Origin of the sequence: Shewanella surugensis (genome assembly GCF_023284005.1) — a bacterium.
Lineage (GTDB): Bacteria > Pseudomonadota > Gammaproteobacteria > Enterobacterales > Shewanellaceae > Shewanella > Shewanella surugensis.
This window is the reverse complement of sequence record NZ_JAKIKS010000013.1, coordinates 1-57671: the sequence shown is the minus strand read 5'-3', so window position 1 is coordinate 57671 and position 57671 is coordinate 1. Positions and strand designations below refer to the sequence as shown.

The following is a 57671-nucleotide window of genomic DNA, read 5'->3' as shown; positions in this document are numbered from 1 at the left end:
AATTGTCAATCCATTGTCACTTCTATCTAAGATCGGAGTATTCTGAGTTCGACTAAATGTCTCTCCTCTGTCTTTACTTATAGCTAAACCAGAAAACGCCAAAAACTTTGCTTTTTTAACTAATTGAAAGCCAACATAATACATCCATAGCTCATTCTCGCTGCGAATGATATCACCAAGAATAATGCCATTATCATCAAAACCCCCATCAAAACCAATATCTAAACAAGGTTTCTGAGAGTAATTTATTACTTTTGTTGGATCATCAATTGAAAGGTCTACATAACCAATTCGAGAAATACCTTCTTCATCCCTCATTCCTGAATATACGCGAATTGTCATATCATCAAGAAGAAAAGGGGTTGGCGTTAATGCACTATTGCTGGCCCAATCGAAAGCAATCTCATCAGTATCAATAAACCCAAGTTTATTCCATAACATTACTTAATTCTCTTAGAGTTTTACAGATAGTGCGCTTTTGTTAGTGAAAGGTTTTGCAGGATTACCTACATATATCTTTTCTTTTTCTTTCAGCTTTTTAGTTACTAAACTAGCAGAGCCTAAAATACTAAATTCTGGCATTTCAGTTCCATCATTTAGAGTAGAGTTGACACCTAGGAAACAGTTTCTGCCAATTTTACAATATCCAGATATTACAACGTGAGATGAAACAAAAACATTATCGCATATTTCAGTTTGATGCCCAATGTGATTACCGCTCCATAAAACCACATTATTTCCTATTGTTACAAATGGCTGCACCGTATTATTTTCAAATATAAAGCAGTTATCACCAATTTTTGCATTTCGCCAAACAAATGCTTTTGAACTGATATATGTGGCCATAGTATAACCAAGCGCCTTAGTTTCAAGATATAATCTTTCTCGAAGGCAGTTTAACTCTGAAGCAGGAATAGCTACAAATGCATCATATTCTTCTGAAGGGTATAATTCTGATATTTTGCTTCGTGCTACAATTGGCAAGCTTAAGTATTCATCACTATTCAAATACTCACTGTCTACAGAAAAACCACAAACTTCATATTCTGAATCATGTGTAAAGTATTCAAATGCAATTGCAGCGAATTCACCTGCACCAATAATAACAAGCTTTTTATTTTTCTTTACCATCTTCGACGATTCCTTTAAATTTATTATAGTCTCTTATATAGTCTGACTCATCATACTTCTCGCTAGCTATAACTAGTAATACACAATCTTCACTAAAATTATGCATCTCACGCCAAGTAATACCAAAAATATGTAAGCCTGTATTAGGCGAATCTAGGTGTACTATCTTTCTATTTTCACCATTATCTAGTATAAAATCACAGCTACCTTTAACACAAACAGCGACTTGTTCTAGATCTAAATGAGCATGAAAACCTCGAGAAATACCTTCTTTAGTATCATATATATAGTATATTCTATTTATAGAAAAAGGTATTAAGTCCAAAGACTCTAAGGCGACAAGCTTACCTCTATGATCCCCAACAACATTGAAATCAATTAGTTTATAATTCAATTTGATTCCTTCCTAATATAATTTCAGTCCTTTTCCCCAATGTATCTTTATTAGATAGCATTGGAAGGCCTCCATCTAAAGGCCAATCAATATCAAAGAATTCATCATTCCATAATAAAACATGCTCGTGCTTAGGGTTATAATAGTCAGTGCATTTATAGACAAACTCAGCTTGCTCACTGGTCACATAAAATCCATGAGCGAAGCCTTCTGGCACCCAGAGCTGACGCTTATTCTCAGCAGATAAATATTCACCAACCCAGTGACCGAACGTTGTTGAATCTTTACGAATGTCTACTGCAACGTCAAACACCTCCCCAGAAACTACGCGAACCAATTTTCCTTGTGCATTTTCTGTTTGGTAGTGCAGCCCACGCAAAATTCCTTTCTTCGATTTTGAATGATTATCTTGAACAAATACAGTAGGCTTACCTGTTACTAATTCTTCAAATTGCTTTTGATTCCAAGTTTCCATAAAAAAACCACGCTCGTCACCGAATACGCTTGGCTCTATAATTTTCACATCAGGAATAAGAGTATCTATTACTTTCATCTTACTTATCCTGTATACGATTGAATATTATTTAACGCAGCTTTCCAATCACTCGCTTCCACAGAAAAAGCATCCGTGATTTTGTCGGTACTTAATCGAGAGTTGTGCGGGCGTTTTGCAGGTGTCGGGTATTGGTCGGTAGTGATACTGGTTAAGCTAGGTTTTTTAGCAATAATGTTCTGCTCTACAGTCATATTAAAAATGACTTCAGCAAACTCATGCCAACTCACATGGGGTAAACCTGAGTAATGATAAACACCGTATTCAACGACGTCACCTTGAGTGATACGCTTCGCGATTTTAATTAGCGCAATAGCAATATCACCCGCATAGGTTGGGCCACCAAATTGATCGCCAACAATACTCAACGCATCGCGAGTTGCACCTAAACGCAGCATGGTTTTAACAAAGTTATTGCCATTCTCATCAAAAACCCAAGCGGTACGCAATAGAATATGACGATCGCAAGCTTTAGCGACTGCAGCTTCACCCGCTAATTTGCTTTGACCATAAACGCCTTGTGGTTCAGTTAGATCACACTCTGTGTATGCGCCGTCTTTATCGCCATTAAACACATAGTCTGTTGAAATGTGTAATATCGCAGCTCCAATATGAGTCGCTGCCTCGGCTAAATATTGTGGTCCTTTAGCATTCACTTGATAAGCCAATTCGATATCACTCTCTGCTTTATCGACGGCGGTATAAGCCGCTGCATTAAATATGATATCAGGTTTGAAATCGGCAATGTGTTTCTTAACTAAACTTTCATTTGTAATATCCAGTTCATGACTGTTTAAGGCCAATAGAATGACATCCTCTTGGGTAGAAAGCAGTTTAACTAAATGAGTACCGACTTGACCATCTTTTCCTGTAATTAACGCGCGCATTAAGAAACTCTTTTCACTAATAGTAAACTTTTATCTAAAACTAATTTTTTTAAATATTGACCATATTCATTCTTTAACATAGGTTGTGATAGTCGAAGCAAATCATGTTCAGTTAACCAACCATTTCTATAGGCTATCTCTTCTAAACAAGCAACTTTTAATCCTTGAACATTTTCTATTGTTTGCACAAATGAAGAAGCTTCATGCAAACTTTCGTGAGTCCCTGTATCTAACCAAGCAAAACCACGGCCTAACAGCTCAACATTAAGTGAGTCATTATCCAAATACATTTGGTTAATACTGGTTATTTCCAACTCACCACGCTCTGATGGCTCAACTTTTTTTGCAAAATTTACCACTCGATTATCATAAAAATAGAGTCCGGTAATCGCATAGTTAGACTTAGGTTCAGTCGGTTTTTCTTCTATATTAAGAGCTCTATAATTATCATCAAACTCAACAACACCGAACCGTTGGGGATCTTTCACTTGATAACCGAAAACTGTTGCACCACTCTTGCGTTCGACGGCTTTTTTCAATGTATGGCTAAAGGATTGTCCATAAAAAATATTATCACCCAGCACCAAGCAAACATTATCATCACCAATAAAATCTTCTCCAATCAGAAAGGCTTGTGCTAAACCTTCAGGCTTTTCTTGTACTGCATAAGTTAATGTGATGCCATAATCACTACCATCACCTAATAAGCGCTTAAAAATACTATTATCCTCTGGCGTGGTAATTATTAAAATATCCTTTATTCCAGCCAACATTAGTGTCGACAATGGATAATAAATCATGGGTTTATCGTAAACAGGAAGTAGCTGTTTAGAGACTCCACGAGTCAGTGGATAAAGCCTTGTACCTGATCCACCAGCTAAAATAATACCTTTCATTATAATGCTCCCCCTTCTTTTACTGTGCCTAAACGCTCCCCTGTATATGAACCATCCAGTACTCGGTTCCACCAAGTTTTATTATTCAAATACCATTCGACCGTTTTGCGTAGGCCCGACTCAAATGTCTCTTCTGGCTTCCAACACAACTCTCGCTCTATTTTAGATGCATCAATTGCATAACGCACATCATGACCAGGTCTATCTGTCACATAAGTAATCAACTCTTGATATTCATTCACCCCTTCAGGCTTATTGGGTACCAACTCTTCAAGTAATATACAAATTGTATTTACAACCTCAATATTGGCTTTTTCATTGTGGCCACCAATGTTATAAGTCTCTCCAATTTTTCCCTCTGTCACCACTTTATAGAGAGCACCAGCATGGTCTTCCACATACAACCAATCACGTATTTGCAAGCCATTACCGTAAACGGGTAATGGTTTACCCTCTAATGCATTTAGAATAGTTAATGGAATTAACTTCTCAGGAAAATGATATGGGCCATAGTTATTGGAACAATTTGTGACTAATGTTGGCAAGCCATAAGTGCGTTGCCATGCTCGCACTAAGTGATCACTCGACGCTTTCGATGCAGAATAGGGGCTACTTGGTTCATAAGAAGTCGTTTCTGTAAACAAGTCATCCGTTCCTTCTAAATCACCGTAAACCTCATCGGTTGAAATATGATGAAATCGGAAAGCTTTCTTCTTATCATCAGTTAACTTATTCCAATAATACCGCGTCGCTTCCAATAAAGTATAAGTGCCGACAATATTGGTTGCAATGAAAGCTGCGGGGCCATCAATAGAACGATCTACATGGCTCTCGGCGGCTAGATGCATTATCGCATCAGGTTCATATTCACTAAATACACGATCGAGCTCTAAACGATCACAGATATCGACTCGCTCAAAATGATAGCGATCACTATGCTCAACGCTAAATAATGACTCTAAATTTCCCGCGTAAGTGAGTTTGTCAATATTAATAACACTGTCATGAGTATTTTTTATTATATGGCGCACAACGGCGGAACCAATAAACCCGGCACCGCCGGTCACAAGAATTTTCACACTTCTATCCTTAACCATACTTAATATCATTATCTGCTCTGAACTTATTCTAAACTTACTCTAAATAAATAATTAATAAGATCAGACACTACTAACCCACCCTATTTCACAGGCTCGTAACTATAAGAGTATACCTCATTAGCATTTCTAGCTTTTTGCTCCACCGCATTCAATACAAAGCCTTTGACATTAATGCCTGATTGCTCGAAACGACGATAAGCAATTTCAATTTCTTTCACAGAACTGACCCCAAAACGTGCAACCAATAATGTGGTACCCGCTAATGCGCCAACAATACTGGGATCGGTTACCGCTAACACCGGTGGGGTATCAATAAGCACTATGTCATACTCTTTCGTTGCCCAAGTCACAAAGTCTTCAAATCGTGGATGCATTAGTAACTCTGATGGATTTGGCGGCACTGCGCCGCGGGTGACGATATCTAAATTTTCAATACCCGATGATTTAACCACCTCTTTTATTTCAAGCTTGCCCGATAATAAATCAGACAGTCCATCATCGGACTTCAAGTTGAACTGTCTTTGAAGGTAGCCTTTTCGCATATCGGCATCGACTATCAATACCTTTTGACCTGTTTTAGCTAACACTGCGGCAAAGTTTACCGACACAAAAGACTTGCCAATCCCAGGAGCCGGTCCTGAAATCATTACTACATTATTTTTAGCTTCCATCATGGCAAAATGAAGACTGGTTCTCAAACCTCGTAATGCCTCAATGGCTAAATCTGCTGGATTAGTTTCAGCAAGTAAGGCCTCATATTCTTTGAGCTTTTTCTTACGCTTAAGATGAATATCGATGCCCGCTTGCCAATCTGATTTTGGAATGCTGGCATAGACAGGTAGGCCAAGTTGCTCAATCTGCTCTGGGCTTTCCACTCCTCGATGTAATGCAGCTCTTAATAACGTTAATCCAATGCCTAACATCGCCCCTAATAAAGTCGCTAACATAAGCACTAAAGCTTTTTTAGGTTTAATCGCTCTGGTGTATGCTTCTGCTTTATCTAAAATCCTTACATTACCTACAGTGCTGGCTTTAACAATATTAAGCTCTTGTATTTTATTTAACAATTTCAAATACAGTTCTTGATTGACTTCAACATCACGCATCATCCGTAAAATGTCACGCTGAGTTTTGGGCAACTTCTGAATAGTTTTATTCAAACGCTCACGTTCGTTTAATAACGTTTGTCTATTATTCATTAAAGATATATAGGCTGGATGCTCCTTGGTAAACAACTGAGATATCTCGCTCTCTTTAAAGGTCAACTCATTCAACTGTGCCTCTAGCTTCACCATAACTTCTAATGACGATTTAGCTTCTAAGCCGAGATCAATCGAGTCATTTTCTTGTCTAAAGTCATTCAGCTTTTCTTCAGCTTGTACTAACTCAGTTTTTACCGCTGGCAAGTGTTGCTGTAAAAAAGCAAGACTATTTTCCGCCTCAGCTGAGTTTCGCTCAACATTCTGTAAAAAATAATCTTGGCTAATATTATTCAAAATGTTTTCTATGTGAACTCGATTTTCCCCCGTAAACGATAATTGTAAAACCCCCGTTTTTTTACCTTGTTCAGAAACAGCTAAGTGGCTTTGAAGCCAAATCACAGCATCGAGGCGAGAGCGCTTCTGAAGCGTAAAACTCATCTCTTGACTGGCCTGTAAATCGGCAACAAATAAGCGATAATCGCCTTTTTGTGCTAGTTCTCCTACTCGGCCCGTTAATATCTGATTATCGTGGCTATCAAATAGCTCATAGGTCCCAATTTCAGGGTTAGTTACTGTTAATTTGTAGTTAACAAACTCCACATTTAAATATAACACTTGTGGTATATTAAAATGACTAATATCAATAGAATCATTATCTCCCATGATTTTAGCCATTCCCTTGCCAATAGCAGGAAAATATTTAGGCTTAGCTACTGTAGTTAAATCCAGTTTATCGACGGTTTTCCCCAGCACCATTCGTGATTGGATCACTTGAATTTCAGTGGTCGCAGATGACTCACTGGCAAACATGTCAGCCATCTCACCAAAAGCCGGCATGCCTGAGCTTTTTTCTTCTATTTGAATTAAGGCATCAGCTTTATATATCGGCGTGGCTAATAAAGCATAAGCGATACCTATCAGCATAAAAAAAACTGTAATACCTATAATTAACCAACGATGATCTAATAAGGTACCGAATAATTTTGCTAAATCAATTTCATCACTCGACTCTGATAATGTATTAGGTAGGTTTTGTGACACTGTCATAAAAAGATAAACTCACTATATTATTAATAAGGAATATGCCTATAACTGATTATTTTATTTAACTTCCATTTTAATTGACTTTTATCTTTCAATTAAAATAAAGAGGTTCTTTACTTTATTTTTTCAGCCCAAGTATTCGCCGACTTATCTATTAGTTCGTAAGCATACTCAAACGCTTCTTGACTTAATTTATAGGGATCCGGAATATCTTGTTGCCCTATCCATTGGCCAAATAACATGGTTTTTCCTCTGGCGGATGGTGAGATCTTCGTTACCGCGTCGATGTGGCCTTTTTCCATCACTAGAATCAAATCATATTCTTGACATAACTGAGCAGTCAATTGACGAGCCTTGTGAGGCGTTAAATTAACTTCATTTTTACTGGCTATTTGTACTGCCATGGCATCGGCAGGCTTGCCCGATAAGCGACTTTTTTCTGTGGCAATGCCCGCGGAATCCACTTGCTTATGGGGCAATAATTTTTTAAGCAGATACTCCCCCGATGGCGAACGACAAATATTACCCACACACACTACTAAAATTTTATTAAACATGCTTGTTACCAAAATAGTTCTTATCAAAAGTAATCTGTATCGAAATTATTTTTAGCCAAACTTCTAATCCCAAGGTAATGTTCACCAAGAAAGAGTCCTATTGTATGATTGTGTTAAGTAGTTAATACCAACAATCGTTGGCAATAGATTATTCATGACTCGATTCCAACGAGAAATAGGCTCAGTAGTGACATAAACAATATCATAGGGCTGTATTTCAAAAGCCGTACCGATAACCATGGCAGTCGCATCGGAAATATCCAACTGATAAATACTCGCAATCGATTTATCACTAATATTATTGCCTCCTAACCCGACTTTTTCACTCGTTCCGTTACTCACAGAAGCCATTAATGACTTATTGGCTCTAATTACAAACACACCCGTCGCATCAGATTTCTCTTGATTTAGGCCGCCAACAGTACTCAGGGCTTCAGTTAAACTCATACCCGCTCTATCTATAATAATCGTTTTAGGGGTTTTCACTTCTCCCATGACAAATACTTTTTGGCCATCATTTCTGGGGACATGAATAATATCCCCAGCTTGCAGTAACCTATTTTGAGTTAAATCGCCTTTTTGCATCAGCGCATATAATGAGACCTTTGTCTCTTCGCCATCTCGAGTTAAGGTCACATTACGCCAATCTGCATCCTCGGCTAATCCACCCGCTTGATTAATGGCATCAAGTAGAGTTAAAGGCACATTGGTGATCGCTTGCTTACCTGGCTTATCAACTTCTCCCGTTACATAAGTTTTTTGCGATCGAAAGTTAGCCACATTGACATCCACTTGTGGACTTTCAATATATTCAGCCAAACGAGTCGACATTTCATCGCGTATCTCAACCACGGTTTTACCTGCAACGGTCACAAAGCCAATATAAGGATAGTAAATACGGCCATCGGTGTGCACCCAGTTACCCGATTCAGTGGCACTCCGGTATGATCCTGCTGGAATAGTTAACTCAGGATGGTCCCAAACGGTAACATTAAGAATATCGGCCGGCCCAACGCGATATTGATAATTAGCAATTTCTTCATCCATCGCAAGATTTACAGCGGCAATAGGTTCAGGTGTTCGGTATTGATTAACAAAACGGGGCGTTAACTGGTAAACATTGACTAAAGAGTCGAAATCGGCCTCTTTATTGCTTGATGACTTATCCTTAATAGCATTTTTACCTGAAGTACTTAAATGCTGACCTGGTGTAACGCAAGCCACGATAAATGTTGACATTAGGCCAACTAAAATTAACTTAGAGAAACTATTCATGATTAATAACTTGAAATTAAGAATAAGAATGAGAGGATTACTGGGGAGTAATTCGTCTCTTAAAATGGGTCGCTAGGTACGAACACTGGCCATTAGCTATGTTTAAAGCTGTTTGAAGAACACTACTGTTGAAGAGGATTAGTCTTGAAATAGTCATCTCAAATATTGGTATATATTAACTTAACCGCTAGTTCAATAATGCCGTTAAATGATATATGGTTAAGCCACTATTTAATGGGGATTTTTAATGGATAGTTGTCAAATCCTTGTGACCTTAAGTTTAGTCTTTTTAATCTAAAAAATTAGTGACAGACACGCTACCGCCTATGAATTCCGGCTTCCATAACGCCACTAATCCTTTATTATCAAGCAATTAACACCTGACGGCTTGTATGTAATAGTTAACGTAGTTAACACTCAACTTCGTCTCAGAACGTAAAAAGTCTCACATGAATAAACCATATATTAACATCTGATTTTATCCCAACGTAACGAGTGTTTCTACTCTGTTAAACGCCGAACATCATACACTATAACTGACAATAAAGTTGATAAAAATGAGTAAATTTACTCAGTTTTTTGACCAAAAATTCCCAATTGAATATTTAACAAGCACTCTCCAGAACGAACAAGCAAACATTTATTACATGTTAACAATATTCATAACGCCACGGCTTTCATTCAAACATCATCATGCAGCTCTAATTGGCCATACTTAGGTTTCATGTTTATTCAAGCTCATTGAAGATGCAGGATCCGACTGGCATTAAAAACGTTTAGGTAAGGTCGTTAATTGCTCCTGCATTAATGACATTCCCGTCATCCATGACGGTCTTCTTGAGCAGATAACCTAGTTGCTCTATGTTCATATTCTATAACAATTGAAGGAAAGCGAATGAAAACTCAACCCAAAGCGACTATCTTTCAACTAACCGCTATTTTCAGTGCTCTATTTGCCTTAGTAGGTTTTAGTTATAATGTCTGGAGGATGGAAATCAGCGAACACAATACTACAGTTCGATCAGCCAGTTTTGAACTGTTACTCCAACTAGCCGAACTGGAATCCATCATTTATGCCAATTTTTATGATAAAAATATCAGACAACGACAGCAGTGTGCAGGAAGTTATCGCCGCCATTGATCAAGTCCGTGATGAAGTTCGCATAGCGGTAAACGATTTAAATTGACAAACAGAGTCATTATTTACTCACACTAGCCTAACGTCTTACAACAAAACCCCTACCCTAGGATAATTTAATCCATTAGTCTCAAACTCTCACTAAGCGCTTAAGTTTACGCTCAACAGTTAATTGACCGATTTAAATCAAAGCCTACTCCCAAATCAAGGTTCTGAAATGCTTTCGACAAACCGACTCATAACTTTCATTACCGCCAATAGCCACTTGCTTTCCTTCACTAATAGGTTTTCCTTCGCCATCGAGCCTCAACACCATATTGGCTTTACGACCGCAATGACAAATGGTTTTCAGTTCAACCAGTTTATCAGCCCAAGCCAATAAATACTGACTCCCCACAAATAATTCACCTTGAAAATCCGTTCTCAACCCATAACATAAAACGGGAATATCGAAATCATCCACTATTTTAGTCAATTGCTTAACTTGCTCTTTGGATAAGAACTGGCATTCATCCACTAAAATACAATGCAGTGATGACTCCTCAAGCTGCTGTTTAACAAGTGAGAGTAAATTATCAGCATGATTAAATATCTGTGCTTCACATTCTATCCCAATCCTTGATGCCACTTTGCCCACGCCATATCGGTCATCGATAGAGGCTGTCATCACCAGCGTATTCATGCCTCTTTCTCGATAGTTATAGGATGATTGCAATAGAGATGTCGACTTACCCGCATTCATTGCTGAATAATAAAAATAAAGCTGTGCCAAACTTTTCATCCTTCTTGTTTAAAAATATTCCTAACTAACCTGAAACACAAAGTAGAGTGATCCTATACCCAAATCCATTGTCAATGATCGTTGCACCGCCTATCAAATGGCTTCAATTTAAAGACGTATCATGAAAGCATTTCGCATCTTTTTATGTGATAAAAATACATAAAAATGCCGTAATCAACATCCTGATCACGGCATTCAATAATATCAAAGACTTAACAATAAGTGAGTATAAACTTACTGTTCAACAATCAATAATCACCTCTAATAACGCCCTTGATTTGACTTCATTCTGAGTAAGATAACACTAATCACAAAAAGAAAACTACAGGTGATAAAACCAATTGTCACAGAGCCAGTAAAACCTAATACTAAATAACCCACGAAGCTGATCCCAGCCACGATAAGCGCATAAGGTAATTGCGTTATAACGTGATCAATATGATGACAACCCGCACCAGTGGAAGATAAAATAGTGGTATCAGAAATAGGTGAGCAGTGATCCCCAAAAACAGCCCCCGCCAACACAGCAGCAAGCATAGGAAGCATCATCGCACTATGGCTTCCCATTGCCATATCGGCTGCAATTGGCAACATAATACCAAATGTTCCCCAACTGGTCCCTGTCGCAAAAGCCGTTAATCCTGCTAACACGAATAAAACAGCGGGTAACATTTCAAAAGGGATATTACCCGTAGCTAAACTCGCCATATATTTACCCGTTTCTAGCTGACCAATAACGGCTGCAATCGTCCAAGCAAACATCAAAATATATAAAGCGGGTAACATAGAACGAGCGCCCATGCTCATCCCTTTAATAATCATTTTTTTGTCAATCCCTTGTACGACGCTCATGATTAACGTCACAGCTAGACCCACAACGGCACCCAAAAAGAGTGATGAACCCACATTGGTATTTTCAAACGCACCAATAAAGCTAAAATCAAGTCCCTTAGCAGCAAGGACTTCTCCACCGCTACTCACCATAAAATAAAATGTCGCCAATACCAATACGGATATCGGTAAAAACAAACCTAATATGTTGCCTGAACTGGCTTCAGGTAAATCAGAAACGGCGCCTGGCGGTAATCCTTTAGACTCATCATATAAATTACCTTTTTGAGCATTCAGTTCATGCTCCCGCATGGGGCCAATATCCAGTCCCATTAACGCAACACAAATAAGGAGCAATAGGGCGAAAATGGCATAAAAGTTCATTGGGATCATTTGAACAAAGATACTTAAATGACCAGTATCAGCAAAACCATGAGAGGTTAATATACCGCCTATTAGTGCGATAATATAAGCGCCCCAACTTGAAACAGGCGATATGACACAAACGGGAGCCGCAGTTGAATCCAATATATATGCCAGTTTACTACGAGATACATAGTATCGATCAGTCAATGGTCTAGCGACACTTCCCACCACTAAGCTATTAAAATAATCATCGATAAAAACGACGCACCCTAAAAAGATGGTCAATAATTTTGCGTCACGCTTATTACGAATATGCTTTCTTGCCCACTCAGCAAACGCTCTGGCTGAACCACTGACGGTGATTAGCGCCGTGATCATGCCCAATAACACAAGAAAACCAAGAATATACAAATTCCAACTGTTTAACGCACCATCATTCCAAACAAGGCTGGTGACTTTAGCTGTTAAATATTGACCTGTACCAACAATGGAAAAATCTGTTAAAAGAAGGCCTCCAATAAGGATCCCCAGGCCAAGAGAAAGTAATACACGGCGAGTAATCATCGCCAACACTACTGCTACCACAGGCGGCAGCAAAGAGAGAGCCGAATCGGCATAGCTTATAATTGTCATTTATCTTCTTCGCTAAATACAAATGGAGGACAACTGAACTGATGGGGTTTAGCACCTATCCTGTCTTAGTCGCACATCATAGCCATATCCGTTAAATCAATATGAACTTACTTCTCATCCTGATAAGTAAACTATGTGAATAAAGCTAATGTACTCTTGTCGATAATGTTATCAATATCTAACAACATATGAGTGAGTATTCTGAAAGAAAACCTTCTTCATTAGCTCTGAATTCAGTGCGACTTAACTAACCTCAACAACCCACTGCAAATTGACACGCGCCACATAAAAGCACAAGCGGCGAAAGGGAGCGAGCCTTTTGCCACTTTTCGTGATCTTAGTCACATTTTGTAGCCGTGTAAAAGTACAATGTTCAATTATGATAAGCAAGTATTGATTTTATTTATTGCCTGAGCTTTTTTAAACGGAGGCAATCATCTCTGGTACAGCTTCAAATAAATCGGCAACGAGTCCATAATCAGCCACTTGAAAAATAGGTGCCTCAGGATCTTTATTGATCGCAACAATCACTTTTGAATCCTTCATACCGGCAAGATGTTGGATAGCGCCTGAAATGCCTACCGCAATATAAAGATCTGGCGCGACAATTTTCCCCGTTTGCCCGACTTGTAGATCATTCGGCACAAAACCCGCATCAACCGCTGCACGTGAAGCCCCTATTGCCCCACCTAACTTATCAGCAAGTTGTTCTAATATTGCGAAGTTCTCCCCACTCCCCATGCCTCGACCACCTGAAACAATAACTGCAGCACTGCCGAGTTCAGGACGTTCAGACTCTGTTAGCCGTTGAGAAATAAATTCAACTTTTGGGGCAATAATGTTATCTAAAATGAGCAGTGATGCACTCCCATCCATTGCCACAGCATCAAATGCACTTGACCTCACTGTGATCACCTTTTTATTATCATGGCTCTGTACTGTCGCTAGCGCATTACCCGCATAAATAGGTCGAACAAAAGTGTCAGCGGCAATGACTTCAATGGCTTCTGATATTTGAGCCACGCCCAAGAGAGCCGCAACGCGAGGCAGGACATCTTTCCCCACACTTGAGGCCGCGGCTAAAACATGCTCATAATCAACAGCAAGTTCAACCATTAATTCAGATATATTTTCAGCTAAATGACTTGCATATTCAACAGCATCAAGATAGATAACTTGTCTAACACCCGTAAGCTTCTGCGCCTCTTCAGCAACTTGTCGGCATTCATATCCAATCACCAACACATCACACTCACTGCCAATCGCTTGAGCACAAGCAACCACTTTTGCTGTATCTAATTTCAAACTGACGTTATCATGCTCTGCTAATATTAAAATGGCCATTAGATCACCTTCGCTTCATTTTTCAGTTTTTCAATGAGTTCATCAACCGATTTTACAATAATACCACCGCTGCGCTGCGCTGGAGGCACCACTTTCAAAATAGTCTGGTGCTGTTTTAATCTCACCTCTAAAGAATCTGGAGTAATGACCTCTAATGGCTTACGCTTCGCTTTCATAATATTAGGTAGCTTGGCATAACGTGGTTCATTTAGGCGAAGATCGGAAGTGATCACGGCTGGAAGCGATAACTTTAACGTCTGCAACCCACCATCAACTTCACGCGTCACAGTAAGACAGCCCCCATCAAGCACGACTTCTGACGCAAATGTCGCTTGTGGCATATTACCCAGTGCGGCTAACATTTGCCCCGTTTGATTATTATCACCATCAATCGACTGTTTACCTAATATGACCAACTCTGCCTGCTCTTTTTCTTGAACAGCATGTAATATTTTTGCGATAGAAAGAGCCACTAACTCATCATTAGTCTCTACGTGAATCGCTCTGTCAGCACCTAATGCTAATGCCGTACGTAACTGCTCTTGAACAGCTTTAGTACCAATACTGACCACGACGACCTCTTGAACCTTGCCTGATTCCTTCAATCGAACCGCTTCTTCTACAGCAATTTCACAAAAAGGGTTTATCGCCATCTTTAAATTCGCGGTATCGACTTGGTGGGTGTCAGTGTTAACTCTGACCTTCACATTAGCATCGACGACACGTTTTACTGGTACCAATACTTTCATAAGGCTTCCTTTACGTCTCTTTAATATGGTTTGAATAAATATACCTAAATAAGTTGAATATATAGCTCGCTTAGGTTGGAATAAATGAACGCCACACACCACTAAATGGCTATCAATGTCACACCTCACTTTACTTGCTGTTAACGTTAACGTCAACTCGATTCAAACGATCGTTTTTATTTATGTTTAATTTATATCCACACAACAGCAACAAATTAGTTAAAAAAACATTAAAAAAGCATTTTTTTTATTTAAAAACCAAATAATATTCATTTATTGCAATATTTATTTGATCCATAGCTAAATAGTTTCTATTATTCGTACTTGAATATAAAAACTTTCTACATTGGATTGGATCTTAATAACTATGAGCGAATTTCTAGATATATTAACACATGGACGTCGATTTAAAGCAGCAGTAAAGGAATTGACCTTAGAGCAGCTTCAAGAGCTTGCCGATAAACTTGAGAAAGTCATTGATGAAAAATCTTCTCAAGCTGAAGCAGAAAGTGAAGCGATGGCTGAACGCAATGCTAAAATTGAAGAAATCCGCAAGCAAATGGAAGCTGTTGGATTATCAATCGATGATATTGGCGGCGCAGCAATCAAATCGGCACCGAAAAAACGAGCTCCTCGCCCGGCCAAATATAAAATCAATGTGGACGGTGAAGAAATAACATGGACAGGCCAAGGTCGTATGCCTACTGTTTTTAAAGCGAAACTAGACAATGGTGGCAAGATGGAAGATTTCCTTATTTAAAAAGAAAGCTATTCTCTAAATAAAAAAGCCCAGAATGACTGGGCTTTTTTTATACATAGGATGCTTAATCCATTGAGTAACTAAACTATTCTGAGTCATTTTACTCGGTCCCTCTAGCGTTTATACTTTTAAAAAATCACTTAACATTCTAAAATTATTGGAATTAAAATTAAAGCACTCTCTGATAGATTATCTTTTCCGCGCATTCTATACTGTCTATTTTTGACATTATAAATATAATTTTTATTAATTGAACTCTTCACTAATTAAGGCGTCTATATAATCTTTCAAGTATTTTAATATTGATTAGTCTATTATTCATTCGTATAATAAAATGAGTGATATTACGAATAATACTAATGTAGAGTTAAAGTGTATTAATCTTCACTTAAGAGAGTCCTCCCGTTAACAATATTTGCCTTACTCTACATAACAAGTATAATGAATTAACCAAATATTCTTCATTAATGCACTAAAAGCCCTTCATTAAAAATGCAATATTTCTCATTTATATTATTTATCTACGTTTTAAAATTAAATCAGTTTAATTTGAAAAGAGTTAGTAAAGACACCTTTGAACAACGAAAGATAGAAGATGCCAAAACTTGACCTAATCATTTCATTTTATATTGGCTATTTTCCATATTCCAACGAAATGAGATCTATTTTTTGTAAGCAAACGTAAAATAAAACCCACCTTTTATCAGTCACTCATAGGCTCGACGTAATGAAGCTTACTTATATTGATAACCTAAGCATCATCATAGATTATGCCCTCTCAATGTCCCTTAATAAATGACTCAATAGACAGATAATTTCTTTCTTATGCTCATTTCATACACCTTTTTTAATTTACGGCTTTCTGAAAATCATTTTTAGCGCTAAAATAAAGACATCTTCAAAAAACTCAATTTTTCGTTGAGTTTCAGTTCAATCATACAAGAGACTGTAAGTTCGGATCAGCAAGGCATTTTAGATTATCACTTTTCACTTCAACATTTGACGATAGGCCTATCCACATGAGAATAATAACGTCAATTGCGCTTATTTTGCTTCTTAGCGCTTGTAACAGTAATTACACCTTCAATAGCAACCTCAATAGTGATGCTATTGAAGATTACTTTAAACCTTCTGAGGTCACCGTTTATGAAGCCAATAAGCAACCTTTAGGCAAGTATGAAATAAAGGGCTTAGTCGAAGGGCAAGCATGTCAAACTACAGAAAATGGTGTGCCCGTGACGATTGCAGATGCTAGAACCGAAGCGAGGCGGGCTGCCGCTGATAAAAATGCTAATGGCTTAATGGTTAAAAACTGCGTACTCATAACAGAGCCAACACCAGGTTGTTTCAGCAGTGCATTATGCATAGGTCAAGCCATAAAAACATCGACATAGACAAAATAATAGAGTTTGAAATACCCATGCATTTTACCAATCAAATTGAAGCAGTTGCTTACTGCCGTACACCTTATAAGCAAAAATTTGGGATCCCTCGACAACCAGGCTTAGTTAAATCAGCAAAAGGTTTTGTAGAACTTGCAAAACCTTACAATCAAATTGATGCTGTTCGAGGACTCGAACAATATTCTCATTTATGGCTACTTTTTTGTTTCCATGAGAATTTAGCTCAAGGATGGAAGCCCACGGTTAGGCCTCCTCGTTTAGGTGGAAATGAAAAATTAGGCGTTTTTGCAACGCGTTCGACTTTCAGGCCCAATGGTATTGGACAGTCTGTCGTCAAACTGCATGGGATCCATAATCAATCAGGTAACATTTGTCTTGAAATTTCGGGGATGGATTTACTTGATGGGACGCCCATTATAGATATCAAACCTTATATTCCGTTCTCTGATGCAATAGAAAATGCCATCGGTGGAATAGCACAACAGCCTCCAACAGCGGTTGAGGTGACCTTTTCAACCACGGCGATACAGCAACTCACTCAATATCAAGAATATAAACAATTACGTCATTTAATTGAAGAAGTATTAGCGCAAGATCCTAGACCCGCTTATAAAAAAGCAAAATTGGACCCTAAGTTATATCAAGTCGCTTTATATGATTTAGACATTCTCTGGCAAATCAAAAAAGACAGTATTTTGGTTACAGACATCATCCCCTCTACAATACCCTGTTAATTAGTCATTGGAATGAAATGATGCCGATACCGCCAACACCCAGACTTAACTTTAACCTTAAGACGATCCAAAAACCGGATTATCAAACCCAGCACAAACAGCGTTTATCGTATATGCCTTGGCTCTATTTCTCACTCAAGGACAAACATAAACAGTGGGCACTCCCCTGGCAAGAACATATCCAGTCACACTTAAAAGCCGTTGAAACCATCAAAATAGGCCAACATTGCTTTATTGCTCCACAAGCACATCTCTTTGCTGAACCGGGTCGAGATATCAGTATTGGCGATCGCTGTATGATTGCCGCGGATAGTTTTCTTCATGGTCCTATCACATTAGGCAGTGAAGTCGCCATCAATCATGGTTGCTCTCTCGATGGCGGACGCGCTGGTATACATATTGGCGATCAAACGCGCATTGCCAATCATGTCACTATTTATGCCTTTAACCATGGGATGAGTATGCAGCAAGCCATATACCAACAAAGTGTCAGCTCTAAGGGGATCATTATCGGAAAAGACGTCTGGATTGGCGCACAAGCAGGTATCGTCGATGGGGTTAATATTGGCGATCATAGCATTATTGGTATGGGAGCCATTGTGACCAAAGATGTGCCACCTTATGCGATTATGGCAGGGAACCCCGCGAAAAAAATAGGTGATCGACGAGACAAAGCGCAATAGCGGCTTCTTTCAAGGCTCACCCTTTTGAACTCACCCAAAGAATATTTTATATAATCCCATATTCATTTGGTGACATCAGCAGGCTAAGTGATAAAATGTCGCCTAATTACATTTTAACATGGACATCGGTAATGCGAGTTAGCAAGTACCTACTATCTACACAAAAAGAAATCCCAGCAGATGCTGAAGTCATCAGCCATCAACTTATGTTACGTGCAGGCATGGTCCGCAGAAATGCATCAGGCCTGTATAGCTGGTTACCTACTGGGCTCAAAGTACTGCGTAAAGTCGAAGCCATTGTCCGAGAAGAAATGAATAAAGCGGGCGCTATCGAAATTTCTATGCCGATGGTACAACCCGCCGATCTATGGAATGAAACGGGTCGTTGGGAAAAGTTTGGTCCTGAGCTATTACGTTTTCAAGATCGCCATAATCGCGACTTTGTCTTAGGCCCCACTCATGAAGAAGTCATTACCGATATTGTTCGTAAAGAAGTCAATTCTTACAAGCAATTACCATTAACTTTATATCAAATCCAAACTAAATTCCGTGATGAAGTTCGCCCTCGCTTTGGTGTCATGCGCTCACGTGAATTCTTAATGAAAGATGCTTATTCTTTCCATCTTGATCAAGACAGCATGGATGAGACTTATCAGTCCATGTTTACTGCTTACACCAATATCTTATCGCGTATGGATCTTTCTTTCCGTCCAGTACTCGCCGATACGGGTTCAATTGGTGGTAGCCTATCCCATGAATTTCATGTTCTTGCAAACAGCGGTGAAGATTTAATCGCTTATTCAACAGAAAGTGATTATGCGGCTAATATAGAAAAAGCCCAAGCACCAATGCCGACTGAAGAAAGACAATCACCAACAGCCGCATTAACTGAACTCGATACGCCCAATGCCAAGACTATTGCCGAATTGGTCTCAGAGCACAATATCGCGATTGAAAAAACCGTTAAAACCATTATTGTCAAAGGGGCGAATGAAGCAGAGCCACTTGTCGCCTTACTCATCCGTGGCGATCATGAACTTAACGAAGTTAAAGCTGAAAAATTAGAGGCTGTACTTGCCCCGCTAGCCTTTGCTGAAGAAGCTGAGATCCGGACCACAATCGGTGCTGGGCCCGGTTCTTTAGGTCCTGTTCAGTTGAACATGCCAATTGTTATCGATCACAGTGTCAATATCCTAAGTGATTTTGCCGCCGGTGCAAACAAAGACGATAAACACTTAATTGGGATCAATTGGGAGCGCGATTTACCTCAAGCTCAAACCGCTGACTTACGTAATATTATTGAAGGTGAAGCCAGCCCCTGTGGTCAAGGCAATATTGCCTTATTACGGGGTATTGAAGTCGGTCATATTTTCCAATTAGGCACTCATTATTCAGAGTCTATGCACGCCAACGTACTCGATGAAAATGGAAAATCTAAGCTGTTATTAATGGGCTGTTATGGTGTTGGTGTCAGTCGTATTGTTGCCGCCGCCATTGAACAAAACCATGATGATCGCGGTATTATCTGGCCGGCAGCGATTGCCCCTTTCACTGTTGGTATCTTACCGATGAACATGCATAAGTCACATCGCGTGAAAGATATGGCTGAAAAACTTTACCAAGATCTCAACGAATTGGGTATTGAAGTACTGTTTGATGATCGTAAAGAGCGCCCTGGCGTTATGTTTGCTGATATGGAATTACTCGGAATACCTCATGTGATTGTCATCGGCGATCGCAATATCGATAACGGAGTATTTGAATACAAAAATCGCCGTACAGGCGAAAAACAAGATATTCCCTTTGAGCAAATCCTAGAATTTATTCAATCTGCTTAAACCCTGATGTCAAACAAGCCTTTAACCCATTCGGTTAAAGGCTTTCCTCCCCGATTTTTCTTTTATATCGCCTAATCAAACATTCACTTAAAACGACTATACTCTTACTATCTAAGCTAACTCAAATACCTTATCTATATTAGCTTAGTGATTCACCTCTTTCATTAACTCTCCGATGAGGATTGGACTATGTCAGATAAAACGGCCCTTGTGTTTGGCGGTGGAGGTGCTAGAGCGGCTTATCAAGTAGGTGTATTAAAAGCAATTGTGCAATTTTATCCAAGAAGCCACGGCATTCCTTTTAAAATATTAAGTGGCACCTCTGCAGGCGGAATAAATGCAACCGGCATTGCCTCTTATGCCTCATGCTTTCACTTAGGTGTCCGAAAATTAGAGTGGGTCTGGTCACAGCTTTCCATCGGGCAAGTCTATAGCGCATCCATTCCAGGTGTTTTTGGCCATTTGAGCAAAATGGCATTCAAAGGCATGCAATCTAAAGGCCCTAATCTTAATCCAGCTAGCCTCTTCAATAATGAGCCACTGCGGCATTTACTCAATCAACTGATTGACTTTGAACGCATCGATAGAAATATTGACGGCGGCAGCTTAAACGCTATCAGCTTAGATACTTCATGTTATAACAATTCATTTTCTGAAACATTTTTTCAAGCGAAAACCAGTGTGCAAAATTGGCAACGTGCTCGTCGCTGCGGTATAAGAACGCGGTTAACCTGTGATCATTTACTCGCAAGTGCAGCGATTCCCTTGATCTTTCCTTCTGTTAAAATCAAGCAATCCTATTATGGCGATGGTTCTTTACATCAATTTGCGCCATTAAGCAGCCCTATTCATTTGGGCGCAAACCGTATAATAGCGATAAATTTAGAAAGCCCTCACAAAGATGGACCACAAGACATTACCAATTATCCACAAGTTGAAACCATTGCAGGACATTTACTCGATACTATTTTTTCTGACACCCTCAATAGTGACTTGGAGCGGCTACTCAGAGTCAATCAAACCATCGCAAACATCCCTAAAGCTTATCGCAGTGCCATTCCCCTTAAACATATCGACACGTTAGTGATTAAACCCAGTGAAGACTTAAGTGAAATTGCTGAAAAATATTTTAATACGATCCCCATCGCTTTTAAAATATTAATGAAACTCATGGGGATCACTGGCCAATCTAACTCAAGCATTGTGTCATATCTGTTATTCGATAAAGATTATTGTAATGCACTGATCCGTTTAGGATACGAGGATACCATGTGCCAAATTGATGAAGTTAAACACTTTCTTAATATTAGATAATGTTTATTTTTCTGACCGCCATTTTGGCCCAATGTCGATAAATCTCTTCTCCGGGATGAAAACCATCGCTTGCCATTTTATCCGCGTCTAATGCTTGACCCATATTAATGAACTGACAATCTGACTCCGTGTTTAACCATTTTATGAGCTGATCATTAAACTGCTGACTGCGTAAACCCAATGCCCAAGCAAGTGGTTGTGGCAATGCTGGAAATGCCCCCATAGGAGGTAATAAAGAAAACAACACTTGTTGACTCGACAGTTCTTGCCGACAGAAATCAAGTAAGTCTTGCAGTTGTTTAAGCCAGGTCTCGACATGAATAAAGTCTGTCACATCATTAACGCCTAAAGAAATTAAGACAACATCAAATTGTCCTTTATTCTGTGTTTTCAGCGCTGCGAGTAAGTCTTGTGTTGAATAACCAGACTGGGCCAATAAGCGCCAAGTTAATGTCACTTTATCACTTAACAAGCGTGTTATTTGACCCGTTAATGCCTGAGATTGGTTTGCTACTCCCACTCCCGCCGCTGCAGAGTCGCCTAAAATAAGTAAACTAAGTGCATTTCCACTGCCGCTAACCCCTTCTCTTTCGCCTTTGGGCTCGGGTAATTTAGGGGTCGTTTTACGCACATACCACCCCTCAGCGAACAAAATAGGCGACATCAAACCGAACAGTAAATAGGTTAATACCTTCACTCTATGCTCCTTAATGGCTTTATCCATGCTCAAACCCCGAGAAAGAAAACGGCACCAATACCGGCATATTAGCTTTCATTAACCTCTTAGCTCACTTCTCTACAATCTATCGTTCTCGAGCGACCGAGCCGCAATATAATTATCAACTACTCGCTCTAAGATCGTTAATGGCATAGCCCCATTTTTTAATATCACATCATGAAACTCACGAAGATCGAATTTTTCACCCAGATCTAACTTGGCTTTTTCTCTTAAGGATAGAATTTTCATCATGCCAATTTTATAGGCCGTCGCCTGCCCAGGCATCACAATGTAACGCTCAATTTCTGCAACGACATCCGTTTCCGGCATGCCAGTATTCACTAACATATACTCAATCGCCGCTTCTCGTGTCCAACGTTTATAATGGATCCCAGTGTCGACCACTAGACGTACAGCCCTAAAAAGCTCTGCTTGCAAGCGACCAATATTATCAAAAGGATCCGCTTGATATCCAAGCTCCCACGCCACTTGCTCTGAATACAATGCCCAACCTTCAGCGTAAGCGACAAAAGGCGCCATCTTTCGAATAAAAGGCATACTCTCCAGTTCCATTGCCACCGAAAGCTGAAAATGATGTCCCGGCACACCTTCATGGTAAGCCAATGTTCTCATACTGTACTTTGGCGTGGCTTTAATATCATAAAGATTGGCGAAGAAACGCCCAGGACGACTGCCATCAATGGCTGGTTGCTGATAATATGCACCTGGCGCCGTTTTCTCTTTAAACTCAGGTATACGTACCACTTCTAATAAGGCTTTTGGTTTAACCATAAAGGCTTTACCTATTCCCTGATTAATTTCTGCCAGTATTTTGTCGTAATCTTGTAAAATTTGCGCTCGGCCAGCGTCACTATCTTCATAGTAAAATGCAGGTTCATTGGACAATGCAGCCATGCCTTGAGTGAAACCTTCTGACACATCATAACCTTGAGTCTCTAATATCGACACTATTTCAGTTTGGATCCTTGCAACCTCAGCCAATCCCAATTGATGAATTTCTTCAGCCGTTAAGTCTGTTGTCGTGAAAAATTTTAATGCCTGTTGATAGGCTTTATCCCCATTCGGTAGATGCCAAAAACCAGCATCATCTACAGCCTTACTTTGAAGAATGCTAAAGTAATGAATAAACAAATTGTAAGCAGGGTAAACACTGTCTTGAATATGCACTCTCGCCGTGAGTAGGATCCGCTCTTTATCCTGCAAAGGAAAATCGGTCACGCTATCGATTTTATCAACCAGCTCAGTATAAAGAATATTTTCAGTCACAGGCGTGTCTATAAAAGCATTCATTTCAGTCAACACACGTTCAATCACAAACTTTGGCGGAATAATCCCTTTTTGTTCACGAATTTTAAGCCCTTCAAGATTCTGAGCAAACTTCACTTTGACTTTCTCTAAGCGAGATAAATAATACTCAGCCCCTTCAACATCGTGTATTTGATGAGTAGATGCCATAAAGCTCGGATAGTCATTCTGTACGCCAAACAATTGATTAACAGGATAGTTATGATATCGATATGCTTTACTCGCGATAATAAAGTCGAGTAAATAAAGAGAAATGTCTTTCGATAGCTGCTCGTTTTCATCTAAATAAGCATCATCATAGCTTAATAACGTTGCCTTCAGATCATCCAGTTGTGCCAATAACACATCCATTTCTTCTGGACTATCATTATTGAGCTCGCCATTATGCGCGGTAAACCCCATAGACTCGAGAAAACCTAAAGAGGTTAAGGTCTCTGGACTTTTTAACACTACCTTTAGTAGGCTTCTATCTAAAAAAACTCGAAACATAAAAGGTTTTTGAGCAAACCATTCATGCGTAACAAAAGCCCCTAATAATAAGCTTAAAGCCAATAACGCAAGACTTAAACGCCTCAACATTCTTTTAACCATGTCATTCCCTGTCTCTGATATCCATAATGTTGCAAGGTTAACATTTAATATACAAAAATTAAAATAAATCCCCCTAAACAAGCTTCTTTTACCCTTTCAACAACCACGTTTCTGCACGTTCAATACGTCTCGGTTTGCCTAATAAAATAATAATATCACCTGCTTTACATTCCCAATCAAGCGGAGGGGATTCCACTTCTGCACCTGCGCGTCGTACCGCTCTCAATTCAACTCTCAATTTTTGCCAAGGGATCATTTCTAATGTTTTCCCCACAGCGTAGGCCTCTTGAGGTAATGCCAGAGCATGTAGCCTTTCTAAAGTAAAATCAGTATTGGCCCCAGAAAAAAAGCCATGCAAGTAGCGATAATGATGACGCCTTTCAAATTCAAGACGCTTTAAAATACGACTCAAGGGTACGCCTGACTGATAAAGCACCTGAGAAACTAACATTAAGCTACCTTCTAATGTTTCAGAAATAACTTGGCTTGCGCCTGCCAGTTCTAATTCTTCCATATCAATATCATCGCGAGTGCGTACTAAAATTTTTGCATCTACGCTCAACTGACGACATAACGACAATACATCTTCTAACACTTTTCGACTTCCAAAAGTGATCACGACTAATTTTGCTTCACGAATTTTTGCTTGTTTTAAAATACTGCGCTGGGAACCATCACCAAAATACACTGGCTCACCTGCCGCTCTTGCTTCTGCGACTCGCTTAGGATCTAAGTCTAAAACTAAATAAGGAATAGCTTCGACCTTCATAAAGCGTGCGATAGTCTGACCGACCCGTCCATAACCTAAAATCAGCACCAATTCACCAGAAGCACTTGGCACCACTTTAATCGAATCAACTGTATCAGCCAGAGTTTTAATCCCTTGCAGCCGGCGGGCAATATCCACACTGTTCCTCACTAACCAAGGTGCCAATGCCATTGATAATACCGCGACCATCACTAAAATTGTACTGGTACGGCTATCGATCAATTGATAGCTCACCCCAAGTGACAATATAACAAAACTAAATTCACCCACTTGTGCTAAGGTAATGGCCGTTGACAATGAAATCCTGAATGATTCTTTTGTCCACCTGAGTAAGACAAAAATAATAGCGCTTTTACCAAACATAATAGCGACAAGTAATAGCAGTATTTGCCACCAGTAATTCATTACGATTTGAAAATCGAGTAACATACCAATCGAAATAAAAAATAAGCCCATTAATAAATCTCTAAAGGGACGAATATCAGCTTCCAACTGTCTTTTATACTGGCTTTCTCCTAATAAGATCCCAGCAATAAAAGCGCCCAGCGCCATGGATAACCCCACCCATTGCGTTATCGCCCCCGTCACCAATGAAACCACTAAAGTTGATAACACAAACAGTTCGTTAGAGCGTGCTCTTGCGACCTCATCGAATAACTTAGGTAAGGTCCACTTTCCTACCACAACAAGCGCAACAAATGCCCCTAAGCCCTCGAGTAAACTCATACCAATATCAAACCAAACAAATGTCTGCTGATTTTCGGCAAGTAGAGGAAGCAAAATAAGCAAAGGCACAACCGCAATATCTTGAAAGAGCAACACACTCACCGACAATTCACCATGTCGACGACGTATCCAACCTTGATCGTTCAATAATTTCAACACGATGGCGGTAGACGACAGCGCAATCGCGGCGCCAACAACCAATGACTCAACGGGGTTTAAACCACATAACAAAGAGGCCAACATTGCGAGTCCAACGGTGACAACAAGCTGCGCGGTGCCTAATCCAAATACCTTTCTTCGCATCGCCCATAATCGAGGCAAGGAAAACTCAAGCCCTAAGCTAAACATAAGCAGTACGATGCCCAACTCGGCAACAGAATGAATTTCCTGCTGGCTAAACCAATTAAATCCACTCGGTCCACTGATCACTCCCGTCAACAAATAAGCCAGTATCGCGGGAAGTCCTGCTCGCCTTAACATTGCAATTGAAATAATGGCAATGACAAGCATAAAAAGGATTTGAATTAATAAGCCGTGGTTCATAGAAGGTTAATGCTCCTAGAATAAATATCAATCAAAACGAGTCATACTCAATTTACATTCAATGACTACCAATAAAACAATACGAATTTGGATATATCTACATTATAGGGTAACGAAAACTCAGGCAGAAACATTCAAACTGAGTATAATTCCATTCAAATAAGTAACATACCACAAGCCGGATTTGAGTATATCTACATTATAGGGTAACGGAATCGGGCATAAAGACAAATCGATATCACAACTATCAACTCAATCGTTAAAAATAGGAAAATTTTGATTAAAAAGATGATAAAAAATAAAATTAATCATCACAGCGTTAAACCATTGCGTGATGATTAATAAACTTATTCAAGCGAGCAGGATCACGGGCTAAAAAGGTTAAGATAAAACAGGTTCAAGGGACTCTGAGTTTACAATGATTAGTTGCTGCTGCCCCATCAACTCAAATAAAATATGACACCGTTTATCACCGCTTTTTTCAGAAAAAATGCCTTCTAAATCAACAAAAGGTCCTTGAGTAAACCGCACTTTATCGCCTGCGGTAAACTTATCTTCCAATGTTTCTGTTGCAATCTTTTTATTGTTAATAGCCGCTAATAAGTTAGCTTCCCTTTGACGAATAGCCTTAATAATACTCTCATGGATCGGTGTCATCACCTCTTTGCAACCCACAATACGGACAACCCCTCGGGTTGAATGTATTCGGCTCACACTGGTTTCTAAAGGATCAAAATAAATGAAAACATAACTTGGAAACAAATGCGTTCTTTTTATCGTTGATTCACCTTTCAGTGTCACCTTTTTTGACAACGTAGGCAGATAAGTTTCAATATTCTGCATCGCCAAATTTTGCTGTGCCCTCACCTCACCTCGTGACTTACAATACAAAAGATACCAAGCCTTCATGTTATATTCTTAATTCCTTATTAACAAAATTGATCTCACTACAGCCTCATAGGCGCATCATAGCAAACTCTCAAAAAAAAAATAATCAGTTTGATTGAAAACGCTAGCCATGCACACCAACAGGTCGATTATTGAACAATAATAAAAACTTACCCGTACTCATTTATCTCCTTGCTTTTAATAAAAGCCATTTCATATCGACTTAAGCGAATGTAAAAAAAGTATAAACATTACTAACATGATCACTGTGTGAGAAACAAGTTGTTCAACAAACTCTTTTTGCTCAGATAATCAACAAACACACCGCTACCATTGACTTTAGTCCTATTTAAAGGGTATATATTGTTGGCTTTGTAGCATTAAGCACTATCTTTAGTGCTATTTTACAAACATTTTATAAACATAAAAACAAATATTCAGCTATGCACTCATAATTTCAACAACATAGCATATCTGTCATTAATAGCATTCATGCATATAACAGATTTTTCGTATTGTCAGTCGCGATACTGAAAATCATCAGCTGAAGGTGGGGATCTACATGAGCGGAGTAAAGTCTCAAGGAACAATATTTGGGCATCCAAAAGGCTTGTTCTTATTGTTTACAACAGAATTATGGGAACGGTTTAGTTACTATGCCATGCGCGCTATTTTAGTGCTGTATCTGGTTGATAAAGTACAAGATGAAGGAGGGGGGTTAGGCTGGAATGCAGTCGATGCACTATCCCTATATGGCTATTTTACGGGTCTAGTTTACTTAACACCGTTGATCGGTGGTTGGTTAGCGGACACAGTATTAGGTCAACGTAAAGCCATTTACATAGGTGGCGCCTTTATGGCCATAGGCCAATTTATTCTGGCAGCCCCTCATACTTGGTCTCAAGGACTAGAACTCACAACATTATACGTGGGTCTTGCTGCCATAATTATCGGTAATGGTTTATTTAAACCCAATATTTCAACCATGGTCGGCGATCTCTATGAAGAAGGCGATCATCGCCGTGATGGTGCCTTTACCATTTTTTACATGGGGATCAACTTAGGCGCGGCTTTATCCGGCTTTATTGTTGCTTGGGCTTATACTCACTTTGGTTACACTGTTTCTATTGAAGGAGAAACTGGCTTTATTAATAATTACCAAGCTGGCTTCTTTTTCGCCGGTATTGGTATGATTATTTCGTTAATCATCCAATTTTTGTTTGCGCAAAAACTGCTGGGTAATATAGGTACCATTCCAGCTGCTAAACTTGAGCAACAAAGAGCCAAAGAAAATGGTAATACAAGCAAAGAGCCCTTAACTAAAGTTGAGCGTGATCGCATTAAAGTTATAATGATCATGGGCTTATTTACGATTGTTTTCTGGGCTGGTTTTGAGCAAGCTGGCGGCCTAATGAACCTGTTTACCAATGAGTTTACCGATCGTTTTGTCGGTAGTTTCGAAATCCCCACCACATACTTTCAATCCTTAAATGCAATTTTCATCGTTGTTTTTGCACCTGTCATTGCATCGATTTGGGTACGCTTAGGTAAAAATGAGCCCAACTCGCCCATTAAATTTGCATTAGCACTGATTTTCTTAGGAATAGGCTTCTTATTTATGATTGGTGCCGTCATGCAAATGGGTGGCGATGCCACGGTTAAATCAAGCATGTGGTGGTTAGTCGGCGCTTATTTCTTCCATACCATGGGAGAGCTGTGTTTATCGCCTATTGGCCTGTCAATGGTCACTAAGCTGGCTCCACTACGCATTGTTTCGTTAATGATGGGAGTATGGATGTCATTTATTTTTGTCGCCAATATTCTCGCGGGGATCGTGGGCTCTTTCATCGGCCATGGTGGCCCTAAAGAAGAGCAGCTTGAAAATGCCATGTCAATCTTTGCGGGGATAGGTATTACGGCTGCTATCTCGGCCATTATCCTCTATTTAATGGCTGATAAATTAGTTGACTGGATGCACGGCGCCGAAGGACATCCCGTAGGTGAAGCTGAGCATTTAGCTGAAGAAATGGCAGTGACCGCTGAACATGAAGCCATAAAACCTTAATATTTATCTCTTCCAATAAAAAACGCCTCAACATTGAGGCGTTTTTTCTTCTTTATTGATCAAATATAAACGTTATTTTAATCCCAACTGAATATAGCCCCCTTGCAAAATCGTATCATCAAACATCAAGCCATGAAACTCATCGTTAAGCAAACGCTCTCTATGCTCAGGCGCATGGGTAGCAATACATAAACGTTCATTTCCCTGTAAAAAGCGCTCATGTACACTCGGTTGGCCCCAATTGAGCACCCCAAGCTGTAACGTCTCAGGCAAAGCAATCGGCGTGAGTCCTTCATCGTTGCGTAAATAACACCTTAACGCACTACCAGCCTGTGCAATAGAGGCACGTCTATCAGCCAATGTCACTATGATATACGCCATATCCACATAAATATCTAAGCCAGACTGACTCATACGCTCATTGAGATACACCAACATATCTTGAGGTTTAATCAACGTATCGGATAGCTGATTTCGAAAACGCTTAAGCTTAAAATTCACAAAACTCTTCAGTAACACACTCGCAAAAGCGACTCGATTGTCCTGAGGATGGAATTGAGCCATGTAAATCATGATATGTTTATCATCAACCATTGCTGTATCAATGAAATGCGCGCTGAGCGGTGAATTATTGAAGAGGCTGTATTCAATCAGCCCATGCTGATAACGTACCGGAGAAGGGGGTAGTAATTGTTGCTGTACACTCTTAGCGGCTTGTTTGTCTTGTTCTAATAAATGTAAATGCTGCTGTAGCTCTAAATATGAAAGATCTTCCGCATTGTCGAGCTGAAAGGACACCTCGACATCGGTATTAAGACACTCATGAATCGCATTTTCAATTAAATATAAGTCTGAAATGGGCTTGACTAAATAATCTGAAGCACCATGCCTTAAGGCATCGAGTACATCAGACATCACCGGACTGCCCGACATCACAATAGAGGGCACTTTAGGATAGCCTTTAGAGATGCGCTTTAACATTTCTAAACCACCTAAATTAGGCATGCTCAAATCCGCAATAATCATATCAAAGCGATATTGCTCTAAATAAGAGAGTCCTGCTTCACCATCTTTTGCTTCAAACACTTGAGCACCACGAGCCTCAAGAAAAGAAGTGACTAAATGCCGAAAAACGGGATCGTCTTCAACAAATAAAATCGATAAATTTTTTAGCGTCATAGAGACTCCTCAACACCCATGATAAATTCGATCATTACCATGGGTATTTAGTTACTGCGACGCAAATCATGATTTCCTGAATAAAATATCACTCGTTCCTTGAATGTAAGCAAATGACTCACGAAGACGTTAGAGATATTCAACCCCATGCTCGGGCAATTAATCCAGCTCCTGCATATAATCATCAAGTAACTCATCATCATTGGTTTTTTGTGGTACATCACCATCATAAACCTTGTAATCGACATATTGAAAATAAGCATCTTTCACAAATGTATAAGGGTCGAGTGCATTATCAACCAATCTTTCTTGATCAATAACAGCCGTTCGTTTACTCATCCCTTCAATACCCCACTTTAAGAACTTTTGCCAAATGGTAAACTCTGTCATTGGAAAGTATAGACTATCTACCCAATCAAATGCGATTTCTCGAGTAATATAGGGACCAAGAAAAGGCGCCATGAAATAAGGTCCATCTGGCACGCCATAGTAGCCCATAACTTCACTCAAAGAATCTTGCTTCCTTGGCATTCCCATTTGCTCTGCGACATCAAAAATACCAAAAATGCCTAAAGTAGAATTCACTGTAAAGCGACCCGCCGCATTCGCTGCCCACATCCATTTCCCCTGTAGGGTATTATTCACTACACTACTGGGCTCATCTAAATTAAGGACTATGTTATAAACACTTGTTCTTACAGGACGAGGTACATAATCTTGATATCCATGGACAATGGGACGATAAATATACCGATCTAAATAAAGATAATTAAAATCCCACATGACTCGGTTAAAACCTTCAATGGGATCACGTGGATCATCATAGGTTACCGTCACTTCTTTGCTATCATCTGCTGTCGACTCTGCCGCCAACAATGAAGGGGAGAATGCAGTTAGAGAAACCCCCACAGTCAGTGCAATCCATTTAAACGTCATATTTTTCTCTTATAAAAACCATTTAATAAAGTTATACCCAGTACTCGGAACTGCTGTTCTTTCGTGGTTAAATTATGTCCGGAATAATCACCAAAAATCAACAGCACCTAATGTTATCATTCTCAGCTCTGCCGATACTGAAAAAACGATGACATTTCCTGAGTAAAGCTAAGCTACTCTCATTAATAAAATGAACGGTTCATCCCCACCAAAGAGTAACAAATAAAATAAGATGTGATCCTCGTTAGTGACTTCATTATCTAGATAAGTGAGCCAATGAAATCCATCTCAACACAAATCATATCTAAAGGTATTCTACCCCATCCCCTCAACAATATTACTAATAAATAGCAATGAGACCTTAATCCTCACAACAGTCTCTTTCTCCTCAACAGCGGCCTCAACCGTTTACCCACTGACCATGTATTCAGCTTGCTCAGGGACATCACCTCTGGCAATAACATAAAAGTGATACATCCAAGTCGCGATCACTTGCTCACTGACCCATCTTTATACCCAAGCCTGATAAACGTGCTGGATGATACTGACTTGGATATAGCTGGCATACATGTCAAAACCAGCAATGGTGACTTACACTAGATCCTATTAATACTAAGATCTCCATTGTATTTAATCATCCAAATTTACATAGCATTAAGTCATTACTCAATGGTCTCATCACTCCAACAATGCCAATTTTTCATGGTATTAATACAAACAAAACTGACATTAATATTCATCAACCTTCCCACTTAAGCCACTTTTTACATACGCTGCTATTAAGAATAAAACCCCATCAAAATGGTACCCACTGTTCGCCGAATTAATCACCTTTATGTGTATACTAGGAGGGGATATTTTCTAAGTAATAGAGGATTAATGTCATCAAAACATGATAGAGGATACTAAGCCTACATCCTTTTATATAAAAAGCAGAAAATAAAAGATAAGCGCATCAAGATACTTAACAACTAATACCGCCAAATTTATGCTTTACCGTGTAACCTCAGTAAGAGTTCCGCTTCTGCTTTGGGTAGCTCGCACTCTTGAATAAGTTCTTCAACATCAGCACCTAAACCGACCATTTTCATTGCTCTAGAATATAATTTAGCTTGAGGATCTTGCAAATGAGTCTCATCGATTTTAGCATCTTGTTTTTGTAATTTATTTTCAAACGCCAGTACCCGGCGACCCACACCAATGGTGCCGCTGCGTAACTCTTGAAGCTCCCGCTTAAAGCTGACCTGCTGCTCATGGCAGTCTTTAAGTCTTTCCGTTAATTCATCCATATTTAAGCTCAGTTGATTTATTCTATGCTGTAAATATAAAACTAAGCCCAAACAGGCGACAACAAAAACCAATGCGGCAACAATTAATACTTCATCTGTCACTCTGCGTTCCTCAACGATACGATAACCTAAGACACCTTAACGAGATAGCCCTATAACTGCAAGTGTCGAATGTCATTGAAATAAAAGAAAAATATTGCGATGACATATCCATAAGCGACTAGGAAATAGAGGTTTCTACAAACATTGAAACCAACATCCTCCAGCCGCATATTCTCATTTCACTGGGTTCCGAAAAAGACATCGGGATAACTCATCATTAAAGCTGAGAAAGCTCCACCCACTCTTCATCTGTTAATAATTTATCCAAATCAATTAAAATCAATAATTCATTATCACGGTTACTGACGCCTTGAATAAACTTAGCACTGTCTTCAGTCCCTACAGTAGGAGTATTATCAATTTCAGAGCGACGTAAATAAACCACTTCGGCCACACTATCAACCAAAATGCCCATAACTTGCTTTTCGACTTCGATGATCACAATACGTGTTGAATCACTCACTTCTGATTCAACCAAACCAAAACGACAACGAGTGTCAATCACAGTAACTACATTCCCCCTAAGGTTAATGATCCCTAACACATAATGCGGCGCGCCTGGTACAGGTGCAATTTCAGAATAACGTAGCACCTCTTGCACTTGCATAACATTAATACCATAAGTTTCATCATCTAACTTAAAGGTTACCCATTGTAGTACCGCATCTTCTTTATCTGCTGCCATAGCAACACTTTTTGAATTATTCATCATTACCTCAATTGCTTTCCTGACAGCTTACACCTTGATTTAACATATCAACAAACATTTTCACATCTAAAATTCCACACATCTGTTCTCTTACGACACCCGCTAGCCAAGGTCTTTTACCCTGACTCTTACACCATTGTATTTGTGATTTTTTTAATTGGCTCGTTTTCACAATTCGATTAAATGCCAGCCCCCATTGGCTTTGGCCTAACAAAGCAATGTATTTGTATTCGATTGTTTGCGCTAGCGCTTCATATTTTTCTGGCATCACCCAAGCACAGGTATCCACCACATTAATTTGTGAACCTCTGTGTTCCTGCATGCCTAAATACCAAAGCGGACGACCCACAATCGAGTTGACTCGCTTGATGTTAATAATGCCCCCCAAATCTAATAAAGGGACAGCCAAGATTAACCCAGCAAGATCAAAAAACAAGACTTGAAATTCATCATCGAGTTGTTCGAATAAAACATGAACACTTTGCGCTGCCTTACTTATTATAGCTTGATGATGAAGCTCTTTATTTCGAGTTTCGACAGCCTGTCCATGAATAGCTGTAGCTTGATTGTCATAGAGCGCTTCAGCCTGCTTGTCATAAAGAGTATCGGCATCTGAGTACTTTTCTTTAGCTGAGGCGCTATTTATCATCAACGCCATCGACCCGGAACCTTCCCCTTTTCCACTGTCAGAAACACGACGCTTATTCACTAATACAGGTGTGAGTTCAGGTGAGCGTTCCATTGAGAGTACAGGAGACAGTAGCGCCGATAATGCTTGTTTATTTAAACGAGCATTATCATCACTCACCTGAGTTTCCCTCTCTCCTACCCACCAGCCAGAGACTTTCTTCTTAGACACTGAATGCGCCTGTACCGATGGTTTGTACTCCGTTCCATCTTTTAATAGGGTTGAAAAAAAATCAAGGATGGCATCATCGTTCAAGTTTGACATGGATCTTCTCCTGCGACAGCATGAAGCTTAATAATCTGTCATAAGCCCTTGATCCACGACTTCGATAAGCAAATTGAGAAATCGGTAGGTGAGCCAAACTCGCTTGTTTAAACTTTACATCCACAGGGATCACATTCGGCCAAATTTGCTCACGGTAATCCATCATCAATTGTTTAAGCACTTTTGCAGCCCCGTGGCTCTTTTTGTCATACAGCGTTGGGATAACTGAAAAATGGTATTTCATTTTCTTTGAACGGCCCATTAACAACAGGGTTTTCACCATACGATCTAAGCCTTTTAACGCTAAATATTCCGTTTGTACTGGCACAATAACATGTTCACTGGCCGCTAATGCATTCACCATTAATACCCCAAGTACAGGGGGGCAATCAATGAGTACCACATCATAACGATGCTCTATTAACGATAATATTCTTTTTAAAATCATCCCCATGCCATCGTGGCGCCCTAAATTTCTATCGACGGTAGCTAAGGCCATGGTGGCCGGTAATAGTTCGATTTGCGGTACATTAGTCGGGACAATTTGCATTAATACTTTTTCAAGCGTTAACGAATGATGATCGAGAAATAATGAATATAACGATCCTGGCAGCTCATCTTGATCCATGCCAAGATAATAACCTAAAGAAGCATGAGGATCGGTATCAACAACCAATACCTTTTTCCCCCGTCTCGCTAACGCTCCTGCTAAGCTCGCTACGGTAGTTGTTTTCCCTACGCCGCCTTTTTGATTTGCAATCGTCCAGATCTTCATTGGATTATTCCCCTTCAGCACTCACTGATTAACAGCCTGTATTTTCAGCGAGTGGTGATCCTTATCCCGCCATGTGGTAATGCAATGATTTTCACTCCTTCTTCAGACTCCGCTATCACTCTCGAGCTTTGTATAGCAGGCTTGATCGTGTGATGAGTCATCGCAGATTTATTCATTACAGCTTTGTTCATTACAGTCACATTAATCCCCAGCTTTTCTATCATCGATTCTTTAGAAGCAATAGGCACTGAAGTAATACTCGTACTATCCTCAAGCTGCAGTGCTTGTTCTACTTGGGCTTGACTGACCATAGCTTCAACATACTCAGGATGCGCATTCATCCAATGCGCGATAACCGATGCTTGCTCTTTAGGCACACTTAATAAAATTTGACTCTGCTGCAAATCATGCACTTGTTTATTCAATCTATTATTTTTCTGCCAAGTGTCAAAATACAAGCCACCAAAAGTCACTGATGTCACCAGTAATAAAAAGGAGAGTAAATAACCCACTGAGCTCATGATGATTAATATAACCTTAAAGTCATTAACCGCATTTTTTCAATTCATTACCTCATGCCTGTTTCACATAAAATCGCATCGGCGATATCTTCCAGCGCCAATATTTTTGTGGCAAGCCCTGCTTTCACAACCGCTTGTGGCATGCCATAAACGACACAACTCGCTTCATTTTGCGCCCAAATGGTTGCCCCGGTATTTTTCAACATACGCGCTCCTTCTCGCCCATCGGCCCCCATTCCGGTCAGTACCACCGCGAGGGTTTTATCCGCTATCACTTTAGATGCAGAGGCAAAACTGATATCCACACTCGGCTTATAGTTCAACTCTTGTTTACCCACAAGGATCTTTATTCGGCCAAATCTTCCGCCTCTCTCTAGCATCATTTGCATACCACCTGGGGCTAAATAAGCACAACCCGCACGTAATAACTCTTCATTTTCAGCCTGTTTAACACTAATCTTGCACAAGTTATTTAATCGGCTAGCAAAAGCAGGGGTAAAAGCCGCTGGCATATGCTGAATAAGCAAAATAGGATAAGGATAATGAGCCGGAAACTGCGTTAATACTTTCTGCAATGCCACAGGCCCACCCGTAGAAGTGCCAATAATCACCAGTTTATACTGTTTACCACTGGCACACGTCACTCGGCCCACATTCGAGGCTAATGGTAACTCTTTGCTGATTTCAGCCGTTCGCATCGAAGACGCCGGCTGTTTGTTATCTTCTGAAGCCAGTAAGGGCTTTGTTCGTATTGGTGTATTATCTCGCGTTAAGGTGCGAGCCAAATGAGCGGGACTCAGACCCAATAATCGACGCCTACCTAAAAGTTTAATCTTTTGCTGTAATAACGTAATGGCAATGTCTTTATTGGTCGCGATATCTTCAAAACGTTTGGGTAAAAAATCCAACGCTCCTGCTTCTAATGCATCTAACGTTGCACTCGCCCCTGCATGGGTAAGTGATGAAAACATTAAAATGGGCGTCGGTGTTGCCTGCATAATGGCTTTTACAGCGCTGATCCCATCCATGATTGGCATTTCAATATCCATGGTGATCACTTGCGGCCGCAGACTGACAGCCATTTCCACCGCTTCCCTACCATTAACTGCCGTGCCTATCACCTCAAGAGCAACATCTTGATTAATCATCTCACTCACTCGACGACGAAAGAAGCTTGAATCATCAACAACCAGTACTTTTATACCCATTCATTTCCCTACACAACAACCTAATACTGAAAACAACATTATGGAGCAACATAATATACCCAATATTACCCAAACCCGTTGAACATTCAGGATCCAACGGCTTAAGTATATCGACTATCTTACATAATGTTTCAACAGTCCTGGCACATCCAAAATAAGCGCAATACCACCATCAGAGGTAATGGTAGCGCCAGCCATGCCCGCAGTACCATGTAATAAGGCGCCGAGAGGCTTAATCACCACTTCTTCTTGTCCAATTAATGAATCCACAACAAAGCCAATTTGTTGAGTGCCTAATTGCACAACCACCACGTGACCATGTCGATTTTTATTCTGTCCAATCTTACTAGGCTGGCGGCTTAACCAATGCTCTAAATAAAACAGCGGTACCGCTTTATTGCGAACGATCACCGTCAGTTGGCCATTAACCATATTCGTTTTATTGAGATCTAAATTAAAAATCTCATTCACACTCGATAATGGTAAAGCAAACACTTGTGTCGCCACTTCAACCATCAAGGTCGGCATAATGGCTAACGTTAACGGCACCTTAATATCTAACCGCGTTCCCTGACCTTTAAAGGAGTCAATATGGATCGTGCCGTTTAGCTGAGCAATACGCGTTTTCACCACATCCATTCCTACACCACGACCTGAAATATCAGAGATCTCAACTTTCGTTGAAAAACCGGGTGCAAAAATCAAATTATACGCATCTTGATCTGACATTCTTGATGCCGTATCAATATCGATAACCCCACGACCTACCGCTATTTTTTTCAGTTTTTTAGGATCCATCCCTGCACCATCATCTTCTATCTTCAATAGAATATGATCGCCTTCTTGGCTAGCCGATAAGGTGATCTTTCCGGTTCGCATTTTGCCATTGGCTTCACGCTCATCCGGCATTTCAATACCATGATCCACAGAGTTGCGCACCAAGTGCACTAATGGATCGGCTAAGGCCTCAACCAAATTTTTATCTAAATCGGTTTCTTCGCCGATCATGACTAATTCAATATCTTTATTCAGACTGCGTGCTAAATCTCGCACGACTCGAGGGAAGCGGCCAAAGACTTTCTTAATCGGCTGCATACGCGTCTTCATCACCGCACCTTGAAGATCAGCCGTAACAAGATCTAAATTTGCCAGCGCCTTAGACATAACCTCATCATCGCGCGCCACCCCTAAACTCAGCAGGCGATTTCTCACCAGCACTAACTCGCCCACCATATTCATGATCTGATCTAGACGAGCCGTATCCACCCGCACAGTGGTTTCAGTTTTACTTGAGCTTATTTTAACGGCTTTTTTGGGTAAAGGGCTACGAGACTCTGTGGCCTGATGACGCTTTTCTTTACTCGCTAAGACAGAGGAGTTCAAGCCACTGTCGACGTGTGCTGTGAACGCCACTTCACCTTTGGGACCCTTTCCCGAGCCATGTAATTCATCCAATAAATTTTCAAATTCATCATCCGTAATATCATCAGATGTCACAGGGGCTGCTGAGACAACTGACGCCGCGGTTAATGGCCCATTCAAGGGGCCATTCAAGGAGCCATTACCCTGTAACTCATCGAGTAACGCTTCAAATTCGTCATCGGTAATATCATCAGATGCCACTGGGGCTGCTGAGACAACTAACGTCGTGGGATCCGGCCCACTAAAGGGTCCAGTCCCCTGTAACTCATCGAGTAACGCTTCAAACTCATCATCGGTAATATCATTATTTGATGACAGACTGTCAGCAGCATCCTGACAGGCTTCCTGCATTAATTCTGCTTCAATGATGCCCGCTGGAGTGACATCTTGAGCCGCTAAAACCGTTGACTGAGATGATGGACCATGCCCATCACCGTGTAATGCATCTAATAACGCCTCAAATTCCACTTGATTGATATCATCGATGCTACCACTACGCACACCACATTGAATGGACGTATTCGCAAGCGTTAATGAAGGGCTTGATAATGCAGTCATATTATCATCAACACAGAGACTGTTTTCTGGCTGGATTAACCTTGATGATGTCACCTTTTGAGGCTCTGCAGCACTAAGCTGCTTTAGCAGAGAAAGTAAATGCGCATCGGCTGGCTCTTGCTCTTGACCCGCTTGGGTTTGCGCAAACATGGCATTGATAGTATCAATGGCCTGCAAAATGATATCCATTAATTCAGCGGACACTTGCCTCTGCCCAGTACGCAATAAATCAAAGGTATTTTCAGCTTCATGACACACGTCGACCATAGGGCCTAAGCTCAAAAAGCCTGCTCCGCCTTTAACGGTATGAAAACCTCTGAAAATGGCATTGAGTAAATCGGTATCGTCAGGGTTATTTTCAAGCGCAACCAACTGCTCTTGTAACAATTCGATAATTTCGCCTGCCTCGATTAAAAAATCTTGCAGTATCTCTTCATCAACATCAAAAGACATCCTTTCGACCTCTCCCTTAGAAACCTAAACCAAACATGACATTGTTTGTATCTTTATCAACGCACAAGAACATCCCAATGAGACACGCCCACTTTCCGTTGTACGGTCTGTGTTATTAGGATGCTCAACATGAGCCGTTACTGATTAAAAACCTAAACTGGATAACAGATCATCCACTTCATCTTGTCCTGTCACCACATCTTGGCGACGTTCAGCATTAATAATCGGACCTTCCGCTTCGACATTCTTATTGTCATTCCCTTGATAACCCACCATCGGAGTATCACAAAAAACCGTTAATAATGACACCAAACTGGATTCAACTTCTTTAACCAGTTCAATCACACGGCGGATCATTTGTCCGGTCAAATCTTGAAAATCTTGGGCTAACAAAATCTCATTTAATAATAACTTTAAGCGTTGAGAGTCCATCTCGCTGCCATCGATAAAGCCTTGGATCTCATGGCACAAGGATTTAAAATCTCGCAGTTCGATTTCACGGCACATGAGCTTATCCCAAGACGGCCGAATAGACTGAATATTGCGGCTCAAAGTGTCCGCTAGAGGCAAGCACCCCTCAACTGCATCCATGGTTTTATTAGCCGCTTGCTCTGTCATATCAATGACATAATTCAAACGTTCTTTCGCGTCAGGAATGTCTGTGTTAGCCAATTCAATTAAGCGCTCATCAACTTGAAAATCCACAATCGCATCGTGTAATTGACGCGTTAATCGACCCACTTCATCAAAAAGGTCTTTTTGTAGCGGGCTAGCAATCAGTTTTATCAACTCATCAGCGCTCGCTTGATCCCCTGCTGAAAGGTATTCCACCAACTGTTCAGCTTGCTCTAAACAAATAAGTGGTGAGGTTTGTGCTTCCATAGGCACCTGCTTAAGCTAATCGTTCGAAAATTTTGTCTAGCTTTTCTTTTAGCGTTGCCGCCGTAAAAGGCTTAACAACATATCCATTGACACCCGCTTGAGCCGCCGCAATAATTTGCTCACGTTTAGCTTCTGCGGTAACCATTAACACGGGAAGATGTTTTAAACTCTCATCGACACGAATGGCCTTCAATAAATCAATACCTTGCATTCCCGGCATGTTCCAGTCGGTAACAACAAAGTCAAAATCGCCTTTCTGTAACATCGGTAGCGCTGTTGAACCGTCATCAGCTTCTTGGGTGTTATTAAACCCTAAGTCTCTTAACAAGTTCTTAATGATACGTCTCATTGTTGAAAAGTCATCAACAACCAGAATCTTCATATTCTTGTCCAAGGTATCCTCCGCGGATTTATTTTTTACTTATTAAAGTTATTATGTGTGTGTCCAGTGCTTAAGCTTGCCTTTTAATCTGAGCATCGCTTGACTGTGTATCTGGCTCACTCTCGATTCGCTCACATCCAGAATGACACCAATTTCTTTCAAATTTAACGCTTCGTCATAATATAATGACAGTACTAAGGCGTCTCTTTCGGGTAATTGTTTAATCCCCTCGACTAAAGCACTATTAAACGCCACTTTAGCAAGCGACTCAAAGGTATCATCATCTTGAAAATCATCTCTATTGAGGACATCAATTGTAACACCTAAGTCTTCAATCCCCACAACCTTACCGACAGCAATATCATTCAAAATACGGTGATATTCGACTAATGACAGCTCAAGACGCTCTGCAATTTCCTGATCTCTGGCATCTCGACCTAACTCTTGCTCCAATTCATCGATAACGTGTGCCACACGACGTTGATTTCGATGCACTGATCGGGGTACCCAATCACCTCGACGAATTTCATCCAACATAGAACCGCGAATACGAATACCCGCAAAGGTCTCGAACTTCGCGCCTTTACTGCCATCGAAATTTGCAGAAGCCTCAAGTAGCCCCATCATGCCCGCTTGCAATAAATCATCCAATTGCACTGATGCAGGTAAACGCGCCAATAGATGATGAGCAATTTTTTTAACCAACGGGGCATACTCTTCTACGATAGTGCTTCTATTATCAAAACGAGTATACGCTGCGGCTTTATTCACTTTCATCATCCTTATAAATAGGGCGTTGCACGAGCCGCTCGACAAAAAACTCGAGATGCCCGCCTGGTTGTTGTGGAATAGGCCAAGTGATCATTTTATTCGCCAAAGCATGATACGCAATAGATGCTGGCGACTTAGGAAAAGCTTCCACAATCAATTTTTGCTTACGAACGGACTTCCTTAAGTTTTCATCAAAGGGTACCGTCGCCACTAACTCTAATGCCACATCCAAAAAGCGATCAGTCACCTTACTTAATTTGGCAAACAATTCCATGCCTTCGCGTAAACTACGCACCATATTGGCGACAATTTTAAAACGAAAAACCCCGTGCTCTCTGCTTAAAATCTTAATGATCGCATAAGCATCGGTAATCGACGTCGGCTCATCGCACACCACAATAACGACATCTTGAGACGCTCTGGAAAAACTCAGTACCATATCGGAAATACCGGCAGCCGTATCGACAATTAATATGTCAAATTGAGTGCGCATTTCACTAAAAGCACGAATTAAACCCGCATGCTGAGCAGGACTCAGTTCCACCATAGATTGCGTGCCGGAAGTCGCAGGAATAATGCCGACCCCTTTTGGTCCGCGTAAAATAATGTCATCTAATTCAGCCTCACCCGATAACACATGAGATAAATTCAAATCAGAACGTAAACCTAACATCACATCGACATTGGCCAATCCCAGATCCGCATCTAATACCAATACCCGTTTGCCTTTTTCAGCTAACGCCACTGCGGTATTAATCGAGACACTGGTTTTACCGACGCCACCTTTACCGCCTGAAACAGCGATCACTTTCACTTTTTCACTCGTTTGTTGATTCATCATACGTAAACCGCTTGCTTGATCCGGACTCATGGCTTCACTCAACTGCATAGATCAGATCATCTGATCCTTGACTATTTTGTATGGGTTCTACAGCATCTAATACCGACAAAGCACTATTGGCTAAATCTAAAGTATCAGCAACCTGCATATCTTCGGGGACTCTCTGGCCATCTGTCACATAACTTAATGGCAACCCGCTTTCTATTAGCACACTTAATGCGGGTGCTAATGATGTCGATTCATCGAGCTTGGTTAACACCACACCCGATAAGGCGATTCGCGCAAATTGCGCCACCGCCTCTTCTAATACTTTTCTTTGTCCAGTGGCCGCCATGACTAAATAATTTCGAATAGGTAGTCGACTATTGGCGGTCAAATTATCCAATTGCTGAAATAAACGTAAATCTCTTTGCCCCATTCCAGCAGTATCAATTAAGATCAACTTTCGATTTCTAAATTGGTATAACACTTGTTCTAATTCATTAATATCATGAACTTGCCTCACAGGGCAGCCCATAATTTTGCCATAAGTGGCTAATTGTTCAAACGCACCGATACGATAATGATCGGTAGTAATTAATCCCACATGCTCGCTACCATGATAAGACGCATAACGAGCAGCGAGCTTGGCTATAGTGGTGGTTTTCCCCACCCCAGTGGGTCCCACAAAGGCCACGACACCACCTTGCCTCACTATATCATCACCTTGATTATCAAGTAAATTAGCTAAGCTTTGTGGTAAGGTTTTCACTAACTCTGCTGGCGAATATTGTTCACTCAAACCAGAGAGCTTCTTGGCCACTAAAGGTGAAAACTCAGCCTGCAACAGTTTATTTTCAAACATGGCACCCACGGGATCGGTGCGCTGTTTCTTATCACTCATTAAACTGCTGACTTGATCGGTCAATAAACTTCTAATCGATACCAATTCTCGCTTTAATGCTGCCAGTTCTTCATCTTGATGAGCGCTTTTGTTCCTGACCGATTGTGCTGAGGCCTTAGGTGTAAATTCTGCTTTTTGATGTTGATAAGCACCGTTTTGTTCCTGAAGACTCTTGGCCCACTCCGGCATAGAACTGTTATCGGCCTGAGTAGACGTTTTCTGAAGCTCCGTTTTCTGAAGATCAATTTGCTGAGGCACGCGATTTTGTTGTCGCTCCAATAATGCCTGCAAAGAATCTGCCACCGCCCCTTTTTGTGGTTGGCCTTCTCTTCTGAGTGGTGTCATCGTTTGGCTGTTAATTTGTTCTTGCTTCGCTTTTATCAAGGCTAACTGAGCCGCTTTTTCTTTCAAATTTAAGCCCGACACTTTTTCCCATTCAGCAGCCGCTGCCACTTTGTGCACTTGGGCTTGCAGCGGCGCGGCTTGAGCACGGCGCTCTTGCTGGCCAAGAGACACTTTCTCTTCAGCCAATGAAGATAATCCTTGAAAATAACCTTTCTTGCGTGTCTTGACTGGAACCGTATGTTCCCCTGTACTGTCTGTTAAACTCGGTGTACTGGCTTTTGTTGTTTTAGACTCGTCATAATCAACCGCAGCCACAATTTCAATGCCACCAGTGACTTTTTTATTCGACATAATCACCGCATCAAGACCTAAGGTTTCTTTAACCTGAGCTAATGCTGAACGCATATCCTTTGCTAAAAACCGTTTAATCTTCAAAGATCACACCTCTACTTGCCCACAGCCGATACTATTCTGATCTGCTTTTCATCAGGCACTTCTTGATACGAAATCACCCGTAAACTCGGGATGGTATATTTAACAAAACGTGATAACGTCGAACGTAACATGCCTGAAGTGAGTAAAATCGCTGGTTGTCCCACCATTTCTTGTTTTTGAGCAGCATCCACTAATGACTTTTGCATACGCTCAGCCAGACTCGGTTCAATATTCGGTCCATCACCGCCGCCAGCTTGCATTGACTGATGCAACATTTGTTCCAACTCTGGTGCCAATGTTATGACGGGTATTTCTAGCTCAGGGCCACTGATCTCTTGAATAATCATGCGTTTTAACGCTATCCTAACCGCTGCCGTTAGCACTTCGGTGTCTCCGCTTTTAGGGCCATATTCCAATAGCGTTTGTACTATGGTCTTCATGTCACGAATAGAGACCCCTTCGTTCAACAAGTTCTGCATCACTTTCACTACACTGCCTAACGGCATCACATCCGGAATAAAACCATCCACTAATTTAGGTGAAGCCTCATAAAGCATGTCCATTAATTGCTGCACTTCTTCATAACCCAATAACTTTGCAGCATTATTACTCAAGAGTTGACTTAAATGGGTGGCCACCACCGTCGCCGAATCGACAACGGTATAGCCTAAGGTTTGCGCGTGCTCTCGCGTATTCGGCGTGATCCATACCGCCTCCAAATCAAAAGCCGGATCACGGGTTTCAATCCCCTCCAGCTTACCGAACACTTGACCGGGATTGATCGCCAATTCACAATCGTGCCTGATCTCCGCTTCCCCTGACACGACGCCCATTAATGAAATCCGATAGCTATTAGGTGATAAGTCCAAATTATCGCGAATATGCACCGCAGGAATAAGAAAACCGAATTCTTGAGATAATTTTTTACGCACCCCTTTAATACGATTGAGCAACTCGCCGCCTTGGCCTTTATCCACCAAAGGGATCAAACGATAACCCACCTCCAGCCCAATAGTATCAACGTGTTGCACATCATCCCAACTAAGTTCTTTGGGCTCATTACTGACTTTCTCGGTACTACCAGACTGGGCTAAGGCCAATGACGCCTCTTTGACCGCTTGCTTTTTACGCTGCATAAAATAAGCCCCCGTAAAAATACATAAGCTCAAACTAATAAACACAAAATGTGGCATGCCAGGCACAATGCCCATAATGAACATCACCCCTGCGGCAATAATCAAAGACTTAGGATTATCAAACATCTGGCTTATCACCATCTGTCCCATATCACCCGACTCATTTTGGCGGGTCACCATTAACGCCGCCGCAATAGACAGCAATAGCCCCGGAATTTGCGCCACTAAACCATCACCAATCGTCAACAAGATATAAATCTCAACCGCCGACGAAACATCGAGCCCATGCTGAGCCATGCCAATCACAAATCCGCCTAAGATATTAATCACTAAAATTAAAATCCCAGCAATGGCATCGCCTTTCACAAATTTAGATGCCCCATCCATCGCACCATAAAAGTCAGCTTCTTTAGTCACTTCTGCGCGGCGAAGGCGGGCTTGTTCTTGATTTAGGGTACCTGCATTTAAGTCCGCGTCGATGGCCATTTGCTTACCTGGCATAGCATCGAGGGTAAAGCGTGCACTCACTTCAGCGATCCTGCCAGCCCCTTTAGTCACCACCGCAAAATTAATAATGATTAAAATCAAAAACACCACTAAACCCACGGCATAATTACCGCCAATGACAACAGAGCCAAAGGCTTCAATCACTTTACCCGCGGCATCACCACCATTATGCCCTTCGAGTAACACCACCCGAGTCGAAGCCACATTTAACGCTAGGCGTAATAAGGTCGCCACCAATAATACCGTTGGAAAGGCGGCAAAATCTAATGGACGATCGGAGTAGATGGCCACCAGCAACACCATTAAAGCGAGGCCGATATTAAAGGAAAATAAAATATCCAATAAAAAAGGCGGCATGGGTAACACTATCATTGCCAGCGCAGCCAAGACCAATAAAGGTGTGCCTATGCCTTTAAAATGTATTGGCTTTAGCTGTTTTAATTGCCCAAAACTGGCTTTCACACCCATGGTTACTGCGTCCAAACTTTGACATATCATTGCAAAGTGCAAATTTCAAGCCAAGTTCGCGGCGCTTTCATATTGATTTAATAGGTTTTGTTAAGTAAAAATAATTGACATTGAGTGGATTTAGCGGTTTAATCTTAGCCATTTGTTAATTAATGTAAAGCAACACGTTGAGCAATAATTAACAATCAGTAAACATAAGCCGTAAGATTAACAAGCTGTAAAACGGATTAATACAGAAGCAGAGAATAAGCAGACAGAGTAGAGTGAGGCTTAAATCTGCTAATAGATAGTCTGACTCGAACAAGTCAGCCTAAAGAAAGATCACTGATAAGTCGCTCTAACACATAAACCCGAGTTGCTCATAGCAAGTTTGCAGCTCAACGATTGCCAAAAAATCACAGATAATCAACTTTTAATAAGGAAATACACTATGCCAATGGATATGCCAATCACAACCGATAACGCCCTCCAATTGATTGATAATCAAATAAGCGTTGCCATTCACAAACAAGTGTCAATCGCTCAGTTCGATACGACAACCATTTCTACTTCGAATATTGTAAAGGTGGTTGAAGAGTCGTTTCACTTAGCTGATGATAAGGAACCGATGATAGCTCTTTATCCTTTTATGGGCCCTAAACCTAAACCACAGGCTCCAATAATAATCGATTAATTATATTACGATAAGTTAGGATCTGGTATGGAAACCCTCCTTATTATCTTAGTGGTGCTCTTAGGTACTTGCTCAACGACTCTAGGATTATTTTATTATTCTAAGAGCAAGCCGGTTTTGTGGTTGATCACCTTTGCAATCACCGCCTATGTTGCCTTAACGGGGATTATTTCAATCTTTTTCCCGTATACGTCTTGGATAGCACATTTCACTTTTTCTGTTATCCCTATGCTATGTTTGTTTCACTGTCGGCATTACCCGAATTGGTTATATTTTTTATCCATACCTATTGGCGCTAAAATCATTGATGTTCTTTGGCTGAGTGATTATTTACTCACTCAAGTCCCCAGTTGGGTATTTTACGTCACTTATATTGGCTTTGAATTATTGATCATCACATTAATTTTTTATCGTGGAACTATTGCTAAGACATTAGGACTCAATGTGCATTATCGACGGATCCCCCAAGAATACTTACTTATGGGGGTTTTTAGCCTCAGTATCATCATTAACCTTATTACATTAATGGAAGATTTAATTCGTAATCATCATATTTTAGGTGATGTCTTTGTGCCTTATCAGCCGATGTTTTTCTATGACGCGTATTTATTTTTACGCTTCCCGCTTAATGTTGCTGAGTCGATATTATTTGTGATGCTGGCCTATTTTGCAGTGCGCGCCGATAGGTCAGAGCCGATAAAACCTGTGATTGTTTAACCCCATACTATGATGGAGATCTAATAATAAAGTGTGAAATATCAATGGAAAATGGCAAACAAACAGTAGTGAAAAAACGAGTAAATAGAGCAGTCAAATTTCAGTCATTAGGCTAACTAAAAAAGTATAAACGACTCAGTACACGGCTGTACTGAGTCCATTCACACTGACAAGCTACGGTGAACTAATCAAGAAAGCGAGCGGGTCAAAGGACAAGTTTTTAAAATAAAGGAATAAGCGCGTGACCGAAATGGATAGCCTATGTGAGTGTTTTTATTTAACCCAAGCCCAGCTTGGACAGATCATGAAGATGAGTGAAATCCAGTTAGCCCAGTGGCAAACAGGTGAAAAAAATCCCAATATCATAAAGATATGCAGGCTATTCTTTTTTTTAATTCGCCATTATACACGCTATTTTCATCATGATCTCATTGCCAAGGAATATCGCCGCGATAAAGTCCCCACTGTCGCCTCAACAAAGGCCGTCTGTCATTCAACAATTCAGACTACTATCAACAGTCATGCTAACAACAATGACAATCAGGGCATAACGGGCCAATCAACACCAGAACAGCCACCGGAGTAGCCATCAGATTAAACCCCTTCAGCTGCTTGTGGATAATAAAAATCGGTACACTTCGCTGTCTTTTGTGGAAGAATACGGCAAGAGAAGTAGCGGCCGTTGAAAAACAACCAAAAAGCATACTATACAAAGTATCACATAACAGCATTAACGAAACAGCGCGTCAACATCCTCACGATGCTGAGTCATCAGCTGTTGCCATTCCATTTTAAACCAAGGCGTTAGCCGCTCTGGCGAGGCGATCATCAAGCGGTTAACCTCCTCCATACTCATAAACTCAATATCTGCCACCTCAGCGGGATCCACTTTGATGTTCTGCTCAATTTTACCAATATAAACAGAGCACATTTCATGCTCAGCGCCCACATCTAAATAAGGCTCATGATATTCAAATTGATATAAATAAGTCAGCTGACTGGTAACGCCCATTTCTTCTTTAAGACGGCGGTTAACCGCCTCTTGAAATGGCTCTCCTTTTCGAGGATGACTACATACACTGTTAGACCAATATAAAGGCCATAAAGGCTTTAGCGCACTGCGTTGCTGCACCAATAATTGCCTCTCATTGTTAAACACAAACAATGAAAATGCCCGATGCAGTATGCCTAAACCTTGATGACAACGTAATTTGCTTTCATAGCCTGTAATAACATCATTGTTATCGACCGTCACGAGCAGATCATTTAATGATGTATCACTCTGATTTAGCCTTTCATTAACCCACTTATTCAACCGCTCCCCCTTACCCTAAACTCAGGCATAACTGCTAGGAAATAAATTATTTTGGCTCACTACTCTCAAAATGTATACATCACTTGATTGCTCTAGAGTATATGGCCTAAGTTTACACCTTTTAACAGAGAAGAGTAAAAATCACGGCCTTTTTAGTCAAGATTTAAGCTAACACACGCCATGATCCACTCACAGAACTGGAAGCACCTTTCCCATATCGACATCAACAAACTTGATAAGGGAAACGTGACGGGAAATAAATCGTTACTTACTGGGTAATATTCTTACCGCATAATCGGCGGTTAAAATAGATACCACTTCATCGGCGATATTCTTTAACTCAATATTGAGCTTAAAATCATAACGCCCAAATTCTCGCATTGACTGATTCATTTTAAGCGCATCTGCGGTTGAAAAAACCGCCTCAGCAAAAAGATCGGTCATTGCAGGTTTTTTAAAGTCTATGGTCACACTTCTCACTAAAGGGGTGTAGTGTTTTTCTGCTCTGGTTTCAAAAATCACGATCCCACCCAATGACTCCGCCGTTGCAAATTGAAATGCAGCATGAAAGCTATCAAAATGATTAGCCGTCTTTTCGGTTAATGGCACATGTACTCGATAGCGTCCTTGCGGCTCACAGCAATACTTTAACCCCATATAGTCATAAATATTCTGCTCTAATGACTGCCAACCTAAACCCTTTTGTTTACTCTTTGTCACAGCGTTCCCTTATCCCTAATAGGTTATCAATCTTCCTATTGTTCCTGATAAGCCACGAAAAAGCGAATGTCGACACATTCGCTTTTTCTTCTAGCGCCTCAAATCATGATGACTTAGGCGGCCACACCTACAGCATCACTTCTTGGTGATTTTACTCACCACAAAAAGTAAAATCACCGCACCGACGATGGCTGTCACTGTTGAGCCTATAAAGCCTGTCGCGTTCAGTCCTATTAAACTAAACACAAAGCCACCCAATATAGCACCCACTATGCCCACACCAATATTACCTAACATGCCAAAACCACTGCCTTTCATTATGTTGCCCGCTGCCCACCCCGCAATGGCTCCAATCACTAAAAATATAATCACACTCATCATCTTCTCCTTATAAAAATGCAGCTAATTTGACACTGCGTTGCGCATATCAAATTCGAACTATAAAAAAATTATAGGGCAAATCAACCTTTTTCGTCGCTCAGCCTTTTTTAGGCTCTAGGGGTCAATAGTCTAAAAATAGCGCTATCAATAAAAATAAAGCACCATATAGCATAAAATGATTCAATAACTGACTTTATACTTAATTTGAATAAAGTCATTAGGAAATGCACAGGCAGACGCCTTTTCAAGTTGAATCATATGATTTATTTTCCCAAAAAGAGGGATCCCTTCACCCAAAAGTATCGGCGCCTTGGTAATAATCATCTCATCGATGAGTTTCAAATTAAGAAAAGCGGTGATCGTTGTGCCCCCATCAATATAAGCGTGTTTAATGCCTTCTGACGTCAATTGCTTCACTAATTGCTGAATATCCCCCGCATACATTTCAACTTTACCATGAAGATTATCGGGAGGGGTTTGAATAGAATGACTCAATACCACAATACGAATATTTCCATAGGGCCACTGCTCAGGGGGAATATTCATATTCGAAATCACTTCCATACACTTTCGCCCCATGATCATGCAATCCACAGAACGAATAAAGCGGTTAAACCCCATATCCTGATCATCTCCCATGTCGGCCTTTAAATCACCAACAGCATGGAGCCAATCGACACTGTCATCCATTTTTGCAATATAACCATCCACACTGGTCGCTATGTACACTGAACATTTCATATTCTTCTTCCTAACCACGCTTCATTTTACGATCATCGATTTTAAACATGTCTTGTAAGCCCTTATCCTTCATCGCTTGCTGAATATGACAGCGTATATCATCGACATCATCAAGCAGCAAGCAATCCGCCAAGATCTGCTGTGCCCATTGCACCTCAATATTGCGAATAAGCCATTTTATACGCGGCAGCTTTGCGGCACTCATACTCAATCGCTGTATGCCCATCCCCATCAATAAAACGACAGCGATGGGATCGGAGGCCATTTCACCACATAGACTTAATGGCAATTGATACTGTTTAGCCAATTGCACCGTACGATACACTTCATGAATAACGGCGGGATGCACATGATCATAACGATCGGCAACATGTGGGTTATTACGATCAAGAGCTAACAAGTACTGACTTAAATCGTTTGATCCAATAGAAATAAAATCCAATCTATTGGCCCATAAAGGAATTTGTGAAACGGCAGCGGGTACCTCAATCATGATCCCAACCTTAGGCCAATGCATGCTTAACCCATCGGCTTGAAGCTGTGTGTAAGCATCTTTTAACACGATTGAAAATTGGGTCAATTCATGACTCGAGGTCACCATAGGCAATAGAATATGTAGGCTTTTCATACCGCTAGAGGCACGTAGCATAGCCCGTACTTGGGTCATTAATAATTGAATATTATCCAGTGTAAACCGTATACCTCGCCACCCTAAAGCAGGATTATCTTCATGTCGAATAGGAAAATAAGGTAACTGTTTATCGCCTCCGATATCTAAGGTTCGCATGTAAACGGGTTTACCTTCATACGCCTCAAATACTCGACGGTAAACGCGTACCTGCTCGTCCTCACTCGGAAAGCTGTCTCCCACCATAAAGGGGATTTCGGTGCGATATAAGCCAACGCCCTGTGCGCCGCTTTTTACCCCAGGGGTGATATCGGCCAATAAGCCCGTATTGGTCAATAGTTCAACTTCATAATGATCTAACGTTATCGCCGCTAATGTTTTTAGACTGTGCAGCTTTATGGTCACTTTTTGTTCTTGACGGATCAGCCTCTTATAAGCTTTTTTTAACAAGGCGCTGGGTTGTAAAATAACTTGTGCTTCATTGCCATCCACAATCATAAAATCATGCATGTCCACATTTTTGATTTGCCCTATTCCCATAACAGCGGGTATGCCCATGGCATTGGCCAATATTGAGGTATGGGATAAACTCGACCCTTCAAAGCAAATAATACCCGCTAAGAACTCACTGGGGATACTGGCAATGTCACTCACACTCACTTGAGCGCCAATTAATATCACTGGGCTCTTATGTTCAACGGAAGCATGTTTACCGCCGCCCTTCCAGATATGAATTAATTTATTACCCAGATGGATAATATCTTCGGCACGCGCATTGAGATAGGGATCCGCCATTTTTTTAAAATGATTAGCAAAAAAGTAAATACCGTGTTTTATCGCACTGGGCAATGCAAAGCCATCATAAATATATTCTTCAATCTTTTCACTTAAAACGACATCGCTTAAGAGCAGGTGATAGGCATCAAAAATAGAACAAATGCTAGGACTCATATTGTCCCCTAGGCTTTTTTGCTCGTTGATTAAATCATCTTGTACCTGCGATAATAATTTTTGCCACTCTTGTACACTTTCTTGTGGCTTATCATTATGGACATCCACCACTTCTGACAATTGCGTTAAGCCACACAGCAACGCTTTACCTAAGGCAATACCTTCAACACTTTTAATCCCTTTATAGCGGATGTTCTGTTTAACACCAATATCATGACTCTTCGGAATATTCACCATGATAAAGGCCAGTTGCGCTGCTAAGGTTAATAAAAAGGCTTCTTCTTGCTCACTTAACACCTGCGCTTTTTTATTTTGTACTACCAAGACGCCAACAACCTCACCGTGATGCACTAAAGGCACACCACAGAAGCTGTTAAATTGCTCTTCTTTAGTGCCCTGCACATAAAAATACGCACTCTGAGCACTCGCAATCGCTAAATTAAGTCCATGACGTTCCTTGGCCACGAGACCAACCAAGCCCTTGCCAGCAGGAATACAAATGGGTTGATTGACTTGCAAACCATGACTGATCAGCAATTCCATTTCATGTTTGGTATTCACCCTATATAAACTGCACACATCCCGATTGACCGCCGCACTCACACTATCGACAATAAAGCGTATTTGCTGCTGCGGTGTATCAATAAATGATACCGCTTGCAAAATGTGCGTTAATTCTAACATCGGGTCTTTCATTACCTTTAGATTCCTTATTTCAAGTGCTAATGGTCACAAATCTCACTGTATACCGAAAATGACGCTAATAAAATGATACCCTGATCGTCGGGATCACTCTCCGCCATCGCAGCCATTAACGATAACACTCAGTAATAAGCAACAATAATGAACACTTTTTCGTTATTTTTAACTCTATTTCTTTAAAAGTCATACATCTTGTTTTATGCTTGACTCACTATGCATTATGTTAAAAAAGTGATGAGTCGATGTATGATTGCGATTAATCTCTTCTGCTAACAAAATAGTGACCCACATAATGCCACTAAAATAATAATTACCGTATAAAAACAAATCACAGAGTGTATTCATGTCTTTAAAAACTGCCATCTCTCCACTCACCACCATTTTGACCATAGTGTGTGGTATTGCCTTCTTTTCATCAAGCGTACAAGCATCACCTTTCCAAACTATTAGCGATGATTTTAAACAGCAATTTCACCAAAGTTTAAAAGAGAGCAAGGTTCCCGGTGGGGCCTTTGTGATTGTCGAAGACGATCACATTCTCAAGCTCAGCACCTATGGCAAACGACATAAAAACAGTTCACTCGATATTAATGCCGATACGGTCTTTCGTCTCGCTTCGGTGTCTAAAACTTTCGCAGGTACATTAACCAGTCAGTTAGTGCACGAGCATAAACTCAACTGGCAACAACCGATCACCCAATATTTGCCTGAATTTAGCCTCGCAAACCCAAAACAAAGCCAGCAGATCACGCTGGCACACATTATCGGTCAAAGTACTGGGCTCATGCCCAACAGCTATGACAATATGATCGACGCCAACGTTAAATTAGACAAAATTGTGCCCAAGTTCGCTAAGCTCAACCCGATATGTTCACCGGGGAAATGCTATGGTTACCAAAATGTCGCCTTCTCATTTATTCAACCGGCCATCGAGCAGCAAACGGGCCAAGAATACGCCCGTTTACTCGAGCAGCGTATCTTTACGCCTTTAAATATGCACTCCGCCTCTGTGGGATTTGAGGCCTTTAGTCAAGAGATCAATCGCGCCGAACCCCACATCAAAACCCGCTCAGGCTTTAAACAAGTCACTGTTAACCCCAATTATTATCAATTGGCTCCCGCTGCGGGCGTCAACGCCAGCATTACCGATATGGCTCAATGGCTTATGGCCAATCTTGGCACCCGCCCTAATGTGATAAGCCCTGATGTACTTCAAGATATTACCACGCCAGGGGTGCGTACGAGCAAAGAGCTAAAGCGCCGTGAATGGAAACACTATCTCGATGATGCTCACTATGGTAAAGGCTGGCGAGTCTATGAATTTGAAGGTAATCCACTGATTTATCATGCTGGATGGGTCGCGGGCTATGTGGCAGAAATCGCCTACTCACCCGAACTCAAGCTCGGTATGGTCATGTTAATGAACGCCGAGTCACGGGTCATCTCTAAGCTAGGATCCCATTTTTGGCACGCCGTCTTTAAGCAAGGCGCAAAACAAATATCAGTACAAACGTCCCAACAAGCCAAGCTCAGCAATACAAAAGCATCAAAATAACACAAGCTAAATGCCAACAATCAGTGCGATACAATTAAAACGATCCATGACATTGATTAACCACGTGATAAGTATTTGATAAGTAACGGCGTAATGCCATATAACCACCTTTTTACTCGCCAGCTAGCGTTACTGACTTTTTTGCCAGATTTGATAGGTATAGTTGATGTTAGACTCAAAACCTTGTTCAAAAACCAAGGTGAATGTATCCGGGATCATGGGGAAAAAGATATCACCATCGGGTTCAATATCCATTATGGAAATATGCAGCGTATCCACTTGCGTAATCAAGCTCGCATATAATTCACCTCCATCCGCGACAATAACATGGTTTGTCATTGTATCTAATTGTGCTAACGCATCCTCAATTGAAGAGAAAACGAAGACATTTTCATCTGTTGAAGTAAAGTCTGATCGAGTCACTACCGCATATTGTCGATTTGGAAGCGCTCCCATTGACTCAAAGGTCTTGCGTCCTACAAGAAGCCATTGATTATAGGTCATGGCCTTAAATAGCAGTTGTTCGCCTTTAGCCCTCCATGGAATGTCAGGACCATTACCGATAATACCCTGCTTTGATTTCGCCGCCATGAGTGATAACTTCATGGTTTATTTCCCCTGCATCATTATTATCATTTTATATTCAACAGCATAGATAGTTTCACAGATTCAAGCAATAAGAGAGTTCAATTCAATGATTAAGCCTGTCCTAAGATTGCTTTTACTTTTCACTCGTTTTCATTGATTTTCAATGTGAGCGGCTTTTGACTCGGTTTCGATTACGCCCTGCCAATAACCGACGTTGACCCACCGATTAAATTTAAAACCCACTTCTTTAAAATGTGCCACCGGCTCCATTCCTAACTTTTCATGCAAAAGTCGTTACCGTCTCTGAGATATAGTCATTATAAACCTCGATGGTCGCCTGTACGTCTTCATCACTTACCGCTCTTATCACAGTGAATCCTTATCCTTAAGTCCCATCTTTAAGTTCGATCGCTAAGTTCAATCGTTATACCCAATAGTTAAGCCCTAGCAATGAGCTTCCCACTCAGCAACATGATTTAACTACGGTTCTTCAGGTGTCTTTTCCTCATAAAAGCTTATTTGATTATGCACCCCATTAGGAATGACCTCCCAACTCGCTTTAGAACCCACATACAGATGCCGACTGATGACTATATCGGGATCGCCATTCAGGCAGCCTAAAGTCACGCCATGAATGACCCCATTAAAAGTCCCACACAATGTGGAACCGCATTGACAACAAAACTGCAAACCGAAGCCTTGTTTACTCGCATAGGATGTTAATAGGTGTTGACCCGAAAGCCAGCTAAATGTTTGAGGTTCAACAAGTGCATAAGCGGAAGCTTGCGCGCTAAATGCTTTACGGCAGCGAGAACAATGACAAGATCTCGCATCACGAAGCTGACCGTCCACTTGGTATCGAACCTCTCCACAAAAACATTCACCCGTTATCACCATTTTATCCTTCAATCGTTGTCCTCCCACTCAGTGTTTGTCAAAATCACCAACCCACTTCCGCGCGCCCACTTTAATCAGGCCACGATACATTATTATCATTCCCCATAAAGGTAACACCCATATTTTAAGTAATTAAAGGACAACCTAACATGATAAGCCTGTCCTAAGTTAGGCAAGATTAATATTATAAAAGTCAATTGCCTCAACCAAGTCACCTACAGCTTTAGCACAACTAACTCAATAAAAAGGTGGATAACATAGGCTAAAACGACTCACTTTCCTAAAGTATCCTCAACCCTCAAAGTGGTGACATTGGCTAAATATTAACAGGGCTATTTTTAATCTTTATCGCTAAGTTAACGAGGGTTTTTGCGGTGTTCGATAGGGATTTAAACTGAGTACTAAACCCGCGTGAGGTACCATCATTCTTATGTTTGTGCGACGTGAGGTCGTATGAAACGCTGTTCACCGCTTATGAGTGAACCATCTGTATCACCAGATGACCCTATGACTCTGAATAAAGAAGCGAGTCTGACAATGTAACAAAGTCCATTGGACGGGAAAAGAATCGTGAGAGGACGTTCCTCCTGACAACCACGAGTCGGGTAAGTGCTAGGGAGTCAGTATGATGAACATAAGTGAATCCATATAAGATGCGTAATTAATGAAACAGCGGAAGTGGTTAATACGCTGTGGCCAAAATGGCAATGAGAGTAGGAAAGACATTGAACATTATTCTTTCGTGATCACAACGCTCTCCGCATTATAGTGGGCATCTAACCTGACATTGCGCGACATACGGAACACGGTAAGCCTGTATCGCTCCCTACGGGAAAGCACTCTGTGAAGAGAGCCGATGGCGATGCAGGTAAAGGAGGCTGGAGAAAGCCAAAGCTACATTGTAATGATGTAGATACAGACACATGTCTGGCACGAAAGTGAGCCCACTTCCAGCTGGTCTCTCGTTGCAAGATAATTTGAAGAACTTTATTTAAGGAGGAACGCAAATGATGATTTCAAATGAAATTAGTGCCCCTTCTGACGGTGCTAAATGGCAATCCATTAACTGGAAAGCGATTGAAAAACAGGTGTTAAAGCTTCAAATGCGTATTGCAAAGGCAACTAGAGAAGGTAAACGCGGCAGAGCTAAAGCATTGCAGTGGATACTGACTCACTCGCTAGCAGCAAAATACCTTGCTGTTAAGCGAGTATCGCAAAACAAAGGCAGTAAAACGCCTGGAATAGACGGCATCATCTGGAACAGCGATGCACGTCGTATGAAAGCGGTTAACCAACTGAGAAGAAAGGCTTATCAAGCTAAACCTCTCAAGCGTATCTATATTCCCAAGAAAAACGGCAAATCCAGAGCATTAGGCATCCCATGCATGATTGACAGAGCGCAGCAAGCACTCCATCTTTTAGCGTTAGAGCCTATATCTGAAACACTTGCTGACCCAAACAGTTATGGTTTTCGACCTAGCCGAAGCACGGCAGATGCCATTGCCCAATGTTTCATTTGCTTGAGTCAAAAGAGAGCTGCTCAATGGGTTCTTGAGGGAGACATCAAAGCCTGTTTCGATACGATTAGCCATCAATGGCTCATCGATAACATTCAATTAGACAAAAGAATGATGAAACAATGGCTTGAGTGTGGCTTTATGGATAAAGGACTGTTCTACAAAACCAATGAAGGTACGCTTCAAGGTGGGATTATTTCTCCCACACTGATGCTATTGACGCTCGCGGGGGTAGAACAACTGATTAAATCCACCGCGCTTAAAAAGGGTTATAGAGTCAACTTTATAGGGTA

Annotated in this window: 53 protein-coding genes (1 of these 53 running past the window's edge); 13 read left to right on the top strand and 40 right to left on the bottom strand. The window is 40.8% G+C overall.

Features of this window, described 5'->3' with window-relative positions:
- The 10 genes from L2764_RS05210 to L2764_RS05165 all read right to left on the bottom strand — a co-directional run.
- On the bottom strand, positions 1 to 441 hold the 5' portion of the coding sequence (locus L2764_RS05210; protein ID WP_248939175.1) for a glycoside hydrolase family protein. The gene continues 483 nt to the left of window position 1, outside the view; the window shows 441 of its 924 coding nt (coding positions 1–441); its start codon is at positions 439 to 441; its stop codon lies beyond the left edge, outside the window.
- Positions 442 to 453: 12 nt separating this feature from the next.
- Positions 454 to 1131: an acetyltransferase gene (locus L2764_RS05205; protein ID WP_248939174.1), complete on the bottom strand. Its 678-nt coding sequence runs from the start codon at positions 1129 to 1131 to the stop codon at positions 454 to 456.
- Positions 1115 to 1525 (bottom strand): sugar 3,4-ketoisomerase, encoded by a 411-nt coding sequence (locus L2764_RS05200; protein WP_248939173.1) that lies wholly within the window; start codon positions 1523 to 1525, stop codon positions 1115 to 1117. The genes L2764_RS05205 and L2764_RS05200 overlap by 17 nt, the downstream gene beginning before the upstream one ends.
- Positions 1515 to 2078, bottom strand: a complete 564-nt coding sequence (gene rfbC / locus L2764_RS05195) for a dTDP-4-dehydrorhamnose 3,5-epimerase (RefSeq protein WP_248939172.1) — start codon at positions 2076 to 2078, stop codon at positions 1515 to 1517. The genes L2764_RS05200 and rfbC overlap by 11 nt, the downstream gene beginning before the upstream one ends.
- Before the next feature lie 5 nt (positions 2079 to 2083).
- The gene (rfbD, locus tag L2764_RS05190; protein ID WP_248939171.1) at positions 2084 to 2965 is read right to left on the bottom strand and encodes a dTDP-4-dehydrorhamnose reductase; all 882 of its coding nucleotides are present in this window, start codon (positions 2963 to 2965) and stop codon (positions 2084 to 2086) included.
- Positions 2965 to 3861 (bottom strand): glucose-1-phosphate thymidylyltransferase RfbA, encoded by an 897-nt coding sequence (gene rfbA / locus L2764_RS05185; protein ID WP_248939170.1) that lies wholly within the window; start codon positions 3859 to 3861, stop codon positions 2965 to 2967. The genes rfbD and rfbA overlap by 1 nt, the downstream gene beginning before the upstream one ends.
- The gene (rfbB, locus tag L2764_RS05180; RefSeq protein WP_248939169.1) at positions 3861 to 4940 is read right to left on the bottom strand and encodes a dTDP-glucose 4,6-dehydratase; all 1080 of its coding nucleotides are present in this window, start codon (positions 4938 to 4940) and stop codon (positions 3861 to 3863) included. Before rfbB ends, rfbA begins: the two co-directional genes overlap by 1 nt.
- A gap of 101 nt (positions 4941 to 5041) precedes the next feature.
- Positions 5042 to 7210, bottom strand: a complete 2169-nt coding sequence (locus tag L2764_RS05175) for a polysaccharide biosynthesis tyrosine autokinase (protein ID WP_248939168.1) — start codon at positions 7208 to 7210, stop codon at positions 5042 to 5044.
- Between the two features lie 110 nt (positions 7211 to 7320).
- Positions 7321 to 7764 carry a low molecular weight protein-tyrosine-phosphatase gene (locus L2764_RS05170; RefSeq protein WP_248939167.1) on the bottom strand — a complete coding sequence of 148 codons (444 nt, stop codon included), beginning with the start codon at positions 7762 to 7764 and terminating at the stop codon, positions 7321 to 7323.
- Positions 7765 to 7845: 81 nt separating this feature from the next.
- Positions 7846 to 9003 carry a polysaccharide export protein gene (locus tag L2764_RS05165; protein ID WP_376708376.1) on the bottom strand — a complete coding sequence of 386 codons (1158 nt, stop codon included), beginning with the start codon at positions 9001 to 9003 and terminating at the stop codon, positions 7846 to 7848.
- Between the two features lie 931 nt (positions 9004 to 9934).
- On the opposite strand from L2764_RS05165, the gene L2764_RS05160 reads away from it, so the two are divergent.
- Positions 9935 to 10180, top strand: coding sequence for a hypothetical protein (locus tag L2764_RS05160; RefSeq protein WP_248939166.1), 246 nt, complete (start codon positions 9935 to 9937; stop codon positions 10178 to 10180).
- Between the two features lie 190 nt (positions 10181 to 10370).
- Here L2764_RS05160 and L2764_RS05155 read toward each other — a convergent pair whose 3' ends face one another.
- From L2764_RS05155 to L2764_RS05140, 4 genes are all read right to left on the bottom strand, one after another.
- Positions 10371 to 10949, bottom strand: coding sequence for a thymidine kinase (locus L2764_RS05155; RefSeq protein ID WP_248939165.1), 579 nt, complete (start codon positions 10947 to 10949; stop codon positions 10371 to 10373).
- A 270-nt stretch (positions 10950 to 11219) separates the two neighbouring features.
- Positions 11220 to 12788: a Na+/H+ antiporter NhaC family protein gene (locus L2764_RS05150; RefSeq protein WP_248939164.1), complete on the bottom strand. Its 1569-nt coding sequence runs from the start codon at positions 12786 to 12788 to the stop codon at positions 11220 to 11222.
- A gap of 420 nt (positions 12789 to 13208) precedes the next feature.
- Positions 13209 to 14132: an electron transfer flavoprotein subunit alpha/FixB family protein gene (locus tag L2764_RS05145; RefSeq protein WP_248939163.1), complete on the bottom strand. Its 924-nt coding sequence runs from the start codon at positions 14130 to 14132 to the stop codon at positions 13209 to 13211.
- Positions 14132 to 14881, bottom strand: a complete 750-nt coding sequence (locus tag L2764_RS05140) for an electron transfer flavoprotein subunit beta/FixA family protein (RefSeq protein WP_248939162.1) — start codon at positions 14879 to 14881, stop codon at positions 14132 to 14134. Before L2764_RS05140 ends, L2764_RS05145 begins: the two co-directional genes overlap by 1 nt.
- A 367-nt stretch (positions 14882 to 15248) precedes the next feature.
- On the opposite strand from L2764_RS05140, the gene L2764_RS05135 reads away from it, so the two are divergent.
- From L2764_RS05135 to L2764_RS05110, 6 genes are all read left to right on the top strand, one after another.
- Positions 15249 to 15641 carry an H-NS histone family protein gene (locus L2764_RS05135; RefSeq protein ID WP_248939161.1) on the top strand — a complete coding sequence of 131 codons (393 nt, stop codon included), beginning with the start codon at positions 15249 to 15251 and terminating at the stop codon, positions 15639 to 15641.
- A gap of 1019 nt (positions 15642 to 16660) precedes the next feature.
- Positions 16661 to 17035 carry an Rcs stress response system protein RcsF gene (gene rcsF / locus L2764_RS05130; RefSeq protein ID WP_248939160.1) on the top strand — a complete coding sequence of 125 codons (375 nt, stop codon included), beginning with the start codon at positions 16661 to 16663 and terminating at the stop codon, positions 17033 to 17035.
- A gap of 26 nt (positions 17036 to 17061) precedes the next feature.
- Positions 17062 to 17778, top strand: coding sequence for a tRNA (N6-threonylcarbamoyladenosine(37)-N6)-methyltransferase TrmO (gene tsaA, locus L2764_RS05125; RefSeq protein WP_248939187.1), 717 nt, complete (start codon positions 17062 to 17064; stop codon positions 17776 to 17778).
- Positions 17779 to 17798: 20 nt separating this feature from the next.
- On the top strand, positions 17799 to 18461 hold the full coding sequence (locus L2764_RS05120) for an acyltransferase (protein WP_248939186.1): 663 nt from the start codon (positions 17799 to 17801) through the stop codon (positions 18459 to 18461).
- A gap of 131 nt (positions 18462 to 18592) precedes the next feature.
- Positions 18593 to 20299: a proline--tRNA ligase gene (locus tag L2764_RS05115; protein ID WP_248939159.1), complete on the top strand. Its 1707-nt coding sequence runs from the start codon at positions 18593 to 18595 to the stop codon at positions 20297 to 20299.
- A gap of 189 nt (positions 20300 to 20488) precedes the next feature.
- A complete protein-coding gene (locus L2764_RS05110; protein WP_248939158.1) occupies positions 20489 to 21613 on the top strand; it encodes a patatin-like phospholipase family protein in 1125 nt (374 codons plus the stop codon).
- On the opposite strand, the gene L2764_RS05105 is transcribed toward L2764_RS05110, so the two are convergent.
- The 4 genes from L2764_RS05105 to rfaH form a co-directional block, all read right to left on the bottom strand.
- A complete protein-coding gene (locus L2764_RS05105) occupies positions 21606 to 22337 on the bottom strand; it encodes an SGNH/GDSL hydrolase family protein (protein WP_248939157.1) in 732 nt (243 codons plus the stop codon). The two genes, L2764_RS05110 and L2764_RS05105, sit on opposite strands and share 8 nt — an antisense overlap.
- A 72-nt stretch (positions 22338 to 22409) precedes the next feature.
- Entirely contained in the window at positions 22410 to 24248 is a 1839-nt protein-coding gene (locus L2764_RS05100) for a DUF885 domain-containing protein (RefSeq protein WP_248939156.1), read from the bottom strand.
- Positions 24249 to 24336: 88 nt separating this feature from the next.
- Positions 24337 to 26286, bottom strand: coding sequence for a monovalent cation:proton antiporter family protein (locus L2764_RS05095; RefSeq protein WP_248939155.1), 1950 nt, complete (start codon positions 26284 to 26286; stop codon positions 24337 to 24339).
- A 381-nt stretch (positions 26287 to 26667) separates the two neighbouring features.
- Positions 26668 to 27195, bottom strand: coding sequence for a transcription/translation regulatory transformer protein RfaH (rfaH, locus tag L2764_RS05090; RefSeq protein WP_248939154.1), 528 nt, complete (start codon positions 27193 to 27195; stop codon positions 26668 to 26670).
- 541 nt (positions 27196 to 27736) lie between these two features.
- Here rfaH and L2764_RS05085 point away from each other — a divergent pair.
- Positions 27737 to 29239 (top strand): peptide MFS transporter, encoded by a 1503-nt coding sequence (locus L2764_RS05085; protein WP_248939153.1) that lies wholly within the window; start codon positions 27737 to 27739, stop codon positions 29237 to 29239.
- A gap of 72 nt (positions 29240 to 29311) precedes the next feature.
- On the opposite strand, the gene L2764_RS05080 is transcribed toward L2764_RS05085, so the two are convergent.
- The 15 genes from L2764_RS05080 to flhA all read right to left on the bottom strand — a co-directional run bounded on the left by L2764_RS05080 (position 29312) and on the right by flhA (position 45993).
- Positions 29312 to 30418, bottom strand: a complete 1107-nt coding sequence (locus tag L2764_RS05080; protein ID WP_248939152.1) for a response regulator — start codon at positions 30416 to 30418, stop codon at positions 29312 to 29314.
- A gap of 159 nt (positions 30419 to 30577) precedes the next feature.
- Positions 30578 to 31354 (bottom strand): MlaA family lipoprotein, encoded by a 777-nt coding sequence (locus L2764_RS05075; RefSeq protein WP_248939151.1) that lies wholly within the window; start codon positions 31352 to 31354, stop codon positions 30578 to 30580.
- 986 nt (positions 31355 to 32340) lie between these two features.
- A complete protein-coding gene (locus L2764_RS05070; protein ID WP_248939150.1) occupies positions 32341 to 32745 on the bottom strand; it encodes a DUF2802 domain-containing protein in 405 nt (134 codons plus the stop codon).
- Positions 32746 to 32962: 217 nt separating this feature from the next.
- The gene (locus L2764_RS05065) at positions 32963 to 33454 is read right to left on the bottom strand and encodes a chemotaxis protein CheW (protein ID WP_248939185.1); all 492 of its coding nucleotides are present in this window, start codon (positions 33452 to 33454) and stop codon (positions 32963 to 32965) included.
- 7 nt (positions 33455 to 33461) lie between these two features.
- Entirely contained in the window at positions 33462 to 34406 is a 945-nt protein-coding gene (locus L2764_RS05060) for a chemotaxis protein CheW (protein WP_248939149.1), read from the bottom strand.
- Entirely contained in the window at positions 34387 to 35181 is a 795-nt protein-coding gene (locus tag L2764_RS05055) for a ParA family protein (RefSeq protein WP_248939148.1), read from the bottom strand. The genes L2764_RS05060 and L2764_RS05055 overlap by 20 nt, the downstream gene beginning before the upstream one ends.
- Positions 35182 to 35225: 44 nt before the next feature.
- The gene (locus L2764_RS05050) at positions 35226 to 35702 is read right to left on the bottom strand and encodes a hypothetical protein (protein ID WP_248939147.1); all 477 of its coding nucleotides are present in this window, start codon (positions 35700 to 35702) and stop codon (positions 35226 to 35228) included.
- Positions 35703 to 35749: 47 nt separating this feature from the next.
- Positions 35750 to 36910, bottom strand: a complete 1161-nt coding sequence (locus tag L2764_RS05045) for a protein-glutamate methylesterase/protein-glutamine glutaminase (RefSeq protein WP_248939146.1) — start codon at positions 36908 to 36910, stop codon at positions 35750 to 35752.
- Between the two features lie 114 nt (positions 36911 to 37024).
- Positions 37025 to 39343: a chemotaxis protein CheA gene (locus tag L2764_RS05040; RefSeq protein ID WP_248939145.1), complete on the bottom strand. Its 2319-nt coding sequence runs from the start codon at positions 39341 to 39343 to the stop codon at positions 37025 to 37027.
- Positions 39344 to 39487: 144 nt separating this feature from the next.
- Complete coding sequence (locus tag L2764_RS05035; RefSeq protein WP_248939144.1) at positions 39488 to 40225, bottom strand: protein phosphatase CheZ; 738 nt, start codon at positions 40223 to 40225, stop codon at positions 39488 to 39490.
- Positions 40226 to 40235: 10 nt separating this feature from the next.
- Positions 40236 to 40619: a chemotaxis response regulator CheY gene (cheY, locus tag L2764_RS05030; protein ID WP_248939143.1), complete on the bottom strand. Its 384-nt coding sequence runs from the start codon at positions 40617 to 40619 to the stop codon at positions 40236 to 40238.
- A gap of 39 nt (positions 40620 to 40658) precedes the next feature.
- Positions 40659 to 41378, bottom strand: coding sequence for an RNA polymerase sigma factor FliA (locus tag L2764_RS05025; RefSeq protein WP_248939142.1), 720 nt, complete (start codon positions 41376 to 41378; stop codon positions 40659 to 40661).
- Positions 41371 to 42249 (bottom strand): MinD/ParA family protein, encoded by an 879-nt coding sequence (locus L2764_RS05020; RefSeq protein ID WP_248939184.1) that lies wholly within the window; start codon positions 42247 to 42249, stop codon positions 41371 to 41373. The genes L2764_RS05025 and L2764_RS05020 overlap by 8 nt, the downstream gene beginning before the upstream one ends.
- Before the next feature lie 4 nt (positions 42250 to 42253).
- Positions 42254 to 43882 (bottom strand): flagellar biosynthesis GTPase FlhF, encoded by a 1629-nt coding sequence (flhF, locus tag L2764_RS05015; RefSeq protein WP_248939141.1) that lies wholly within the window; start codon positions 43880 to 43882, stop codon positions 42254 to 42256.
- Positions 43883 to 43893: 11 nt separating this feature from the next.
- A complete protein-coding gene (gene flhA / locus L2764_RS05010) occupies positions 43894 to 45993 on the bottom strand; it encodes a flagellar biosynthesis protein FlhA (protein WP_248939183.1) in 2100 nt (699 codons plus the stop codon).
- A gap of 430 nt (positions 45994 to 46423) precedes the next feature.
- Here flhA and L2764_RS05005 point away from each other — a divergent pair, with 430 nt between their 5' ends.
- The 3 genes from L2764_RS05005 (at position 46424) to L2764_RS04995 (ending at position 47969) form a co-directional block, all read left to right on the top strand.
- Positions 46424 to 46666, top strand: a complete 243-nt coding sequence (locus tag L2764_RS05005) for a hypothetical protein (RefSeq protein ID WP_248939140.1) — start codon at positions 46424 to 46426, stop codon at positions 46664 to 46666.
- Between the two features lie 27 nt (positions 46667 to 46693).
- The gene (locus tag L2764_RS05000; protein WP_248939139.1) at positions 46694 to 47383 is read left to right on the top strand and encodes a hypothetical protein; all 690 of its coding nucleotides are present in this window, start codon (positions 46694 to 46696) and stop codon (positions 47381 to 47383) included.
- Between the two features lie 241 nt (positions 47384 to 47624).
- Positions 47625 to 47969 carry a helix-turn-helix domain-containing protein gene (locus L2764_RS04995; protein WP_248939138.1) on the top strand — a complete coding sequence of 115 codons (345 nt, stop codon included), beginning with the start codon at positions 47625 to 47627 and terminating at the stop codon, positions 47967 to 47969.
- A 144-nt stretch (positions 47970 to 48113) separates the two neighbouring features.
- Here the strand turns inward: L2764_RS04995 and idi are convergent, their stop codons facing one another.
- The 5 genes from idi to ptsP form a co-directional block, all read right to left on the bottom strand.
- Positions 48114 to 48698, bottom strand: a complete 585-nt coding sequence (gene idi, locus L2764_RS04990) for an isopentenyl-diphosphate Delta-isomerase (RefSeq protein ID WP_248939137.1) — start codon at positions 48696 to 48698, stop codon at positions 48114 to 48116.
- A 264-nt stretch (positions 48699 to 48962) separates the two neighbouring features.
- The gene (locus L2764_RS04985; protein ID WP_248939136.1) at positions 48963 to 49418 is read right to left on the bottom strand and encodes a DUF4442 domain-containing protein; all 456 of its coding nucleotides are present in this window, start codon (positions 49416 to 49418) and stop codon (positions 48963 to 48965) included.
- A 135-nt stretch (positions 49419 to 49553) separates the two neighbouring features.
- Positions 49554 to 49799 carry a GlsB/YeaQ/YmgE family stress response membrane protein gene (locus L2764_RS04980; protein WP_248939135.1) on the bottom strand — a complete coding sequence of 82 codons (246 nt, stop codon included), beginning with the start codon at positions 49797 to 49799 and terminating at the stop codon, positions 49554 to 49556.
- A 180-nt stretch (positions 49800 to 49979) separates the two neighbouring features.
- Positions 49980 to 50540, bottom strand: a complete 561-nt coding sequence (locus L2764_RS04975) for a dihydrofolate reductase family protein (protein WP_248939134.1) — start codon at positions 50538 to 50540, stop codon at positions 49980 to 49982.
- Between the two features lie 10 nt (positions 50541 to 50550).
- Entirely contained in the window at positions 50551 to 52815 is a 2265-nt protein-coding gene (ptsP, locus tag L2764_RS04970) for a phosphoenolpyruvate--protein phosphotransferase (RefSeq protein ID WP_248939133.1), read from the bottom strand.
- Positions 52816 to 53164: 349 nt separating this feature from the next.
- On the opposite strand from ptsP, the gene L2764_RS04965 reads away from it, so the two are divergent.
- Positions 53165 to 54376 carry a serine hydrolase domain-containing protein gene (locus L2764_RS04965; RefSeq protein ID WP_248939132.1) on the top strand — a complete coding sequence of 404 codons (1212 nt, stop codon included), beginning with the start codon at positions 53165 to 53167 and terminating at the stop codon, positions 54374 to 54376.
- 129 nt (positions 54377 to 54505) lie between these two features.
- On the opposite strand, the gene dfrA is transcribed toward L2764_RS04965, so the two are convergent.
- The gene (gene dfrA, locus L2764_RS04960) at positions 54506 to 54982 is read right to left on the bottom strand and encodes a trimethoprim-resistant dihydrofolate reductase DfrA (RefSeq protein ID WP_248939131.1); all 477 of its coding nucleotides are present in this window, start codon (positions 54980 to 54982) and stop codon (positions 54506 to 54508) included.
- 462 nt (positions 54983 to 55444) lie between these two features.
- Positions 55445 to 55873, bottom strand: coding sequence for a GFA family protein (locus L2764_RS04955; RefSeq protein WP_248939130.1), 429 nt, complete (start codon positions 55871 to 55873; stop codon positions 55445 to 55447).
- A 995-nt stretch (positions 55874 to 56868) separates the two neighbouring features.
- On the opposite strand from L2764_RS04955, the gene L2764_RS04950 reads away from it, so the two are divergent.
- Positions 56869 to 57671: reverse transcriptase N-terminal domain-containing protein (locus L2764_RS04950; protein ID WP_248939129.1), on the top strand; the 803-nt coding region annotated here is incomplete at its 3' end.

What these genes read in the sequence shown, in the direction of transcription:
- L2764_RS05205 (WP_248939174.1), bottom strand. Translation starts at nt 1,131, where the DNA reads ATGGTAAAGAAAAATAAAAAGCTTGTTATTATTGGTGCAGGTGAATTC.
- rfbC (WP_248939172.1), bottom strand. Translation starts at nt 2,078, where the DNA reads ATGAAAGTAATAGATACTCTTATTCCTGATGTGAAAATTATAGAGCCA.
- rfbD (WP_248939171.1), bottom strand. Translation starts at nt 2,965, where the DNA reads ATGCGCGCGTTAATTACAGGAAAAGATGGTCAAGTCGGTACTCATTTA.
- rfbA (WP_248939170.1), bottom strand. Translation starts at nt 3,861, where the DNA reads ATGAAAGGTATTATTTTAGCTGGTGGATCAGGTACAAGGCTTTATCCA.
- L2764_RS05175 (WP_248939168.1), bottom strand. Translation starts at nt 7,210, where the DNA reads ATGACAGTGTCACAAAACCTACCTAATACATTATCAGAGTCGAGTGAT.
- L2764_RS05170 (WP_248939167.1), bottom strand. Translation starts at nt 7,764, where the DNA reads ATGTTTAATAAAATTTTAGTAGTGTGTGTGGGTAATATTTGTCGTTCG.
- L2764_RS05165 (WP_376708376.1), bottom strand. Translation starts at nt 9,003, where the DNA reads ATGTCAACATTTATCGTGGCTTGCGTTACACCAGGTCAGCATTTAAGT.
- L2764_RS05160 (WP_248939166.1), top strand. Translation starts at nt 9,935, where the DNA reads ATGAAAACTCAACCCAAAGCGACTATCTTTCAACTAACCGCTATTTTC.
- L2764_RS05150 (WP_248939164.1), bottom strand. Translation starts at nt 12,788, where the DNA reads ATGACAATTATAAGCTATGCCGATTCGGCTCTCTCTTTGCTGCCGCCT.
- L2764_RS05145 (WP_248939163.1), bottom strand. Translation starts at nt 14,132, where the DNA reads ATGGCCATTTTAATATTAGCAGAGCATGATAACGTCAGTTTGAAATTA.
- L2764_RS05140 (WP_248939162.1), bottom strand. Translation starts at nt 14,881, where the DNA reads ATGAAAGTATTGGTACCAGTAAAACGTGTCGTCGATGCTAATGTGAAG.
- L2764_RS05135 (WP_248939161.1), top strand. Translation starts at nt 15,249, where the DNA reads ATGAGCGAATTTCTAGATATATTAACACATGGACGTCGATTTAAAGCA.
- rcsF (WP_248939160.1), top strand. Translation starts at nt 16,661, where the DNA reads ATGAGAATAATAACGTCAATTGCGCTTATTTTGCTTCTTAGCGCTTGT.
- tsaA (WP_248939187.1), top strand. Translation starts at nt 17,062, where the DNA reads ATGCATTTTACCAATCAAATTGAAGCAGTTGCTTACTGCCGTACACCT.
- L2764_RS05120 (WP_248939186.1), top strand. Translation starts at nt 17,799, where the DNA reads ATGCCGATACCGCCAACACCCAGACTTAACTTTAACCTTAAGACGATC.
- L2764_RS05115 (WP_248939159.1), top strand. Translation starts at nt 18,593, where the DNA reads ATGCGAGTTAGCAAGTACCTACTATCTACACAAAAAGAAATCCCAGCA.
- L2764_RS05110 (WP_248939158.1), top strand. Translation starts at nt 20,489, where the DNA reads ATGTCAGATAAAACGGCCCTTGTGTTTGGCGGTGGAGGTGCTAGAGCG.
- L2764_RS05105 (WP_248939157.1), bottom strand. Translation starts at nt 22,337, where the DNA reads ATGGATAAAGCCATTAAGGAGCATAGAGTGAAGGTATTAACCTATTTA.
- L2764_RS05100 (WP_248939156.1), bottom strand. Translation starts at nt 24,248, where the DNA reads ATGGTTAAAAGAATGTTGAGGCGTTTAAGTCTTGCGTTATTGGCTTTA.
- L2764_RS05095 (WP_248939155.1), bottom strand. Translation starts at nt 26,286, where the DNA reads ATGAACCACGGCTTATTAATTCAAATCCTTTTTATGCTTGTCATTGCC.
- rfaH (WP_248939154.1), bottom strand. Translation starts at nt 27,195, where the DNA reads ATGAAGGCTTGGTATCTTTTGTATTGTAAGTCACGAGGTGAGGTGAGG.
- L2764_RS05085 (WP_248939153.1), top strand. Translation starts at nt 27,737, where the DNA reads ATGAGCGGAGTAAAGTCTCAAGGAACAATATTTGGGCATCCAAAAGGC.
- L2764_RS05080 (WP_248939152.1), bottom strand. Translation starts at nt 30,418, where the DNA reads ATGACGCTAAAAAATTTATCGATTTTATTTGTTGAAGACGATCCCGTT.
- L2764_RS05075 (WP_248939151.1), bottom strand. Translation starts at nt 31,354, where the DNA reads ATGACGTTTAAATGGATTGCACTGACTGTGGGGGTTTCTCTAACTGCA.
- L2764_RS05065 (WP_248939185.1), bottom strand. Translation starts at nt 33,454, where the DNA reads ATGAATAATTCAAAAAGTGTTGCTATGGCAGCAGATAAAGAAGATGCG.
- L2764_RS05060 (WP_248939149.1), bottom strand. Translation starts at nt 34,406, where the DNA reads ATGTCAAACTTGAACGATGATGCCATCCTTGATTTTTTTTCAACCCTA.
- L2764_RS05055 (WP_248939148.1), bottom strand. Translation starts at nt 35,181, where the DNA reads ATGAAGATCTGGACGATTGCAAATCAAAAAGGCGGCGTAGGGAAAACA.
- L2764_RS05050 (WP_248939147.1), bottom strand. Translation starts at nt 35,702, where the DNA reads ATGAGCTCAGTGGGTTATTTACTCTCCTTTTTATTACTGGTGACATCA.
- L2764_RS05045 (WP_248939146.1), bottom strand. Translation starts at nt 36,910, where the DNA reads ATGGGTATAAAAGTACTGGTTGTTGATGATTCAAGCTTCTTTCGTCGT.
- L2764_RS05040 (WP_248939145.1), bottom strand. Translation starts at nt 39,343, where the DNA reads ATGTCTTTTGATGTTGATGAAGAGATACTGCAAGATTTTTTAATCGAG.
- L2764_RS05035 (WP_248939144.1), bottom strand. Translation starts at nt 40,225, where the DNA reads ATGGAAGCACAAACCTCACCACTTATTTGTTTAGAGCAAGCTGAACAG.
- L2764_RS05020 (WP_248939184.1), bottom strand. Translation starts at nt 42,249, where the DNA reads ATGAGTCCGGATCAAGCAAGCGGTTTACGTATGATGAATCAACAAACG.
- flhA (WP_248939183.1), bottom strand. Translation starts at nt 45,993, where the DNA reads ATGGGTGTGAAAGCCAGTTTTGGGCAATTAAAACAGCTAAAGCCAATA.
- L2764_RS05005 (WP_248939140.1), top strand. Translation starts at nt 46,424, where the DNA reads ATGCCAATGGATATGCCAATCACAACCGATAACGCCCTCCAATTGATT.
- L2764_RS05000 (WP_248939139.1), top strand. Translation starts at nt 46,694, where the DNA reads ATGGAAACCCTCCTTATTATCTTAGTGGTGCTCTTAGGTACTTGCTCA.
- L2764_RS04980 (WP_248939135.1), bottom strand. Translation starts at nt 49,799, where the DNA reads ATGATGAGTGTGATTATATTTTTAGTGATTGGAGCCATTGCGGGGTGG.
- L2764_RS04975 (WP_248939134.1), bottom strand. Translation starts at nt 50,540, where the DNA reads ATGAAATGTTCAGTGTACATAGCGACCAGTGTGGATGGTTATATTGCA.
- ptsP (WP_248939133.1), bottom strand. Translation starts at nt 52,815, where the DNA reads ATGAAAGACCCGATGTTAGAATTAACGCACATTTTGCAAGCGGTATCA.
- L2764_RS04965 (WP_248939132.1), top strand. Translation starts at nt 53,165, where the DNA reads ATGTCTTTAAAAACTGCCATCTCTCCACTCACCACCATTTTGACCATA.
- dfrA (WP_248939131.1), bottom strand. Translation starts at nt 54,982, where the DNA reads ATGAAGTTATCACTCATGGCGGCGAAATCAAAGCAGGGTATTATCGGT.